The following is a 56,144-nucleotide window of genomic DNA, read 5'->3' as shown; positions in this document are numbered from 1 at the left end:
CGGGTCGCGCTGGGCGAACTCGAACCGGGTGCCGCGCTCCGGTGGGTCCACTCCGAGACCGTCGCCGAGGCTGGCTCCTTCGGTCTCGGCGCGCCGGAGGGCGACCGCGTCCACGGGGTCGGCCTGTCGCGGCGGGAGGAGCCGTCGCTGGCCGACGAGGCTGCAGTGGGGACCGTCGTCGCGGTCAAACCGTGTGCCGTCGACGAGAAGGGACGCGTCGCGCTCGCGGATCTCGCGGTCGTCACCGAGGAAGGCTGTGAACTGCTCGTCGACGCGTCGACGTCGCTGTCGCCCTGAGCGGGTCAGTCGTCGTTCGTCTCGCGGGTCTCTTTCTGCTCGTCGTCTTCGTCCGGCATCTTCACCGTCTTGCCGACCGCTTTCTCCGCGAGCTTGCCCGGGATGTCCATCGGGGTCGTCAGCCGTTGCGGGAGAAGAACCATCAAGACGGCGACCACGACGAGGCCGCCGCCGAGGAGATGTTGGCCCTCGATGAGACGGTTGATGCCGAAGATACCGACCGGAATGGCGAAGACGAGCGAAGCCGCCAAGCCGACCATGTCCATGAGACCCATCGTCGCTCGCATGGGCAGGGCTACTCGGCTTCGGGATTTAAGCCCCGCGAGTCGGCCAGCCGACATCGGTCGGCGGAGTCGACACACGTGATGCACACGAATCACTAAGCCGTCGCGTGTTCTCTGGGCGGTATGGTCGTCTTCGGGCTCCCGACTGGGACGGTTCTCGTCTTCGCGCTCATCCTCGTCACGGTGGCCCTCTTCGTCTCCGAACTCTTGCCCCCCGACATCGTCGCTATCGGAATCATCGTCGCGCTCGTCGTGCTCGGTCCGTGGACCGGAATCAGCCCCGAGGAGGGACTCTCGGGCTTCTCGAACGCCGCGACCGTGACGATTCTCGCGATGTACGTGCTCTCACAGGGCATCCAGGAGACCGGTATCGTCCGGCGACTCGGGGTCGAGGTCGCCCGTGTGACGCGGGGCAGCGAGTCGCGGCTGCTCACGGCCGTCGTCGGGCTAACCGGTCCCATCGCGGGCGTCATCAACAACACGCCGGTCGTCGCGGTCTTCATCCCGATGGTGACCGACCTCGCCGACGACGCCGGCATCTCGCCGTCGAAACTCCTCCTGCCGCTCTCGTACGCCTCGATGCTCGGCGGGACGCTGACGCTCATCGGGACGGCGACGAACCTCGTCGCCAGCGACCTGGCCGTCCAACTCGGCCGGGAGAATCCCGGACTCGGCCTGCACGGCTTCTCGATGTTCGAGTTCACCAAACTCGGCGCGGTCGTCCTCGTCGTCGGCGGAATCTATCTCCTCACGGTCGGCCGACTGCTCACCCCGGCGCGGATTCCGCCGGGCGACCGGACGGCCCGCTTCGAGGTCGAACCCTTCCTCGCCCGCGTGCTCGTCACCCAACGGTCGCCGCTCGTCGGGACCGTCGCGAACGACGTCATCGAGGATGCCCACCGCGACCTCGATGTCGACATCCTCGACGTGGTTCGCGGCGACCAACACTTCATCGCGACCGAGGGCGACCGGACCATCGAGGGCCGCGACATCCTCACCGTGCGGGGCAGCCCCGAGACCATCCAGCAGTTCTGCGACCTCGCCGACCTCCGTATCCTGCCGCGGGCGAGCGTGACGGACGCCGAACTCGACAACCCCGAGCGGGCGACGCTCGTCGAACTCGTCGTCCCCTCGCGGTCGTCGCTGGTCGGCGAGACGATCAGCGGCACCCGGTTACGCGAACGGTACGACGCGACGGTACTCGCCGTCCGGCGGGCGGGTGGCGACCTCGTCCGGGAGGGGTTGGGCGGACTCGAACTGGCGGAGGGTGACGCGCTGCTCGTTCAGACGACCGATGAGACCGCCGACTATCTCGGGGAGAACGACGACTTCCTCGTCACGAGCGAGATGGCCGAAGAGCTGCTCCAGCGCGAGCGCGAACGGGGGTTGAGTCCGACGACGGTGCCCGCGCTGGCCATCGTCTTCGGCGTCATCGCACTCGCGGCCGCCGGTCTCGTCCCCATCGTCATCGCGGCACTCGGCGGGGTCGTCGCCATGGTCGCGACGGGCGTGCTCTCGCCGAGCGACGCCTACGACGCGGTCAACTGGAACGTGGTCTTCCTGCTCGCGGGCGTCATCCCGCTGGGTCTCGCGATGCAGGAGACCGGCGGGGCGGCGTTGCTGGCACAGGTCGTCGTCGGCGGCGCGGAGAACCTGCCCGTCCTCGTCGTGCTCGCGCTCTTCTATCTCCTGACGGGGCTGCTCGCGAACGTCATCACGCCCGTCGCGAGCGTCGTTCTCTTACTTCCCATCGCCGTCGACACTGCCGCCCGCATCGACGCCAACGCCTTCGCGTTCGTGCTGGGGGTGACGTTCGCGGCCAGTACGGCGTTCATGACGCCCGTCGGCTACCAGACGAACCTGATGGTCTACGGTCCCGGCGGCTACCGCTTCACCGACTACGTGCGCGTGGGCGCGCCGCTGCAACTCCTCTTGACGGTCGTGACGACGGTCGGCATCTGGTTCTTCTGGGGACTGACGCCGCCCGTATAGGCGGAGAGCCACCACGCAGGGTCGTCGTTGCCGCCCGTCGGCGACGAGGCTCGGCTACTGCACGACGCCGACCGGCAGCTCCTCCTCTTCGACGGTCAGGCCGGTCGTGACGATGAGCCGCAGCCCGCGGCTAACGGACATATCCACCTCGTAGAGCTGGTCGGGCGAGACCAAGACGAGCGCGCCAGCGGTCGGGTTCGGGCTGTGCGGGAGGAAGACCGCGACCGTCTCCGTGCCCGCGGCGGCGTCGACGCTGCGGGGACCGTCGCTGGTGACGAAGCCGATACGGTAGACGCCCTTGCGGGGGTATTCGACGAGGACGACGCTCTCGAAGCGGTCGTCGCGCTTCGTCAGCGACTCGGAGACCTGCCGGACGCCGAAGTAGACCGTCCGGACGACCGGGACGAGACCGACCGCGCGTTCCAGCCCCCCGAAGAGTCGTTGGCCGAGACTCCACGAGGCGATGAAGCCGAGTGTCGTGATGACGAGCGCGATGAGCACGGCCGCCAAGAGTTGGGCGACGATCTCGATGTTGGCCGTGTACGCGGTCAGCTCGGTCGCCTGGACGACCGGATTGAGGATGCCCGTCAGTCGGGTGAAGACGAACTGCAGGACGAACACCGTCACCGCGAGCGGGGTGACGAGCAAGAGACCGGCGATGAAACTGGTGCGGACGCGGGTGAAGAGGCTCATACCGTCGTTGGGGCCGCCGGGTAGAAAACACTGGCCCGTCGCTGGTTCAGAATTGAGAGACACAACGGCTTTGAGCGGCCGACTGCAAGCGGAGGTATGTTCACAGGCATCGTCGAGGAGACCGGCGAGATCGTCGACGTGACCGACACCGACGGCGGCCGTCGCCTCCGACTCCGTACCACGTTCGACGACCTCCACCACGGCCAGTCGATCAGCGTCAGCGGCGTCTGTCTCACCGTCGAGGAGTACGGCGACGACTGGTTCGAAGTGTTTCTCGCGGCGGAGACGGTCGAGAAGACCTATCTCGGCGAGGTCGGCGTCGGCGACGCGGTCAACCTCGAACGCGCGCTCAAGGCCGAGGGGCGGTTCGACGGCCACATCGTGCAGGGCCACGTCGACACGACCGTCGAAGTCAGCGAGATCGAACAGGTCGGCGAGGACTGGTTCTTCGAGTTCTCACTGCCCGAGGCGTACGGCCAGTACGTCGTCGACAAGGGATCGGTGACGCTCGACGGCATCAGTCTGACCGTCGCCGACAAGCGCGAGGACGCGTTCACCGTGGCGATCATCCCGACGACGTACGAGCTGACCGCGCTCTCGGAGAAGGCCGTCGGCGACGCGGTCCATCTGGAAGTCGACGTGGTGGCGAAGTACGTCGAAAGTATGCTCGACGGCTACCGCTGAGCGCGTCTCGGCCACGTCGCCCGCGCGGATTCTCGCCGCGATTTTTTCTGCCCGTCAGCAGAGGTCAGATTAGGTGTATGCCCCATCACCGCATGGCACATAATCCCAATAACCGCACGACGGCGTCGGGGTGCTTCGACTGGCGTATCGAAATGGTTTTAGGGGAATCCTCCGAAAGAAGGCCCACGAAGCGCCTTAGCGCGTGAACTCAACCATGAGCGAAGACAAACCGCACCAGAACCTGGCCATCATCGGCCACGTTGACCACGGAAAGAGTACGCTCGTGGGCCGACTCCTGTTCGAGACAGGGTCCGTCCCCGAGCACGTCATCGAGCAGCACCGCGAGGAAGCCGAGGAGAAGGGCAAGGGTGGCTTCGAGTTCGCCTACGTCATGGACAACCTCGCCGAAGAGCGTGAGCGTGGTGTCACCATCGACATCGCCCACCAGCAGTTCGACACCGACAAATACTACTTCACTATCGTCGACTGCCCCGGCCACCGTGACTTCGTGAAGAACATGATCACGGGTGCCTCGCAGGCAGACAACGCGGTTCTCGTCGTCGCCGCCGACGACGGTGTCGCGCCCCAGACCCGTGAGCACGTCTTCCTGGCCCGTACGCTGGGTATCAACGAGCTCATCATCGGCGTCAACAAGATGGACGTCGTCGACTACTCCGAAGACACCTACAAGGAGGTCAAGGAGCAGGTCTCCAACCTCCTGAAGCAGGTCCGCTTCAAGTCCGACGACGCGACGTTCATCCCGATCTCGGCGTTCGAGGGCGACAACATCGCCGAAGACTCCGAGAACACGCCGTGGTACGACGGCCCGAACCTGGTCGAGGCACTCAACGACCTGCCCGAGGTCGAGCCGCCGACGGACGCACCGCTGCGTCTGCCCATCCAGGACGTCTACACCATCTCCGGCATCGGTACGGTCCCGGTCGGCCGTGTCGAGACCGGTGTCCTCGAAACCGGCGCGAACGTCTCCTTCCAGCCGTCGGACGTCGGCGGCGAGGTCAAGACGGTCGAGATGCACCACGAGGAAGTCCCGCGCGCCGAGCCCGGTGACAACGTCGGGTTCAACGTCCGCGGCATCGGCAAGGACGACATCCGCCGTGGCGACGTCTGTGGCCCGGCCGACGACCCGCCGAAGGTCGCCGAGACCTTCAAGGCGCAGCTCGTCGTCATGCAGCACCCCTCGGTCATCACCGCTGGCTACACGCCGGTCTTCCACGCCCACACGGCGCAGGTCGCGTGTACCATCGAGTCGATCGACCAGAAGCTCGACCCCAAGTCGGGCGAGGTCGCCGAAGAGAACCCGGACTTCATCAAGTCCGGCGACGCCGCTGTCGTGACGGTCCGACCGCAGAAGCCGCTCAGCATCGAGCCGTCCGGCGAGATCCCGGAGCTCGGCTCCTTCGCTGTCCGTGACATGGGTCAGACCATCGCGGCCGGCAAGGTCCTCGAAGTCAACGAGCGATAATGCAGCAAGCTCGAGTCCGGCTCGCCGGGACCAGCCCGGAAGACCTCGACGACATCTGCGATGACGTCCGCGACATCGCGGAGAAGACGGGCGTCGCGCTCAGCGGTCCGATTCCGCTGCCGACGAAGACGCTCGAAGTCCCGGCCCGCAAGTCGCCCGACGGTGAAGGGACGGCAACGTGGGAGCACTGGGAGATGCGCGTCCACAAGCGTCTGATCGACATCGACGCTGACGAACGCGCGCTGCGCCAGCTCATGCGCATCCAGGTGCCCAACGACGTCAGCATCGAGATCGTTCTCGAAGACTGACCCAGGGGACCGGCGCTAAGGCGTTTGCGCCGCCGATTTCCGCTTCCTCTTTGGAAGCGTTGAACAGAAGCGACTAAGTAGACGACCCGACTGCGTCTATGTGCGGGCTCGTAGATCAGTGGTAGATCGCTTCCTTCGCAAGGAAGAGGCCTCGGGTTCAAATCCCGACGAGTCCACTACGACCTTTTGCGCTGCGGCTCACCTTCGGTGAGCCTCGGCAAAAGCTCGGCCAAAAGCACTCCTCCTTCACTTCGCTTCGCTCCGTTCAGTCGTCGGCCCGCTCGCTTCGCTCGCGGTGAGCGTGCTTGCATCATTCCCTGAGCAGTGGTGGCTGGAACCCCTCAAAGTTCGTGCCGACCGCCGGCTGGTTGCGGCTCTTTGAGGAACTTCGACCGCTCGTCGCCGCCGACGCTCGCGGGACGGCGTGAATCGTGTTCGTGCTGTTCGACAGGGATCGGCAGCCGGTCGATATGCGGCGGATACGTCCCTCGACGGTGCTTCGGTTAGTGAACGAACGCGGTGGCTGGCACGAGTCGGGTCACGAGAAAGGGAAGCAGCACAAGGTGCCGATTGACGAGGTGTTTTGATACTCTATTGTCTTGTCATCAGCTATATGTCGGAATAACGTATTCATATCTCACATGGACGAAGACCTTCTCTGCACATGCTCTTCAGAGGTTGAGAAAGCTCTACGATATTTGGAAGACCATATCAATTCTGAGGAAGACTATTCGGTATACAATTCGGCCGCGTTTTACGCTCTTGACCGAGTTGGCTCAGATGAGGCCAAGAAATTCTTGGAAAGATACCATGTGTCCGAACGTCTCGATATTCTTCCTTCTGAATTTTCAGACCGACTCCCATTTCTGGCGAAATTAGCAAACAAGTATCTGGAGGATGCTTGGAGTCCGGATATAGATCAATCGCCCAATCTGAATTACTTTAGCCAACGCCTCAAATCAGTCCAAATGTCGAAGGGTGACTTTTCGCTGGGGGACTATAATCCATCTGGACCAATCTGGTTTTTGGTGCAACATGATAGTTCTGCGAACTCGGTCAGAAAGGCTATCAAACACTTCGTATCCATGTTCCCCAGGGACCGGGAGCGGATTTATAGCCATGAGCTTGCTAACGCTGCTATCGGAGTAATCGCGGTTTCTGAAGTATCTCCTGATACGTATCGCCAAGAGTTGGAAGATATCACAGACTGGATTGCAGAATCTATTAATCAGCTCCTCGATGAGAAGAGTGACATATACTATCCAACGCTGGGTTACTACCTGATGGCATTAGTTAGCTCACCAGGAGACTATTCTGAGACAACAAACCGATTAGCTGAAAAGCTCATCAGCGAGCAATCTGATGAGGGATACTGGGGTAAAGCACCTGAAGAAATATCAGAGTCCAACGGCAGTCACCGTACTACCAATTTGCATCTAACAGGGGTAGTGACGACTGCACTAATTTACGCCGGATATGGTCCAAAGATACCCGCGATGGAGGTCGAGGCCATGCTGGAGAAAAAGACACGTGAATATGATAAATCAAAACCGAAGTTTGTCACCACGGTCCCTTCCACTCGGCATGAAGAAAGGAACACGGATATTCTGAACTATGCCGGAAAATTGATCTCAGAAACTGACGAGATTCTCCGAATTTCTACACTGAGAATTGATATGTTATATGAAGAAATCATCGATAAGATACATGAAGATTCGCTTGAAGTGCGAATTCTCACCAATACCGGAAAGACGTCTGGATCACGTTCAAAACTCAAAGTGGCTGCAATGAACGAGCTAAACAGACGAAGTGAGGGTAATGTGAAGGAAGATGACTTGATACACACGCGGTTTGTAATCTCAGACAACGAAGCATTGCTTGTATCGTCGGCAGATCTCACTCGGGAACAGCTTCATGAAGAATTTAACGCAGGTGTGTTCACACGAGATTCGGAGGCTGTTGGCTCAGCTATTGAACTATTCGACAATATGTGGGAGGAAGCAGACCATAGAGGACAGCAATAGTTCTATTTTGAGGAGGCCGAGAACACGCTAAAGTCGGACAGAACCACGCAGAATTGAGCCCTCAAATTGTAGAAGGAACTGGACTACTTTCGATTCGTGTCCACGATGGCTGTTCGTCGGGTCTCACCTATCCATAGAGTCCACTCGTTGGAAACGAGGCCCAGAACCACGAGCGAGAGAGATTATCCGACTTCCAGAACCACCGAACCGACTACAGACCAGGTGGGTCCCGCAAAGCTGAGGATTTGGTCGGTCAGTTGTTCGGCGAGGTTGACTCGGCCGGAGACCAGCAGACCGGCCGCCGTCAGGATGACCGCGCCGAGTATCGCGACGAGTGCGATCATCAGAACAGTTCCGACGACGGACGTTGCTCCCGAGGTATCCGCGTGAAGTTCGCTCAGCATATCGGTCCAATTACCAGACAGATTCATAAGACTGTGGCCGCGCTGACGTCGAGCGGCACTGCGGAGCGGGTCTACTCCGCCACGTCCGCGACCTCCCCGCCACTCAACTCAACAAGTTCCTCGGACTCGACCCGAAACACCGCCGTCGGCGTCCCCGCCGCGGCCCACACCGTCTCGAACTCCAAGAGCGTCTCGTCGACGAACACCGGCACCGACGTCGCGTGACAGATCGGCGGAACGCCGCCGATAGACCAGCCGGTCGCCCGCTTCACCTCGTCGGCCTCGGCCATCCGCGCCGACTCGGCCCCGACAAGCTCGGCCACCTTCGCCATCGAGACGCGGTTCGCGCCCGAGGTGACCGACACTACCACCTCGCTGTCGGCGACGAGGACGATACTGCTGGCGATCTGGGCGACGTCGCAGCCGACGGCCTCGGCCGCGTCGGCGGCGGTCTTCGTCCCCTCGGGGAACTCCTCGACGGTCGGCTCGAAGTCGTAGTTTGCGCGGGCGTCGGCGACGAACTGCTCGGCACTGGGATGCATGGTCGGCTCAACCCACGCGGCCGAGAAAAAGCTACGCCGGGCGGCGATTATTCCGCTGCCGCGGCGGCGTCGACGACCCGGCCGAGGAACAGAATCGCATCTGTCTCCCGGTGGCGAATGGCGAAGAGGAACGGCCGGTCGACGGTCATCTCGAACGGTTCGGGTGGGTCCACTTCCGCGGACGTCGTCTCCACCGTCACCGCCGTCGCTGCCGCAGCTTCCGTCCCCTTCTCGTCGACGCCGACGAAGGCTTCGTGAATCACGTCGCCGATGAACAGTGGCTCCTCGGCGTCGGCCATGCCCGAGAAGTCCGCGGCGTTCGGGTCGAAGGCGACGGGCATCCCGAGGTCCGACAGCGTCTGCTTCAGGCTCATCGCCGACGAGAAACTGAACTTCGGCAACCGGAGCGTCCCCTCGCGTTCGTCCAGTTTGTCAAGGAGGGTCGACAGCCGTTCGGCGTCGAGGCTCCCCTCGAACTCCTCGAACGTCCCCTCCTTCGGGAGCACGACGACCATGCTCACCTCGTGGCCGACGTAGGGGAGTTCGACGAGTTGGTGGCCATCGGTCTTCGCGTACTGGAAATCTTCGGTCACCTCCATCGTCGGCACCTCGGCAGTCGACCCGCCGAGTGCGGTGAACTCGCGTGGTTCGGTCTTCTCCTTCTCGAACTCGTGCTGCCAGTTCGCTTTGAAGTAGATGGCGTTGGTGAGCACGAGCCGCGTCATGTCGTGAATCGACCCCTCGGGCAAGAGCTCCGGAATCTTCTCCTCGGTCCGGTCGGCGACCCAGCCGTTGATGGTCTGACGAGCACCCTCGGGTTCCGACACGAAGTCGACGGCGTGCAGTCCCGCTCCGTAGTTCCCTTCGAGCGTCGCGAGGAACGGGTCACGCCACGGATAGTCCGCCTGCCCCCAGAGCGCGTTGGCACCGGCCAGCCTGAAGGGACGAGGCTCGTCGTCGTCAGTGTCCGAGCCGTCGTCCGCTGCGTCGTCACTCCCGTTCACACGTCCTCGAAGCGTGTGGAACGCCGGGTGTAGTTCTTCTCGTGGCAGCGAGAAGCGGAGCGTCTGACCCATCTGCTCGCGGGTCTCGCCGCGTGCGCCGGCGTAGGTCATCGCCAGCGCGACGGAGACGCTGTAGGGCGAGATGAACCGGTTGGTGTTCGGGTCCGCGTCGACGAGCGACCCGTGGAGATCGAACGCGAAGTCGGTGGCGTCGGCGACGAGCGTCTCGAGGGTGTCGGCGTCGACGTCGGCGGGCCTGACCGGTGTGCTGTCGCTCTCGACGGTGTCGACTGGGACCGTGTCGTTGCCGAGGGGTGAGCCGAGACAGCCACCGAGGAGACCGCTGGTGGCCAGCGCGGTCGAGAGGGCGAGAAAGTCGCGTCTGTCGGGGGACATAGCTCTCTCTGCGGGCGAACGGGGTAAACGCCTTCTGTAGACACAAAGAGGGCTTTGAGTGACCGAGAGACGCCGGGGCAGCCCCGACGGACTCCGTTCAGTATTCGATGTCGTCGTCGATCTCGTCGTCGTCGACGACTTCGACGCCGCGGTTGTTGACGTCGTAGGGGTTGAGACCGATCTCCTCCATGAACTGCTTGTAGAGCCGTTCGGCCGTCTCGGCGTCCTTCTGCTTGTCGGAGGCGCGGTCACAGAGCGCGATGAGATCCTCCGGCACGTCGTTCTCGTGGACGATCCAGTGGTTGATGAGGTCCGACAGCCGCCGGATGGGCGAGGTGAAGTGGCCGTAGATGTCGAAGTTGAGCGCGTAGTGGCCGCCGAAGGGGTCGTTCATGTACTTCGCTCGGGGCATCACCCGCAGCACCGACCGCTGGACCTTGTTGAGGTTCTTGCCGCTCGCGCTTTCGAGGGCTTGGTTGACCGCCTTCCGGGGGTCGTCCCACGCCGCCCCGGACATGTTGATGCCGTCGAGTTCGGCGATCTCTTTGAGGGCTTTGTCCCACTGGTCGGGCGTCGGCTGGGGGTGGACGCGGTACATCGCCTCGACGCCGCGGTTCCACATCAGCTCGTGCGTGACGGCCTTGTTCGCCTTCAGCATACACTCCTCGATGATGGTGTGTGCGCGGTCGCGGCTCGGGTTGAGCACGAGCGAGCCGTCCTCCTTGCGCTGTTCGTGGAGCTGGTCGGCGAGGTCGTAGACGAGGCTGTTCTCCTCGTGCAGCGGGGCGTCGGGGTCGTCGAGCCGGTTCTCACACTGCGTGTAGGTGAGCCGTTCGTTCGAGTGGATGACGGACTTGTAGATCTCGATGTTCTCGAACGAGAGGGTGTCCTTCTTGATCGCCATCTCCACCGTGTGCGCCAGTCGGTCCTCGTTGGGGACGAGAGAACAGACCGTCTCGGCGAGCGCGGGCGGCAGCATATGGATAGTGTAGCCGGGGAGATAGACCGTGTTGCCGCGCTGGACCGCCTCGGCCCACATCTCCGAGCCGGGGTGGACGTAGTGGGTCACGTCGGCGATGTGGACCCACAGCCGGTAATGTTCCTCCTCTTCGGCGATGCTGATGGCGTCGTCGAAGTCCTGGGCGTCGACGGGGTCGGTCGTCCACGTCGTCAGGTCCCGAAGGTCCTGGCGGTGGTCCAGTTCGTCCTGAATCTCCTGGTGGACGCCCTCGGTGCGCTCTTCGGCCTCTTGGAGGACGGCCGACGGGAACTTGTCGCGGATCTCGAACTCCTCGAACAGCTCCTCGCGTTTGTTCGCCAAGTGGCGGTCGATCTCTTCTGTGATCTTGACGGGACCCTGCCCCTCCGCCGTCCCGGCGTAGGCCTGGTCGTCTTCGTCCGTCTCTTCGTTCGACATAGTTTCGACAACAACAGAGAGGTAGTTAGGCGTGTCGGGGTCCGGTCAGGGCAGCAGAAACGGCAGAAAACCGCCGACGAGCCAGACCAGCCCGATGGCGGCGAAGACGCCCCCGACGAGGAGCGGCACGAGCGAACCGAGCGCGAGCCGCCACGTGGCCGACCGCGGACTGCCGTCGACGACGACGAACGGGTCGCCACCGTCGACGACGGCGTTCACCTCGCCGACGTCGCCGCGAGCGCGACGGGGCGTGCCGAGGACCGACACCGCGTCACCGGCTTCGATGCGGTATTCGACGTACTTGCGGTCGCGACCCGTCGGGAAGCGAAGGGGACCGACGTCGAAGCCGTGGCTCTCGTCGTCGACGCGCTCGTTGACCTCGATGAACGTCCGGATGCGGTCCGGGGGGCTTCGGCCGCCGGCGACGCGGGTCGACTCGTCGAGACTGACCTCGAAAGTGGCCGTCGCCGGGTCGACGCGGACGCGCCCCGTCTCGTCTTCGAGGACGAAGGGGACGCCAGCCCAGCCCGAATCGACCGTCTCCCACGTCCGCTGGCTGGTCTTCGTCGAGGCGTTGTAGCTGGAACGCTCCTCTTTCACCTCGTAGCCGACGACGAACGCGGGGCGGCCGGAAAAGGGACCGGCGAGTGGCTCGTCTTCCCCCGTCGGCCGCGCCGTTCCCGAGAGCGTCATCTGTCGGTCGGTCCCCTCCATCAACTCGCGGACGGGAACCGTCGGCGTGCGGAGGAGTCGGAGAGCGACCCGAACGGAACCGAGTCCTCTGGTGGCGATGTAGCCGCCGATGAGGACGAACGCGAGGGCGACGAACGTGCCGACGCCGAGAAACGGGACGAGCTGTGTGGGCGGGAGCGTGGGAATCACGAGCGTCGGAGGGGCGAACTGCATAGCTGGTGTGGTCCGGCCACCGAGAAAAGGTCAGCGTTGTTACCGGTCGTGGTCGTCCTGTTCGGGCTGGTCGAAGCGTTCTGCGACCTCGCCGAGATAGCGACGGAGGAACTCCTCCTGAGAGAGACCGTGTTCTTCGATGTCTGCGAGCAGGCTTTCGAGACCGGCTCGGGGCTGGTGGCAGAGGTCGCGGTAACACGCCTTACAGAGATGTTCGAACTCCTTGCCGTGTCGTTCCCACCGGTTGCCCTCTTTGTCGTACTCGCGGGCCTCGGAGCGGGGGAGCGAGGAGCCGCAGGCGATGCAGACGACCGTCTTCCGGCCCCGGTTCGTCCGGGAGCGCCACATAGAGATGAGGAAGTCCGCCGGTCACTTAGCGTTTATCACCCGTCAAACGGCCGTACGACGGCCACTGCGGCGAGGAGGACAAGGGCGATGGCACCCGAGACGACCCCGAGACGACCCCGAGATGCTCCCGAGACGCCCCCGAGACGGAACGGGCGATTTATCCACAGCGCGACGTATCTGGGGAGTATGAAGGTCAAATCCCGCCACCACCTGCGCAGCGACGACGTCGCGGCCATCGAGGACGCGATGTCGGCGAACCTCGGTGTCGACCTCGACGGCGACAGCTACGAACTGGTCGAACTCGCCGACTCGGAGTTCGACGTCGTCCTCGTCGACGGCGAACCACTCGTGCTCTACGTCGACGACGAACCGTTCCTCACCGTCCGCGGTGCCAACGAACATCCGCCGTCGAAGGGCGTCGTCACCGTCGACGCCGGTGCCATCTCCTTCGTCTCCAACGGCGCGGACGTGATGCGGCCGGGCATCGTCGAGGCCGACGCCGACATCGAACCCGACGACCTCGTCGCCATCCAGGAGGAGACCCACGGTAAAGTACTCGCCATCGGCCGCGCGCTGGTCGAGGGCAGCGACATGGTCGGCGACTCCGGAAAGGTCGTCGAGTCGGTCCACCACGTCGGCGACGAACTCTACGAGTTCAGCGTCTGAGTTCTTCTATTCTTCGTCCATATCGTCCGCCACGCCGTACTTCTCCAGTGCCAACTCGTAGCCGCGCTCGGCCTCGTGGAACGTCTCCCGCAGGTCCCGCATCGGTGTCTCCGTCGCGTCGACCCGCAGGTCGTTGTAGTACGGCTCGAACTCCTGCTCTTCGGTCGAGGCGACGACGAGCGCGGCACTCTGGACCGGGAGGTCCTCGCGGGCGTCGCCACCCTCTGCGTCGCCCGCCGCCAGCGCGTCGATGAGCCGCTTCGCCAGCGGTTCGTCGCGGTCGCTCTTCTCGTAGGATCGGACGGTCGCGTCGACGACGGCCTCACCCGCGAGGAGGTTGCCCGCGACAGTGACAGCGTCGCCCTCGTGGTGGCCGTACCAGTCGTGACATTCGTCGCCGGAGAAGGCGAAAATCGCGTCCCGAGAGACGCCGTGGACCTGCCGTTTCTCGCGCTCGTCGTCGGCGTTCAGGAGCCCCCGCAGCGCGTCGTCGACGGCGAGTCCGTCAGCGAGATACTCCAGCCCCTTCCGGCCCAACTCAGGGTTGGTGAAGCTCTGGGTGGCGATGGCTCCGTGTTCGCTGGCGTAGGGACAGATCGCTCCCACACCGGGCAGACGGGTGGTGACGGCGACGCCGAAGCGGACGTGTTCGTTCTCGCTGTCGTCGTCGCTGTCGACGCCCTCGACGCCCTCGACGCCGTCCTCACCGTCGCCGCTGACGGTGTACTCCTCGCGAACGCAGATGCTGAAGGTCATGCTCGGAGCCAGGCGTACCGAGGAGAAAAAGCCCGGACTCTCGACTGTCCTCGATTGGCGCTTACTGCGTCTGCGACGTGCTGTTGCCCGCGGCGTCGGTCACGGTGAGCGTGACGCTGTAACTGCCCGAGCCCTTCGTGCGGACGTCGCTGCGGCCCGAGGCCGACGACCCGCTCACGCTCGTCGTCTCGCTGGCGACGGCGCGACCGCTGCCGTCGACCAGTGCGACTTCGACCTGCGCGAGGTCGCCGTCGGCGTCGGAGACGGACCACGAGACGCGCTTGCGCGCCCACTTCGGGTTGCTCTTGTCGGAGACGCTAAACCGGTCGACGCTCGGTGCGGTGTCGCCGCCGCTGTCGGCGTCGGTGGTGAAGGCGTCTCGGGACCCCGCGTCGGTGTCGCCGTCACTCGCGGTGGCGACCGCCCGGAACTCGTAGTCACTGCCCGAGTCGAGACCCGAAACGGAGGCACTGAACGAGCCGGTCGACGACAGGGTCTGGACGGCCGTCGTGTTCGAGAGACTGCCACCGAGCGGGCCGTACTCGAACTGGACATCGGCGGAGGCCGCGCCACCGAGGTCCGAGAGCGTCCCGTTCAGCGTCGCCGACGACGTGCCGACCGACGATTCTCCATCCGTCGCGACGACGACGGAGGTGTCCGCCGTCTGCGTGGTGAAGGCGTCTGTGGTGCCTGCGTCGGTGTCGCCGTCACTCGCGGTTGCGACGGCGCGGAACTCGTAGTCCGTGCCCGAGTCGAGACCCGAGACGGACTCGCTGACGGAGCCGGTCGCGTCGAGCGTCTGGACAGCCGTCGTGTTCGACAGGTCGCCGCCCGCGGGTCCGTACTCGAACTGCACGTCCGCGGAGGCCGCGCCACCGAGGTCCGAGAGCGTTCCGTTGAACGTCGCCGACGACGTGCCGACGTTCGTCGCGCCGTCGGTGGCGACGACGACAGTCGTGTCGGCACTCGTCGTGCTGAACGAGGCGAGACTCCCCGTGTCGCTGTCGCCGTCGCTGGCGTCGGCGACCGCCCGGAACTCGTAGCTCGTGCCGGCGTCGAGACCGGAGACGGAGGCACTGAACGACCCGACCGAGGACAGGGTCTGGATGGCCGTCGTGTTCGTGAGACTTCCGCCGATCGGCCCGTACTCGAACTGGACGTCGGCCGAAGACGCCCCACCGAGGTCCGAGAGCGTCCCGTTGAGAACTGCGGTCGTCTCGGTCACGTCCGTCGCGCTGCCGGTCGAGACGGCGACGGACGGGTCGGGGTCGCTGCCACCCGAATCTGCGAGCGCGGCCTCGACGTCGACGAGCCCGTAGCCCTGCGCCTCGCTGGAGAGACCGATATCTTCGGCGGTGTCGCGGAGTCGCTGGCGGGCGTCGGTGTTGGAGTAGCCCGCAGCGAGCAGTTGGGCGGCCGCGCCGGAGACGTGTGGTGCTGCCATCGACGTGCCCGACTTCGCGCCGTAGCCGCCGTCGTAGGTGGTCGAGGTGATGGAGACCCCCGGTGCCGCGAGTTCGATAGACGGCCCGGTGTTCGAAAAGTACGCGAGATCGTCCGCGGAGTTCGTCGCACTGACGGCGACGACCGAGTCGTACTGGGCCGGATAGAGCGCCTCGCTCGCGCCGTCGTTGCCCGCGGCGGCGACGACGAGGACGTCCCGGTCGTAAGCGTACTGACAGGCGTTGGCGAGCGTCGACGAGGAGGAACTGCCGCCGAGACTCATGCTGGCGACGGCACTGCCCCACTCGCTCTGAGCCTTGTTGGCGACCCACTCCAGCGCGGCAGCCATGTCGGAGTAGTAGCCCCAGCCGCCCGAGTCGAGGACCTTCGCGGCGTGGAGCGCCGCGTCGGTGCTGACGCCGACGACGCCCTCGCCGTTGTCCGGCGCGCTGGCCGTGCCAGCGCAGTGTGTCCCGTGGCCGTTGTCGTCGTTCCAGTCGGCCGAGTTGGCGACGAAGTTGTAGCCCTCGCCGAAGTTGCCGACGAGGTCCGGATGGTCCGCGTCGATGCCCGTGTCGAGGATAACGACGTGTGCGCCCGCGCCCGAGTTGCCCGCTGCCTGTGCGGCGTCGGCGTCGATGCGGTCGACGCCCCACGGGACCGTGTCGACGGCCTGTGCGACGCCGTCGCGCTCGACGTAGTCGACGTCAGCGCGCTGCGAGATGGCCTCGACGGCCTGCTCGGGCAACTCGACGACGACTGCCCGGCCGTGTTCGGCGAAGTCCAGTTCGCGGTGGACGGCGTTTGCCCGTGATTTGGCGGCTCGCTCGGCGGCGGCCGACCGCGTGCCGACGATGAACCGGCCGGTCCTGCGCGCGGCGGCCGACCCCGACGCGAGCAGCCCGACGGTGCCCAGTGAAAGCCCGGAGAGGAGAGATCTCCTCGAAAGCTGGTGGTGTGTCATAGCCCTACACTCTGGTGTATCGAGACGGTCTTTTTTAGTTTACCGTATCTCGTTGTAAAAAGTCGTTTTTTCCAGAATTACCAGCTGCTAGCTCTGTTCTGTCGTTTTCGAGTGACATCGGCCGCCTGTCGCGAGTTCGTAAACAGACACGAACGATGCCATCATCGTACCGATACGTTCCGTGCGTCGGCGGCGACGGTCGCTGTCAGCCTACCGTCTGACGTAAGAACTAATGGCCCGACGACGATTGTACATCTCATGGGAATTATGAACAGGCTCATCGGTGGGGGCGCGACACACTCTACCGAGGACTACGTCGAACTGGACCTCGACGACTTCGACACCGCTCGGGGTGAGGCGGGGATGACGGTTCATATCGCCGAGATCAGCGGACAGCAGGACGTCGTCGCCATCAAGGACGCCGTCTACGACGGTGACTTCGTCATCGCGGACATCACGCGGCTGCGGACGCAGGACCGCACGGTCGAACACATCATCGACGAACTCCAGCAGGTCGCCCGCGAGGTCGACGGCGACATCGTCCAGAAGGGCGACGACCAGCTCATCGTGACGCCGACCGGCGTCAACATCTCGCGACAGAAGCTCAGCTGAGGCCGCCGTCTCTCTTAGGAGTTCGACGCGCTTCTCCGTCCTCGCTTCTATCGCTGTACCCAACGCTCGGCGAGTCACCACCTTCGCGAACCGACGGGTATTCAGGGTTCCTCTCCTTACCTGACTTCCAGATGAGCAAGGACTTTATCGAGGTTCGAGGTGCGGAGGAACACAACCTCAAGGACCTCGACGTCTCCATCCCGCGCGAGCAGTTCACGGTCGTGACCGGCCTGTCGGGGTCGGGTAAGTCGTCGCTCGCGTTCGAGACCATCTACGCCGAGGGACAGCGCCGCTACATCGAGTCACTGAGTGCCTACGCCCGCAACTTCCTCGGCCAGATGGACAAGCCACAGGTCGAGTCGGTGGAGGGACTGTCGCCCGCCATCTCCATCGACCAGAAGAACGCCGCCAACAACCCCCGCTCGACGGTCGGGACGGTCACGGAACTCCACGACTATCTCCGACTGCTCTACGCCCGCGTCGGCACGCCGCACTGTCCGGAGTGCGGTCGCGAGGTCGGCGAGCAGAGTGCCCAGCAGATGGTGCGGCGCGTCTTCAAGCTCCCCGAGGGGACGAAGGCGAAGCTCGCCGCACCCGTCGTCCGCGACCAGAAGGGTGCGTTCGAGGACCTCTTCGACGACCTCGTCTCCGACGGCTACTCGCGCGTCGAGGTCGACGGCGAGCAGTACGACCTCACTCTCGATCGGCCCGAACTCGACGAGAACTACGACCACACTATCGACGTCATCGTCGACCGCATCAGCGTCGACGAGGAGGCCCGCTCGCGCATCACTGACAGCGTGGAGACAGCACTCGACCGCGCCGGCGGGATTCTGAAGGTCATCGTCCCCGACGCGAGCGAAGAGGCCGCCGATGCACTCGGTGGCTCGACCGCCCGCGCGACGGGTGACCTCGCGGGCGCAGACGGCGAGGACAGACTCGTCGTCGAGTTCTCCGAGGAACTCGCCTGCACCCACTGTGGTATCGACTTCTCCGAGATCGAGACGCGCTCGTTCTCGTTCAACTCGCCGCACGGTGCCTGTCCCGAGTGTGAGGGCATCGGCGAGGCGAAGGAGGTCGACGAGGACCTCGTCGTCACGGACCCCTCCCAGCCGCTGAAGCACGTCTTCGAACCGTGGAGCTACAAGCGGTCGTACTACCGGACCCGCATCGACTCCGTCGCCGAGCACTTCGGTGTCAGCGTCGACACCGCGTGGGAAGACATCGACGACGACGTCCAGCGACAGTTCCTCTACGGCACGGACCGACAGGTCGTCTTCCAGCGACAGACGAAGAACGGCACCCGCCGCAAGGAGAAGCGCTTCGAGGGCGTCATCCCGAACCTCGAACGCCGCTACGTCGAGACGGAGTCGAAGGGCACCCGCGAGCACATCGAGGACTACATGGCCGTAACGACCTGTCCGGCCTGTGACGGCACGCGCCTCAAGCCGCAGTCGCGGTCGGTGCTCGTCGACGGCACGGCCATCACCGAGGTCAACCGCCTCAGCATCGGTGACGCGCTCGAACACTTCGAGTCGATGGAAGCGGACCTCACTGAACGTGAGCGGACCATCACCGAGGAGATTCTGAAGGAGATTCGCGCCCGCCTCGGCTTCATGACCGAGGTCGGTCTCGAATACCTGACGCTCGACCGCGAGGCCTCGACGCTCTCGGGCGGCGAGAGCCAGCGAATCCGGCTCGCCACGCAGGTCGGCTCGGGGCTCGTCGGCGTCCTCTACGTCCTCGACGAACCGTCGATTGGCCTCCACCAGCGGGACAACGACCGCCTGCTCAACACGCTGGAAGGGCTGCGCGACCTCGGCAACACGCTCATCGTCGTCGAACACGACGAGGAGACGATGCGTCGGGCGGACAACGTCATCGACATGGGACCGGGGCCGGGCAAGCGCGGCGGCGAGATCGTCGCGCAGGGTGACTTCGACGATATCTGTGCCGCGGAGAACTCCATCACCGGCGACTATCTCTCGGGTCGCAGGAAAATTCCCGTCCCCGAGGAGCGCCGCGAGTCGGACAGTGAACTCGTCATCGAGGGCGCACGCCAGCACAATCTGAAGGACCTCGACGTGCCCATCCCCATCGGCCAGTTCACGGCCATCACCGGCGTCTCCGGCTCGGGGAAGTCGACGCTGATGCACGACATCCTCTACAAGGGCCTCGCCCGGAAGATGAACAACAACACGAGCGTCGACCCCGGCGAGCACGACGCCATCGAGGGGCTGGAGGGAATCGAGACGGTCCGGCTCATCGACCAGTCGCCCATCGGCCGGACGCCCCGGTCGAACCCGGCGACCTACACCGGCGTCTTCGACCACATCCGCGAGATGTTCGCCGAGACGAAGCTCGCCAAACAACGCGGCTACGAGAAGGGCCGCTTCTCGTTCAACGTCAAGGGCGGCCGCTGTGAGGAGTGTGGCGGGCAAGGGACTGTGAAGATCGAGATGAACTTCCTCTCGGACGTCTACGTCCCGTGTGAGGAGTGTGGCGGCGCGCGCTACAACGACGAGACGCTCGACGTCACCTACAAGGGCGCGACCATCGCCGACGTGCTGGATATGGAAGTCGACGAGGCCTACGAGTTCTTCGAGGCCAACTCCCAGATCCGCCGTCGCCTCAAACTGCTGAAGGACGTCGGTCTCGGCTATATGTCGCTCGGCCAGCCGTCGACCACCCTATCGGGTGGTGAGGCTCAGCGCATCAAGCTCTCCGAGGAACTCGGAAAGCGACAGACCGGCGAGACGCTCTATCTCCTCGACGAGCCGACGACCGGCCTCCACAAGGAGGACGAGCGCAAGCTCATCGACGTCCTCCAGCGGCTGACGGACAACGGCAACACCATCGTCGTCGTCGAGCACGAACTCGACCTCGTGAAGAACGCGGACAACGTCGTCGACCTCGGTCCCGAGGGCGGCGAGAACGGCGGCGAAGTCGTCGCGATGGGCACACCCGAGGAGGTCGCCCGCACCGACGAGAGCCACACCGGCCGCTATCTGCGCGATATGCTCCCCGACATCGACAAGGAGGGGCCGCGCTCGGACCGTCGGAAACCCGCCAAGCCGATCAGCGACGACGACTGAACCGCCTCGCCGGTGGCTTTTCACGCAGTCTCGCCTTATCGTTAGCCATGGTAACACTCTACGTGGCAATGCGTGATACCCTCCTCGTCGCCAGCGGCGGTCCCGAGGACTGGCAGACAACGACACGCCTCGCCGAACACGAACTGGAGTGTCTCGCTGTCCATCCCGACCGCCCCGAACGACTGCTCTGTGGGACGTTCGGCTCGGGGATTCTCCGCAGTGTCGACGGCGGCGAGACGTGGGACGGTGTCGGCGAGCGTGTCGTCGACAGCGATGCGGTCACTGCCCTCGCCGTGAACCCTGACGACCCTGACGAACTGTGGGCCGGCACGGAACCGAGCGCGGTCTACCGCTCCACGGACGGCGGGGAAACGTGGACCGAAAAATCGGGGCTGACCGACCTCTCCTCCTCGAAGAACTGGGCGTTCCCGCCACGGCCGGAGACGCACCACGTCCGCTGGCTGGAGGTCGACCCCGCCGACCCGGCACATCTCTACGTCGCCATCGAGGCCGGCGCGCTCGTCCAGACCCACGACCGGGGCGAGACGTGGGAGGACCGCGTCGACGCCGCGCGCATCGACACACACAGCATGGCGACGCATCCCGATGCTCCGGGGCGGGCGTGGACGGCCGCTGGCGACGGCTACGCGGAGACGACGGACGGCGGCGAGACGTGGGACTATCCACAAGAGGGGTTGCGCCACCGCTACTGCTGGAGCGTCGCCCTCGTCAACCCCGAAACCGTGCTCGTCTCGTCGGCGTCGGGTGCCTACTCGGCACACACCGCCTCGCGAGCGGACACCTACGTCTACCGGAAGCGCGAGGGGGAAGGCTGGGAACGGCTCGACGGCCGTGGGCTGCCGATGGGTGAAGGCGTGACTCGCGCGGTGCTCGTCGCCGGCGACGGTGGTGAGTGCTACGCCGCCAACAACCGAGGGCTGTTCCACTCGGCCGATTCGGGCGACTCGTGGCGACGGCTCGCCGTCGACTGGCCGGAGTCGTTCGAGACGTCGACGGTCAGAGCGTTGGCTGCCGTCGAGTGAGAGCCGAGTGAGCGTCGAAACGGGCGAACAGAGCGAACAGACGGCACGGAAGGTCGCCGCGACATGGAGTGCCGTACTCCCGCGGGGCACGTCGCGGTCAGCGTCAGGCCATACCCTCGGTGGTCCCGTCCTCGCGTTTGAACCCTCGGACCGTCCGTTCGGGCGAACCGGGAAGGTATTTGCCTCGGCGGCCACCAGAGGTCGGTATGTACGACTTCGTCGTGGTCGGCGTTGGTCCCGCTGGCGCACGCTTCGCCCGCCGCGCCGCCGAGGCCGGATACGACGTCCTCGCCTTGGAGAAGGGCGAGGTTGGGACGCCACTGGCCTGCTCCGGCCACGTCAGCACCGACATCTGGGACTTCGTCCCCGACGATGCGAAGAACCGCCTCCTCCAGAACCGCGTCTACGGGGCGAACTTCCACGTCGGCGGGCCCGAGAGCGACGCCCACCGCTTCTACAGGTCCGAGGAGATCTCGAACGTCATCGACCGCGTCGAGTTGGACCGAACCCTCGCCGACGCGGCCCGCGACGCGGGTTCCGACGTCCGCGAAGGCCACACCGTCACCGGTGTCGAAGAGCAGTCACACAGCGTCACCGTGACGGCGAGCGTCGGCGGCGAGACACAAGAATTCGAAGCGAAGATGGTCGCCGGGAGCGACGGCCCCATCTCGCGGGTCCGCCGTGAGGTCGGGCTGCCGGAACCGGCCGAGAAGCTCCACGGCGTCCTCGCGTTCACCGACGAGTCGGACTTCGGCGACTACGTCGACGTCCACCTCACGGCTCCGCGCTTCTTCGCGTGGCGTATCCCCCGTGGCGACGCGGGTGTCGAGTACGGTCTCGCCGCGCCGCCGGGCAAGGAGGTCAACGAACTGTTCGACGAACTGACCGCAGCGTACGACGTCGAGACCGACCACTTCTGTTCGGGTGCCATCCCCATCGGCCCGCCCGCGTCGGTGACGACCCGGCGGGTCTTCCTCCTCGGCGACGCCGCCGCACAGACCAAGCCCTTCACCGGCGGCGGCATCCTGTACGGGATGACCGCTGCCGACCGCGCCGTCGACGCCGTCGACCCCGACCGCCCGCGGACGCTCGCCGACTACGAGCGGGCGTGGCGCTCGGAACTCTCGCGGGAGATCCGTCTCGGCCACCTGATCCGGCGGGCGTACTCGCTGCCCGAACCCGTCCAGCGCGCCGGGCTGCGTGCCCTCTCGGGAGAGATCGGCGTCCACATGGACCGGCCGTCGTCGTTCTTCTCGCGCGAGCAGCTCCGGGCGTTGCTGTCCCGTTCCTGACCCGCCCCCGGACGTGTCGGTTGGGAATCAATTTGCATCGCGTCTACCGCTAAGATTATCTTGCTCACCCTCTCATCAACAGTCGATGACCGGCGAGTGGAGTCGTCGCCGCTTTACCGAAGCGGCCGAGTACATGGCTACGCAGCTCTGTGCGGGGTTCCGTGCCCACGACAACCGTGAGTACGAGCGGGCAGTCGACGCCTTCTTCGAAGTCGACCGCAGGCAGTTCGCTCACCTCGACGACGAGACCGCCCGGAGAGGAGCGGTCGCCTACGTCGACGCACTGTGGGCCAAAGACGCCATCGAGGCCGAGTACACCGACGAGGACGGCAGCCTCAGAACCGCGGCACTGGACACGGCCGACTGGTGTCCCGTCGAGTCGGCGTTCGCCGAGCGGGCCGAGGCGTTCGACATCGACCGCCGCTACGCCTCCAAGAGCACCGAAGCCTGGCGACGGCACAAGGTCGGCGGTGACTACTGGACGCCGATGATGGCCGCACAGACCTACGAACTCCGTGCGGCACTCTGTCAGCCCTCCTATCCCGACAAGCCGAGCGACGGCGAGTCCGGTTTCGGTCCCGAAGCGACCCGCTACGCCCTCGGCGTCGAACTACACGATATGCACACGGCGACCCACTGGGAACAGGCGACGGCGACGATGACACCCTACTTCGAGTACGTCCTCTCGGCCCACGAAGAACAGACGCGGCTCGACGGTGTCCCCGTCCCACCATAAATATAGTAGGCGTTCCCGTACGCCTCCATATGACCGACTACGACGAGATGGTCGAGCGGCTCCGGGCAACCGCAGGCAAGTCACTGTTGGGTGTCGGCCGGTACGACGCCGACGAGTACGAAGTGCTGTATATCAGTGAGAACTTCGCGACACGGTATCCCCAGGAGAAACTCAGCGACATCGCCCACGACATGTATCTGGAGCACATCTCCAGTGAGCACCAGGAGAACCTCCTCTACGACTTCGGCGAACTCCGTGCGACGATCCGGCTGTTCGAAGGCGGTGCAGCCCTCCACGTCCCGACCGGCGAGACGACTGGCTTCGGGTTCGGCATCGAGATGGACGCCATGACCGATGTCGTCGAACTCGTCGACATCTGTCTCGACTACGCGGACGACTGAACCTACGCGGACGACTGAACCGACAGCGTGCGGACGACAGCCGTCCGTCGGGCACGCCGGGCAGCCCGAGACGGACGGCGAGACGCCTTCACGACGCAGTTCTCAGCGGTAGGCTGGTAGCCGGTCCGAGCGGTCGCTCCCCTCGACGAACGGCAGCTCGACGCGGTCGGCGGCACGCTCGTCGCCGTCGACCCGGACCGTCAGGTCGGCTGCGGCGTCGAGACCGAAGTCGACGAGCGCGAACGCGGCTGGCTCGCCGAGTGACGGACTCTCGACCGCCCGCGTCACGTCGCCGACGTGTTCGTCGCCGGAGAAGACGGCCGCTCCGGCCGCGGGCAGTTCCTCGGCCGTGAGACCGACGAGTCGTTGGCTCGGCTGGCCGCGGTTCTCGACCTTGGAGACGACCTCCTGGCCGACGTAACAGCCCTTCTCGAAGTCGAGGGCGTTCCGGAGTCCGAGGACGTTCGGCAGCCGCCCCGACAGCTCCGTCTCGAACAGCGGCGTCCCGGCTTCGAGCGTCAGCGACTCCCAGGTCGCGTAGCCGAAGGGAGCCGAGGCGTTGCCGTAGGTCAAGAGCGCGTCGAAGAGGTCTGCGGCCTCGTCAGCTGCGCAGATGATCTCGTAGCCCTCCTCGCCGACGAGCGCGTCGCTCGCGACGACGGTGACGCCGACGTCGGCGATGGAGCCGCGGACGAAGGAGAGATGCGGCTCGGGTGCCCCCGCGTGGTTGAGGACGCTCGCGACCTTCTCGGTCGACTGGGGACCGTGGACGCCGAAGACCGCGAAGTCCTCGGTGGCGTCGCGGATCTCGACGTCCTGGATGAACACCTTCTCGCGCCAGTCGTCGACGAGCGGTTCGGCCTGTGCCGGGGGCGTAAAGAGGAGGAGTCGCTCACCGGCGTTGTAGACGTACAGATCCGTCTCGGTGCGGCCCTGCGGGTCGAGGAGGAGCGCGTAGCAGCCCCGGCCGTCCTCGTCGGGGACGCGGTTGGTCACCGCGTTGTCGACGAACTCGACGCGGTCGTCGCCCTCGACGAGGACGACGCCATAGCCCATCTCGATGGTACCGACGCCGTTGCGGACAGCCTTGTGCGCGACTGCCGGGCGGCCGTAGTCGCGGACGATCTCTCGTCCGCCGCGTTCCTCGAACGTCGCGCCGTGGTCCGCGTGGAAGTCGCCGATCGCAGTCATTGGCTGGCCGTACGCGAGCGACACCTAAAACCTGCAGGCATCGACGACGCCGCGGCGGGTCCAGTAGCCGTCGAGTCAGAGACCGAGCCGCTGGCGGACGGCGTCGAGGAAGCTCCCGTCGTCGTCGACGAGGTCCTCGGGGTCGGGGACGACCCGGTCGTCGGGATAGATGCGGACGCGCTGGCTCGCCCCTTCGACGCTGATGAGACTGTCTGTCTTGAGGTCACCGAGCGCCTGCTCGATGGTGTCGATGTCGGCGTCGACGGCCGCGCGGAGCTCGAAGACGGTCATGCCCTCGTCCGCTCGGTCGACGAGTGCATCGAGGACCGCGACCTCGACGTCGTCGCGGTCTCGATACTCCCGCTTGGCTCTCATACCCTCACCAACGAGCGCGGCGGTTTTACGCTTACCGGCGGTCCCACCGATTCCCCGGAGACGGCGTCAGACGCCCGGCAGACGCGGAGGGGGTAGGTTTTAGTCTCGGACGGCGGAATGTGCGTGCAATGGGACTCAGGTGCTTACTCGGACACGATTTCGGTGAACCCGAGACCGAGCGTGAGCGGGAGGAGAACGGCGAGGAGATGGTCGTCACGTTCCGGACGGTCAAGACGTGTGCACGCTGCGGCGAGACACAGGTCGTCAGCGAGAACAAGGAGGTGACCTCCATTCCGGAGGCCATCGCGGGCGAGGACGCGACCGACGACACGACAGAGGAGACCGCAGCCGACGAGGTCGGCGGAGCGGCCACGGCCGACCCAGTAGAGGGGTCGGTCGCAGCCGACACGCCCGACGGCTCCGTCACGACCGACGCCGTCACCGCAGCCGACGACGGTGGCGAAGTGATCGACGCCGAGAGCGACGGTGCGGTGGACGACGCTGTCACCGCCGACGCGGCGGACGACGAGCCGACGCATCCGCGCGTCGACGACGAGCCGGAGGCAGCCGAGGAGTTCGAGCCGCCGCAGAGCGCGGAGGAGGACGACGGCGTCATCCTCGACGACGACACCGAGGAGGAGCCAGCGGAGCGACAGCCCGGCGAGTGGCCCGACTCGAGCGACGTCGGCCGCGGCGACGAGGAGCGGATGCCGACGCTCGAAGAGGTCGAAGGCGGCGCGGAAGCCGAAGACGAGACCGACACTGAAGCGACCGAGCAGGAATCCGAACACACGCCGTGGCCGGACCAGCAGGGCGAGGACGAGGGCTTCGCCGCCGAGGTCGGCGGGAGCGACGAGGACGAGGAGGACGTCGACGTCGACTTCGGCAACAAGCTCGCCCCTGAACTCGACGACACCGAGGCCGTCGAAGAGGGCTACGACGCAGAGTTCATCGGCAACGCCGCCGACGCCGCCGACACGGAGCCGTCGAACGGCTCGGGGTCGGGGTCCCCGGGTGGCATCACCAGCGCGGAGACGCTGACGCGCGAGGAGGCCAGCGAGGTCCCGACCGAATACTACTGTCCCGAGTGTGGGATGACGCGTCTGGCCGACAAGTCGTCGATGCGGGCGGGCGACATCTGCCCCGAGTGCCACCACGGCTACATCACCGAACGCGAGCGGTGACCGACCGTCGAGTGAGAAGGTTTTTGAGTGAAATCCCTATAAACGCCGGTAGCGACGGCTGACAACAGCCAACACGCGTCGGCGACGACGAAACAGGTAAACCATCCCCTACCGAACGGCCTGCCATGAAGGAGTACAAGATGCGCCGCGGTGAGACGCTGGACGAACGAATGCCCGACCTCGAAGGCAGTATCGAGGACTACTTCGGTCCCATCACGGGCACCGAAGAGTACAACGGCCACGAGCTGTTCGTCGTCGGCGAGCCGAAGAACCCCGTCTTCACGAAGATCGTCGCCGGCGCGGCCAAATACAGCGGCAAGAAGGACCAACTCGCCGTCCACTTCGAGGAACGCCCCGCCGAGGAAGTCATCGCCGAGGGCCTCGCCGACCACGCCGCCGACGCCGTCAGCGCGAAAAACGAGTTCCTGCTCGAAGCGACGGGCCGCGACGCCAAGTCCCGCCGCGACTCGATGAAGCGAACCGTCGAGGACGACGCTCCGGATTACTAGAACTCGACCTTTTTCTCCGGGGGGTTCGCGAGCGCCGGAGGCGCTCGCTCAACCCCCGGTAAAAACCTCGATGAAAAAGGCCGCGAGCCTCGGGCTTTCAGCCCTCGCTCGCGGTACAACGACCTACTGTGACAGCACTGCGACTGCACCGCCACCGCAACAGCGACCGCGACAACAACAGCACTGCGACAACACCGCCACCGCACCGACGACAGCCACCGCGACCCCCTACAACCGCTCGGGGAGCCAGCCGCCGTCGACCTCGATGTTCTCGCCGCTGATGTACTCGCTTCCTTCGTCGAGGAAGAAGAGCATCGCCTGTTCGAGGTCGTCGAACTTCGCCCACCGGCCGCGGGGGGCGTCCTCGGGGAACTCGTCGGAATTCTCGACGACGTAGGGCGAGACGGCGTTGACCGTGATGCCGTCGTCCTGCGTGTCCTTCGCGAGCATCCGTGTGAACATCAGGACGCCCGTCTTGGCGACGAAGTAGGGGAAGTTCTTCGGGTAGACGAGTGCCTTCTCGCTTCCTGCGTAGCCGACGTTGACGATGCGACCCCAGCCCTGCTCGCGCATCGCGGGCAGCGCGCGCTTCGAGCAGAGATAGGTGCCGTTGAAGTTCGTCTGGATGACGGTGTTCCACGTCTCGAAGTCGATCTCCTCCCAGTGGTCGGGCGCGAACGCCCCGACGTTGTTGACGAGCACGTCGACGGGACCGATGTCCTTCTCGACGGCGTCGAACATGGCGTCGACGGCGTCCGGTTCGGTGACGTTGCCCCGGACCGTCGTCGCCTCGGGCGCGCCACGCTCTCTGGCCTCCTCGGCGGCCTCCCTCGCCGCGTCGGCACTCGTGTGGTAGTGGATGGCAACCGACGCACCGGCCTCGGCCGTCGCGAGCGCGAGTGCCCGGCCGACGCCCTTCGCGCTACCGGTCACGAGCACGGTCCGCCCCGAGAGATCTGGCTCTATCATATCTCTTCCATCGACGGCCCCCGACAAATCCCTCGGGGTCGGGGAAACGTACAAGTGGTGTGATATACACACTCACGACGAGTGGTAACACAGCTACCTCACAAATCTTTATTCGCTTGTGAGTAAATCTCCCGCCACAGTTAAGAGGCCGAAGCGTCAATCGTGTCGTATGTCACTAGACACGATTCTCGTCGCTATCGGCCCGAGCGACGCAGACCGCATCGACCGACTCGCAGAAGAGACCATCGACGTCGCCGGTCCCGCCGGTTCGACCGTCGTCCTCGGCCACGTCTTCACGAAGGACGAGTACGAGGACGCCCTCGACAAACTGGAGTTCGACACCACGGCCGAAGAGGTCTCGCCGAACGACGTCGCCGCCCGTCACTCCACCATCCGAGAGCTGACGAAGCTGTTCGACGCGGCTGGCGTCGACTACGAGGTCCGCGGCGTCGTCGGCGACCACGGCAAGGCCATCGTCGACCTCGCGGAGGAAGTCGACGCCGACCGCGTCCTCGTCGGCGGCCGCAAGCGCTCGCCGACCGGCAAGGCCGTCTTCGGCAGCGTCGCCCAGGAGGTCATGCTCTCGGCTCCGTGCCCCGTGACCTTCGTCCGCGCAGACACCAAGTAACCCGACTCACTCCTCTATCCGCTCGCCGTTCTCGGCTCGCTTGCGCCACGCGCGCTCCTGGGCCCGCTCGGCGACGTGCTGTCTCCCACCCGTGACAGCCGCGCGTGCCTCGTCCTCGAAGTCCGTGACGGGCGTCAGGAAAGAGGCCTGGAACTCCTCGACGACGCTGTAGGTCCACCGGTCGTCGGCCGTGACGCCGCGCGGCAGGATGTCGTCGCGGATACGGTCGGCGAGCGTCTCGTGACCGGCCGCCCACAGTCGCCCCTGTGCCTCGTCGAGATGGTCCATCCCGTGGCCGACGGCGTGGTGGAAGGCGAGCAGATGGCCGTAGGCGCGCAGCAGCCACTCGACGCCGACCTCGACCTCGTGAATCGCCTCGCGCTCCTCGTGGGTCAGTTCGCTCGACTCGGTGTGGTCCCCCATATGTCAACATAGCACACGATGCTGCATAGCCCTTCTCGTCGTGTCGGCGGTGTGGGACCGACAGCCCGTGACGACTCCCTGTCAGACGGCCGATCCGTACGAGCAGTTAACATCTCCGCGTGCGTCACGGGGGCCATGGAGCACGAAATCGACTACCGGCCCTCCTTCGCACTACTGACCGTCCACCTCAACGCCGACGAACGGCTCACGACCGAAGCCGGGTCGATGGTGAGCCACACGCCCGGTCTCGACGTCGAGACGAGTGCTCGCGGCGGCATCTTGGGATCGCTGAAACGGAGCGTCCTCGGCGGCGAGAGCTTCTTCCAAAACACCTACACCGCCAGCGAGCCCGGCCACATCACGCTTGCCCCACCGCTGCCGGGCGACATCGTCCGCCACGACATCGCAGACGAGACGCTGCTCGTCCAGTCGGGGTCGTTTCTCGCCGCGGGCGACACGGTCGAACTCGACACCAAGTTCGGCGGCGGCCGCAGCTTCTTCGGCGGCGAAGGGCTGTTCCTCCTGAAGCTCACCGGCACCGGGCCGACGTTCCTCGCGAGCTACGGCGCGGTCCACGAGGTAGAGTTGGAAGCGGACGAGCAGTACGTGGTCGACACGGGCCACATCGTCGCCTTCGAGGAGTCGACGAGCTTCGACGTCAAGCGCGTCGGCGGGCTGAAGTCGACGCTGTTCAGCGGCGAGGGGCTGGTCTGTGAGTTCACCGGACCGGGGAAGCTTTGGCTGCAGTCGCGCAGTCAGGACGCCTTCCTCGCGTGGCTCATCCCACAGCTGCCGACCGACACCAGCAACGGTCAGTAGCTCCCCTCGGCGACCTCCTGAGAACGCGTGTAGTTAAGTGCCGTCCCTGTGCGTACATAGACAATGGCCTACTACGTGGGCGTCGATTTGGGGGCGACGAACGTACGGGCGGCTGTGGCGGACGAGAACGCCGAGACGCTCGGTGTCAGCAAACGCAGGACGCCGCGTGGTCCGACCGGTATCGCCGTCACGGAGGCGGTGCTCGACGTGGTCCGCGAGGCCTTCGCCGACGCGGGCGTCGACCCCGAGGATGCCGTCGCGGCCGGAATCGGCTCTATCGGTCCGCTCGACCTCGCCGAAGGTGTCGTCGAGAACCCCTCGAACCTGCCAGACACCGTCGACCGCATCCCGCTGACCGGTCCGCTCTCGAAGCTCTTGAACACCGACCGCATCTACCTGCACAACGACACCGCTGCCGGCGTCATCGGCGAGCGGTTCTACAACGACCGCAACCCCGACGACATGGTCTATCTCACCATCTCCTCGGGGATCGGCGCGGGCGTCTGTGTCGACGGTAACGTCCTCTCCGGCTGGGACGGCAACGCCGGTGAGGTCGGCCACATGACGGTCGACCCGAACGGCGAGATGCGCTGTGGCTGTGGCCGCGACGGCCACTGGGAAGCCTACTGCTCCGGCAACAACATCCCCCGCTACGCCGAGTACATCTACAACGAGGACACCGTCGAGACCGCGATGCCCATCGAGGACCCCGACTTCGACGCGGTCGACGTCTTCGAGCACGCCGGCGACGACGACTTCGCCGACTACGTCATCGACCAGGTCACCCACTGGAACACGATGGGCGTCGCCAACATCGTCCAGGCGTACGCACCGCTCATCATCTTCGTCGGCGGCGCGGTCGCCACCAACAACCCCGAGCTCATCCTCGAACCGATCAAGGAGAAGATCGACGACATGGTCTTCATCAACGTCCCCCAGATCCAACTCACTACCCTCGGCGACGAGGTCGTCCTGAAGGGTGCCGTCGCGAGCGCCCTCACCGGTGGAACGGGCGACCGGTCGCGGCTGTAGAGCCGCACAGCCCGCCGTCTCCGCCGATTCGTCCACCGAGCCACGCCGCTTATCACGTTGCCAGCCCCACCACGTGGTATGCACAGACGCGACGTGCTCCGGCTCGGGGCGAGCGCGCTCGGCGCGTCCGTCCTCGGGAGCGTCGGAGCCGCCGCCCACCCCGGTCCCTACCGCCCTTACGGCAGCGTCGCCGTCGACGGCGCGAAAGAGGCCGTCGTCGGCGACGACGGCACGACCGTCTTCGTCGCCGCGACCGACGGCTACGCCGTCGTCGACGTCTCCGTCGCCGACCAGCCCGAGGTCGTCGCCGAGCGTCGGAAGCTCCTCGCCGACCGTGAGGCCGGTCCCCTCCGCGGCATCTACGACGTCAAAGTCTCCGGCGACACGCTCGTCGTCGTCGGCCCGGCGAACCCCATCCCCGGCGCGCTCGCCGGGATGCTCGTCGAAGACGTCAGCGACCCCGAGAACCCCGAAACCGTCGCCTTCTACGAGACCGACTACCCCATCCACAACTGCTATCTCGACGGCGACTACGCCTATCTGACCGGCAACGACGGCGGGGAGAACCCGGTCGTCGTCGTCGACATCTCGGGCGAGCCGGAGGAAGTCGGCCGCTGGTCGCTGCCGGCGTACGACGACGCCTGGAGCGACGTCGACTCGTGGCTCCGGAGCACCCACGACGTCTGGGTGCAGGACGGCCGGGCGTATCTCGCGGAGTGGGACGCCGGGACGTGGATTCTCGACGTGAGCGACCCGACCGAGCCGAGCTATCTCGGCCACCTCGGCGGTCGGCCGCCGGACGAACTGGCCGACCTCACGTCACGGGAAGTCCGACACGAAGGCGTCACTCCGCCCGGCAACGACCACTTCGTCACCGTCTCCGACGACGGGACGCTGCTCGGCGTCGGCCGCGAGTCGTGGGCCGCGAACACGGAAGAGGACGGTCTGGTCGGCGGCCCGAGCGGCATCACCCTCTACGACATCGCCGACCCGACCGAACCGGCCGAACTCGCGACCATCGACCCACCGGCGTCCGACGCACCGACCTACGGCGGGACGTGGACGACGGCGCACAACTTCGAGTTCCACGGCGACCGTCTCTACTCCTCGTGGTACCGCGGCGGCGTCAAACGCCACGACATCTCCGACCCGTCGAACCCCGTCGAGCTGACGTGGTGGCGCGACCCTGCCGCGGCGAGCTTCTGGTCTGCCCAAGTCGCGGTACCCGGCGAGACTTTCGTCGCCAGCGACATGGGCGTCCCGCGTCGACAGGGTGCGGAACTGTACGTCTTCCCCGACCACGCGGGCGACCAGGCCGACGCACCCGCACTGACCAACGAGACGACGACCGACGACCCCGACGTCATCACCGCGTCGCCGACGCCGACCGCAGACTCCACGTCGACGACGGACGCGAACTCGTCGACAGCCGACGGGACGAGCGACGTCGACGCGCCCGGTTTCGGCGTCGGCGTCGGGCTGACGGCACTCGGCGTGGCTGCGTGGCGACTGGCGCGGAACCGACCCGACGAAGAGTGACGGACGACCAGGGGCGACGAATGACGGACGACCCGACGAGGAGTGAGGGGTGGTTGGGAGCGAGCGGTATCAGAACGGTCGTTCGTGAGGGATTCGCCGGGGAGGGGCCTCGAAAACCACAACTTACCCATAGCTGCAGTTCCAAGGGGAGTCAATGAGCGAGACGAGCCTTCAAGAACGCATCGAGAAGTGGATGGTCGGGCAGATGCCCATCATCCAGATGCACGGTGGGACGAGCGTCGTCCGCGAGGCGAATCCGGAGACCGGCGAGGTCGTCGTCGAACTCGGTGGCACCTGCTCGGGCTGCGGCATCAGCAACGTCACCGCCCAGAACATCAAACGCGACATCATCCTCGACTTCGAAGAGGTCCAGAACGTCGTCGTCAAGGTCCCCAGCACGGGCGACTCCGGCAGCAGCACCGTCGAGGGCGGCCGCGGCGGCGATCTGCAGTACTCCAACGAGTCTGCCGAGCACTTCTAGCGACCTTTTTTCAGCGTAGGGCCTCGGCCGCCTCCGGCGGCCTCGACCCTAGTAAAAAAGCTCGATCAAAAAACCCGCCCCGCGAGGCTCACGCTGCTCGCCTCGCGGTACAACACGGGCGACGGTCTCCGCCCTACTCCCACCAACCGACCGCCCTGCCCACAGGCTTTTCTTGTCACCTGAACTATCAGTGCCACAATGCACCGTTCGCTTCTCGTGTTCTCCTGTGCCCTTCTCGTCGTCCTCGCTGGCTGTGCCGCCCCGACGACCGACAACCCGACCTCCGACGTCCGCCTCACGATCGACAACAGCGACAGCGTCTCCTACGAGGTGACTGTCGCTGTCGTCCCCTCGACCGTCGAGACGCTACGCATCACCGGCGTCGACGGCACGACCCGGACGTTCCGAAACGTGAGCGGTCTCGGTTCCGTGCCGCCCGAGGCACTCGGAAACGCGACGGGCTTCACCGCGACCGGGCCGGGTGTCGAGACACAGAGCTACGTCCTCGACCCCCAGACCGGCATCGGCGACACCCTCCGGGAGACCCCGCGGAACACGACGGTGCTCTACCTCGTCACCCAGCCCAACAGTGACGAACCGACCCGCACGTGGGGTGCCGTGACCTGTGGAAACAACGCGTTCGATGAAGTCGAGATTCGCATTTCCGACGGCGGTGGTATCGCCGTCTCGAACAGCTGTGAGTCGCGCACGACCGCCCAGTAGAACGGCCGTCAGCGCGTCCGGTCGTCGGAACGGCCTTGCCCGTGTTACAACGTCCGTGTTACAACGCCCGTTCGAGTGCCGTCGCGACGTTCCGCGCCTTCTCCGCCAGTTCCTCCGAAACCTGTCCCGCCTCGACGGCGTCGTCGAGTTCGTCGTCGTCGACGCGTTCGACCGTGCCGTCGGCGTGTTTGATGACGTCGACGTGGAGGTCGACGTACCGCAGTGTGTCCGGGAAGCACTCGACAGGCGTACAGATGTTGACGTAGGTTCCCTTCCGTTCGCCCTCGCTGTCGCGGTAGACCGTGGGATACCACCAGCGGCCCTCACGGAACTTCGTCAGGGCGGTGTCGCCCGCCTCACGCGGGACGTCGAGCGCGTCGTAGTTGCCGCCGGGCGACATCTGCCGTTCGACGGCGATCGTCTCCTCGGCGGCGTCGTAGTCGACGACCTCGCCGCGGCCGAGCAGGATGAGCCGCCCGTCGGGCTTGCCGTGGCCGATACGGACCGTGTCGCCTTCCATCGGCCCGAACTGCTTCGTGACGACGTCGAAGGGGAACTCCCCCTTCGGGTCGCAGAGTGCCTCGGCGAAGTCGACACCGGCACTGGCGGCCTCGTGGGCGGCCTTGATACGGTGGTGGCCGGGCATCGTCGTCTCCACCTCCCGTCGGTGGTCGTCGAGCGCGAAGCGCGACTCGCGGCCGAACCAGACCCACGTGGTCTCCGTCGGCGCGACGAGCCGTCCCGGGTCGCCGATGTCGCCCCCGAGGACACCGTCGATGGCGTCGGCGCGTGTGGCGGCGCGGGCGAGCGCGTCGTTCAGCGCGTCCATGCTCGCCTCGGTCGCCGAGTGCGACCAGCGGACGCCCCAGCCCTCTGGAATCTCTGCTCCCAGCAGGTCGGTCATCCCGGCCAGTTCGCGGCCAGCGGCGTCGTCGCGAGTGTCGACGCGGGTTCCTTCTTGGCCGGGCACGAGCGTCGCGAGTCCGCCGTAGGCCTTCAGCTCGGTGTCGAGGACGGGCCGGTCGTCGTCCCACGGCGGGGCCGACTCCGTGACCTGTACCCGAACCACGTCGTCGTCGCCGATGTGGTTCGCAGCGTTGCGGAAGGGGAGAAAGCCCTCGCCGCCGTCGCCGAGGTCAACGACCGCGCCGCTGCCGAGCGTCTCGTGGACGACGCCGTCGAAGACCGCGCCGGTCGGTGCGGGCTCGGCCCACGCGAACGTGTCGATAGCGAGCGAGCGAAGCAGGTCGAGGACCGTCTCCACGGCGTCGGGGTCGCCCTCGACGCCGACGCCCTGGCGGTCGGCCGTGGTGGCGAGTTCGACGTCGTGGTCCGCGTCCGGGAGGTCGGCGTCGAACCGCTCGCGGATGGGCTGGGAGGCCTGGACGACCTCGTGGCCCGCATCGAGCAGCAGATGGGTGAGCGAGGTGGTGTAGATACCCCGGACGCGTGCACGCACCGTCATAGCGCGTCGGCGTTGCGGGCGAACCGGACGCGGTCGTCGACGGTCGGGCCGAGTCGGAGTTCGACCGTCTCGTCGTTCAGGATCCGGCCGTCCTCGACGGGGACGCCCCAGGAGTCGAAACGGAGGTAGCCACGGATGTCCGAGCCGTGCGTGAACAGGTCGAGATACTCGACTTCGTGTTCCTGTACGTCGGTCGAGCTGTGCGCCATCTCCATGTCCGAGTAGACGGTCCCGCCGTCGGCGAAGAACGCCTCCAGCTGTTCGGCGTCGCGCTGGACGGCCTCGGTGACGAGCTTCGAGGCCTTGCGAAGGTCCTCGCGGCCGAGACCGACCTCTCGCAGCGCCTTCTGCGTGCGTTGGTCGAAGTGCATACAGCCCCTTGGACTGCCGGGGTTTTCAGCCTACCTCGTCACCCCGACGACGACATAAACGCTGTGCCACCGGTAAGCACGGAGGTGTGACTGGCAGTTATGATGCTCCGCCGAGAACGGAATCCCATGCCAGACAGACGTGACCCGGTCGACGACGCCGCGGACGGGAGCGCTGACCTCTACGACATCTCGACGTGGGAGGAGCGGACCTCCCTCGACGGGCTCGCCGTCGCACTCTACCGCTTTCTCTCGTGGTCGGCGCGGTTCGTCGTCGTCCTCCTCGCGCTGCTCATCCTCGTCGGTATCGGCGGGCTGGCGGCGCTGACGGACCCCCAGACCGGCGCGCTCACACTGCTCTCGGCGATTCCGGCACTCGGCCTCGCCGCCTACGTCTACTACAGCGACGCGACGACCGGCGAACCGCTCTCCTTGCTCGTCGCGACCTTCCTCCTCGGCGTGTTGACGGCCAACTTCGCGGCCGTCCTCAACAGCCTGCTCGGTCCCTTCTTCCGGGAGATCGCCGTCATCGGGTCGGTGCTGTTCTTCTTCGTCGTCGTCGCGCCGGTCGAGGAGACCGTGAAGCTCCTCGCCGTCCGGCTCTACGCCTACCGCAGCGACAAGTTCAACGCCGTCGTCGACGGCGCGGTCTACGGCGCGATGGCCGGTCTCGGCTTCGCGACCATCGAGAACTCCCTCTACATCGCCCAGCAGCTCGGCGACAACGTCGACTTCGGGCTGAGTCTCATCGGCGCGGGCAACGGCATCGCCTTCGTCCGCGCGCTGGCCGGACCGGGCCACGTCATCTACTCGGCCTTTGCGGGCTACTATCTCGGTCTCGCGAAGTTCAACCCCGAAAACGCCGGTCCCATCGTCATCAAGGGGCTCATCATCGCGGGCTTCATCCACGCCACCTACAACTCCGTCGTCAGCGAGGCCTCGGCCGCGATTGCGGCGATCACGGGCCTGCCGAGCATCGTCGCGTTCATCGTCTTCATCGTCCTCTACGACGGCTTCTTCGGCTTCCTGCTGCTCCGGAAGATCCGCCGGTACACCCACGCCTACAAGGCGGCGCACGACGACGGCGGCGACGTCGAGAAGCGCGCGAAGTCGCAGGTGACCGAGTTCGAGTGAGTCGGTGAAGAGGTCGAGAACAGTCGAGGGCACTCGTTTTTCGTGGTCGTCGTTGTCGGCAACGCGGACTACTTCCAAAGTCGCAGATTTCGCTGAAGAGGAGCCGACGCAGATTCCTTCTCGAAAGCCCACGCGTTGTCGACTCCCGCCGCTCGCTGTGCTCCTCGGCTTCGCCTGCGGTGCTTACGTCGCGGAGGTTCGTCGACAACGCGTCCCCTTTCAGCCCCTCCCCGCGGCACAGCCACGCCCTCCCCAACCGACTCCTTCGCTCGCGCTGCTCGCTCACTCGTCCCTCGCGTGCGTGTCTCGCGGCATGAAAGCCGCGAAGCCACGCGCCACGGTGGGTAATCGGGTGACGCAGTTCACTGTGGTTCGAGCCACCATCGCTGCCGCTCACCGATTTTCGACACTCGAAAAAAGCCGCGCGTCGCTCTTAGCTCACTCCAGCCGACTGACGTCCGAGAGCACCGCCGTCGCCGTCTCGGGGCCGCCCGCGCCGCGGCCGCTGAGGTTGAGGTTGCCGGCGTACTCCGTCTCCAGTTGGACGATGTTGCGCGTCCCGCTCACTGCGAGCGTCCCGTTCTGGGGGACGAGTCGCGGGCCGACGCGGATGCCGTCGGGCGTCGCCTCGCCGATGAGCCGAACCGTCCGGCCGTCCTCGGCGGCGAGGTCGAGCGCGCTGCCGGGGATGTTCTTGATGCCCTCGACCTCCGCGTCGGCGAGCGTGTAGCCGCCGTCGTTGAGGACGTTCGCGAGGATGACGAACTTCAGCGCGGCGTCCGTCCCCTCCACGTCGAAGGAGGGGTCGGCCTCCGCGACGCCGAGGTCCTGGGCCTCCGCGAGGACGTGTTCGTAGCCCAGCCCCTCGGCGGCCATCCGCGAGAGGATGAAGTTGGCCGTGCCGTTGAGCACGCCGCGAGCGGCGGTGATGTGCTCGCCTCCGAAGTCCGCGATGGTCGAGAGGACCGGGATGGCCCCGCCGACGGCGGCCTCGAACTGGACCGTTCCCTCGCTCTTGACTTCGAGTGCCCGCAGGTCGTCGTATCGTTCGGCGACCGGACCCTTGTTCGCGAGCACGACGTGGCGGTCCCGCTCCAGTGCGTGTTGGACGTGCGAGAAGCCGGGTTCGGCGTCGCCGAGCGTCGTCGGCGTCGCCTCGACGAGCACGTCGTAGTCCGCGGCGAGCGCGTCGTCGAGCGCGAGGTCGCCGACGACACCCTCGCGTTCCTTCCGTTCGAGAACCACGTCGGGGTCCAAGCCAGTCGAATCGACCGCGGCCGTCGAGGAGTCGGCGACCGCCGTCACGGTATGGCCGTACTCCTCGGCGAGGTCGACGACCGAGCGGCCGACCGCGCCGGCTCCGAGAACCGCGATACGGAGACTCATGCCGATACCTCCGTGAGCGGCTCGACGACGTCCAACTCCTTCTCACCGGCGACCTCGCGGATGGCCTCGAGTACTTCGTCGGTCTTGCCAGCCCGCGTCGCGAGCCGCAGCCGGGCACTGGAGACGTCGTCGGTCCCTTCGGGAGCCGACAGCGAGAGATCCGTCACCGTCGCGTCCGTGTGGCCCTGAACGCGCCGGAGCGTATCCGAGAGATCCGTGTCGATGAGGTGGCCGACCAGGAGAATCGTGAGTTCCTCGCCGTAGCGTTCGGCACCCGCCTGGATGACGTTGACGCCGTTGTCCCGCAGCGCCTCGACGATGGTCTCGAAGCGGTCGGGCGGACATTCGAGGTCGACCTCGACGGGGATGTGCCCCCGCGGCGTGAGGTTGCCGCGCTCGTGGAATATCGAGAGCAGATTGCCCCCGTTCTCCGAGATGGGTTGGAGTGCCGCGAGCAGTTGGCCGGGTTCGTCGACGAGTTCCAGTCGAACCGTGTGCGCCTGTGGATGTTCGCCGCCGTCGGTCTCGGCGACCTCCTCCTCGGCCTCGACGGACTCGGCCTCGCCGTCGCTGCTCATCGACTCACCCCCGTGGCACGCGCCGCAACTGTTGTCGGCTGGGAGCGATAGCGCCGTTGCTCCGTGCCGATGCTGCTCGGGTGGTGCGTGCCCCGTTGCATGGTAGAACACACTCGGGCCTCGCGTTATAAGCCTTCGTCGATTACAATTCTCTCCGACGATCTACGCGTGTTACCACGTCTCGCGGGGGAACCGCTCGCACGCCACAGCCCGGCTCACAGCCGGTTCTCGACCGTCCGGACTCCGTCGGCAATGTGGTCGCGCTCGAAGTACAGCAACTCGACGCCGACGACGGCGACGGTGATGAGGACAACGGCGTAGAAGACCTCTCGCTGGGACGTCCACAGATGCAGGAGGACGAGCGGGAAGAACGCGACCGTCCCGAGGACGCCGAGTGCCGGGATGGGAGAGAAGATCTCGTCGTTCTCACGCTCGCGGAGGGCGAGATAGCTCATCGCCCCGAAGACCGCGAGGAACGCCAGCGAGCCGAAGGAGGTGATGGCTTCGAGGCTGCCGTAGGCGGTGAAGGCGGCCGCGGCGACGCCGAGAACGAGCACCGTCGTCGTCGGCGCGCCGTCGGCGTCGCTGTCGCCGAACTGGTCGGGCAGCAGGTCGTCCGCGAGCATCCCCTTCGCGAAGTTGGCCGCGCTGAACAGCGTCCCGTTGATCGCACTCCCCGTCGAGAAGATGGCCGCGATAGCGACGAAGGTGAAGCCGATCTGCCCGAGGAACGGCTCGACGGCCACCGCGACGGCGACCTCCGGCCGCTGAGAGATGACGGACGTCTCGACCAGACTCGTCACGAGGATGGCGACCATGCTGTCGATGACGATGGCACCGACGATGGAGACGAACACGGCTTTCGGCAGCGTCGACTTCGCGTTCTCGATGTTCTCTTGGTCGTACATGAGCAGCTGCCAGCCCTGGAAGGAGACGAACGAGACCGCGACGGCGGTCGCGAAGCTCGTGCTCGCGATGCGGTCGAAGCCGAACGACAGCTGCCCCTGGCCCGCGCCGTACCACAGCCCCCACGCGCTGATGCCGAACAGGATGACGAGCTTCAACGCGACGAGAATCTCCTCGGACGTCCCCGTCGCCCGCGCCCCGAGAACGTTCAGGCCGACGAAGATTGCGACGCCGAGCACCGAGGCGATGGGTCGAAACGGCAGCCCGGCGAGCGTCTGCATCCCGACGAGTTTCTCGGTGAAGCTCCCGAAGGCGAAGGCGTACATCGCGATGGCACCGATGTAGCCGAAGAGGAGGGTCCAGCCGACCATCCCCGCGAGCGTGGAGTTGCCGACGAACTCCTCGATGAGGCTCACCGACCCGCCGCGGACGTCGCCGACGTCGTTCAGTTTGAGATAGGAGTAGGCCGCACACATCGAGACGAGGCTGGCGGCGGTAAAGGCCGCCCACGAGGCCGCTCCGGCGATGGTCGCGACCACCCCGAGCACCGAGAAGACGCCGCCACCGATCATCCCGCCCAGCCCGATAGCTGTCGCTCCGGCGAAGCCCAGTTTCTCCTCGCCCATAGATAGCGTTAGTCGACAAAAGCGGTTGTAACTTGTGGCCACGTCGGAACGAACGCAGGCCGCGACCGTTCAGTGGCGACTGGTAGGCGGAGAGACGAAAGAAGTCGCGAAGAATCGCGAGATGTCGCGAAGAGACGCGAGCAGTCGTGGGCAGTCGTTGGTCGCGCGGGTCTCGACTTAGATGTAGTCGATGGCCGGCGACAGTTCGAGCTTCATGCCCTTGCGCTCTCGGATCTCCATGATCTTGTCCGTCTGGAGGCTGTCGGACATGACGCGGAAGCCGGCGTTCTCCGTGTTCCAGGAGGCGCGGCCTTCCGTCGCCGAGCGGATGTCCGACGAGAACCCGATCATCTCTTCGACGGGTGCGATACCCTCGATGACCATGAGGTCACCTTCCTGGTACATGTCGTCGACGCTGCCACGGCGACCCTGAATCTCGCCGGAGGCAGAGCCCATGTAGTCGGAGGCGACGTCGATGCGGACGTTCTGGATCGGCTCCTGCAGCTTGACCTTCGCGTCGATGAGTGCGCGGTGGACAGCCTCGCGAGCGGCGGGGATGACCTGCGCGGGACCACGGTGGATGGTGTCCTCGTGGAGCTTCGCGTCGTGGAGACGGAGGAGTGCACCCTGGACCGGCTCGGCGGCGAGCGGACCGTCGTTGAGTGCTTCTTCCATCCCCTCGATGACGAGTTCCATCGTCTCGTTCAGGTGCTGGATACCCTTCGTGTCGTCGAGCAGGATGTTCGTGCCGAAGATGTGCTCGAAGTTCTGGGAGGCGTCCTTGTCCATGCCGGCTTCCTGCAGCGCTTCACGGCGCTCCAGTTCGGGCATGTCGTTGGCGATGTTGCCCAGCTTGATCTCGTCGATGATCTCCTGCGAGAGGGGTTCGACGGAGATGTAGAACTTGTTGTGGCGGTTCGGGGAGACACCCTCGACCTCGCGGGAACCCTGCGTCGGCGTCTCGCGGTAGACGACGATCGGCTCACCGGTGTGGACCGGGATGCCCTGGTTCTTCTGGATACGCTGGGTGATGACTTCGAGGTGAAGCTCGCCCTGTCCGCTGATGAGGTGCTCGCCCGTGTCCTCGTTAATCTCGACGCGGATGGTCGGGTCTTCCTTGGCGACCTGCTGGAGCGTCTGGATGAGCTTCGGCAGGTCGTCCATGTTGGTTGCCTCGACGGACTTCGTGATGACCGGCTCCGAGATGTGCTCGATGGACTCGAACGGCGTCATCTCGACGGAGGAGACGGTCGAACCGGCGATGGCGTCACGCAGGCCGGTGACGGCCGCGATGTTGCCGGCGGGGACCCCACGGTCGAGATCCTCGCGCTCGCCACCCATGAAGATACCAACGGACTGGACGCGGTTCTTCTTCGCTGTGCCGGAGACGTAGAGCTCCTGGCCCTTCTTGATGGTGCCCGAGAACAGGCGACCGGTCGCGATTTCGCCGGCGTGCGGGTCCATCGAGATGTCGGTCACCATGAAGACGACGTCGCCGTCGTCGTCGACCTCACGCATCTGCTTTGCGAGGTCGGAGTCGGCGTCACCACGCCAGACGGCGGGGATACGACGGGGCTGGGCTTCGAGCGGGTTCGGGAAGTGCTCGGCGACCATGTCCAGGACGACGTCCGAGAGCGGCGTCGCCTCGTGGAGTTCCTGTCGCTGGTCGTTACTCTCCATGTCGATGATGTCGCCGAAGGAGATGCCGGTCTCCTGCATCGACGGCATCGAGACACCCCACTTGTAGAGGGCGGACCCGAAGGCGACGGTGCCGTCCTCGACGGAGACCGTCCAGTCGTAATCCTTCTCTTCGGTCATGCCACGGATGAGCTCGTTGACGTCGGAGATGACGTCGAAGAGCCGCTCCTGCATCTCCTGGGGCCCTTCCTGAAGCTCGTTGATGAGGCGGTCGACTTTGTTGATGAACAGTGCGGGCTTGACACCCTCGCGGAGTGCCTGCCGGAGCACCGTCTCCGTCTGGGGCATCGCGCCCTCGACGGCGTCGACGACGACGAGCGCGCCGTCGACGGCACGCATCGCACGGGTCACGTCGCCACCGAAGTCGACGTGGCCCGGTGTGTCGATGAGGTTGATGAGGTGGTTCTTGTCGTTCCACTCGTGGGTCATCGAGACGTTAGCCGCGTCGATGGTGATCCCACGTTCCTGCTCGTCTTCCTTCGTGTCCATCGCGAGCTGCTGGCCGGCGGTCTCGTCGGAGATCATGCCGGCACCTGCGAGGAGGTTGTCCGAGAGGGTCGTCTTCCCGTGGTCGACGTGAGCGGCGATGGCGATGTTCCGGATGTGCTCCGGGTTGTCCATCAGCTTCTCACATTCTTGAACGATTTTCTTTCGTCGGCCCATTATACTGACTGCTTCCGGCAGCAGGGTCAAAAGGGTAGTGTTTTGCCGGTGGGGAAACCGCCGAATTCTCCGCCCTCACCGCCATGTGTGCCAATGTACCACGTGCGAGTTCGTGGGGCTGTCGCCGACGTCGGCCTCGTCGAGCCACCGCCGCCGACGCCGCAGTAGGCACCGCCTACCGCCTCTCCAGAGGCACAAGAGTCATACTACAGGGCACCTTGGTAACACAACACATGGATGTGCGCGTACTGGGGGCCGCCACCCCGGACCCGTTTCTCAGCGCGGCGGACCTCTTCGAGACCGAATACGACCTCGAGTGGCCGGTCCGCGTCCGCGTCAGAGACGACCCCGACGAGCGGACGTGGGCGGGCCACTACGAAGACTACCACGTACTGAACATCTCCCGACAGGCCGCCACGAGCGTCATGGCCCGCGAACTCGCACTCCACGAGTTCGCCCACATGGCTCGCTACGAGGAGTCCCACCCCTCTCACGTGCAGTCGACAGAGGAAGCACTGTTTCTCGCACTGCCCGGCAAGTCCGTCGAGCGGCGCAAGCTGATCCACTGCTACCAGATCGCCAACCACATGAAGGACATCTACGCCGACGACATCACCCTCTCTCTGACCTCGGCGACGAAGCTCCTCACCTTCCTCGAATCACAGCTCGCCGCCGCCGTCGCCGACAAACCGAGCGGCGAGGCCGACGGCCCCTCACGAAGACGTCTCACTGCCGCCTCGGACCCCGAGATGACCGCCGTCAACGCCGCCTTCGCGCTCGCGCTCGTCGAACGCCACGGGCTGGCCGGGCGGGACCATCCGCTCTACGACTTCGCAGGACTCGCAGCCGACGACGCCCCCGGCATCGACGTCGAGGCGTTCAAACGACGCTTCACGTCGCTCGCCGACGACCCCACGAAGAGCGACTACCGGAAGGCACTCGTCGACGTGACCCGCGCGTACGCCGACCCACCGAGAGGAAGTGGTCCCGCCGCCGACTGACCGTCGAACATCTACTCGCCCGGCGTGAGCCTGACGAGCACGTCGTCACGCTCCGTCGGGAACGACCCCTTCGCCCGCCCGTCGCGGTTCGATGTGATGGCGTAGAGCGCGCCGTCCGGTCCCTGTTCGACGTGGCGGATCCGCCCGAGTTCGTCCACGAGCCGGTCGTGACTCGTCGTGAGGAACGCGTCGTCGAGCCAGTCGGCGTCGTGTCGGACACCAGTCTCGCCCAGCGGCGGCAGCTCCCCGTCGGGGTCGGAGAGCGTGAACACCTTCAGCCGCTGGCCGGCCAGTGCCCCCACGAGAAACCGGTTTTTGAACGCCGGGAACGCGTCGCCCGTATAGAAGACGGCCCCGCTCGGTGCCCACGTGATCGGTTCGAGCCGGCTGCTCGCGACCGGGTTCACCTCGTCGCTCGCCGCTTCGTCGTACCAGACGTCCGTCGGCACCTGCGGCCAGCCGTAGTTCGCGCCCGGCCGAAGCACGTTCATCTCGTCGGGGCCGCCGCCGTGTTCTGAGAGTACTGGTGTGCCGTCCGGCAGCCACGAGATACCCTGCGGGTTCCGGTGGCCGTAACTGTAGACACGCGGGTCCGCGTCCGCGCCGAGGTCCGGGTTGGCCGATGCGGCGCTGCCGTCGGGTTCGAGCCGGAGGACCTTCCCGCCGAGCCAGCCGGGGTCCTGCGCTCGCTCGGCTTCGCCGGCGTCGCCGGTGGTCACCCACAGATAGTTCGCCGGGCCGAAGTCGATCCGTCCGCCGTTGTGGTAGCTGTCGGCCGGGATTTCTTCGACGAGCGGCGTCGCCGTCGCCGACGGGTCGTCCGCCGAGACGTCGACCGAGACGAGCTTGTTGTACCGCTCGTCCGCCTCGTCGCGGTAGGTGTAGTAGACGTAGACCAGCGGCGGTTCGGGGTAGTTCGGATGGACGGCGACTCCGAGCGTCCCACCCTCACCACCCGCGAGCCACCACGAACTCTCCTCGCTCCCCGGCGGGAGCGACTCCGACTCGGCGGCGTCGGCGAGTTCCGCGACGGCCGTCACCTCGTCTGCGGCGTACCGGACCACCCGGCCGGTCCGCTCCGTGATGAACAGGTCGCCGGTCGGGGCGAACGCGAGGTCCCACGGGACGTCGAGGTTCTCGACGACGACCTCCACGTCGACGGCGACCTCCGGCGACGTCGCGGGCGCAGACCAGTCGGGGTCGTACTCGTCCCACGCCTCGATGTCGTGGCCGACGGTGAGGTCGTACGTCGGCGTCGGTTCCGGTGTCACTGTCGCTGTCGCTGACTCGGTCGGCTGCTGTGTCGATTCGGCAGCCTCCTGAGTCGGAGCACCGAGACAGCCAGCGACGCCGACTGACGCGACCACCCCGAGAAGTTTCCGCCTCGAACAGTTTCGCATGATTACACTATTTTAGGCCATCCTAAAATACTGTCGGGTTGGCCGACCGGCTTCCGAAAACATCGCTGGACGGACGAGCACCGCTGCTCACGGGACGGAGAACGAAAGAGAGAGAAGAACCGCTTAACGGGCCGCGGCGGCGACGCGCTCGCGCTCTTCTTTCTGCGAGATGGCGTACGTCTGGACGTCGTAGTTCGACGCACCGACGAGCTGCTGGGCGAGTGCCTCGGCGGCACTCGTCTTCGACTTGTAGGAACCGGACTTCGTTCCCTGTGCGATGTACTTCAGGGCCTCGTCGACACGGCGCTGCGGCGCGACGTCGACCGCCTTCGGGACGGAGATGCCACCGTACTTCAGGCGGACGGTCTCCTCACGCGGAGCGGCGTTCTCGATGGCCGTGACGAGCACCTGCACCGGGTTCTCCTCGGTGCGCTCGTGGACGATGTCGAACGCCTCGCGGACGATCTTCAGGGCCTTCTGCTTCTGGCCCGTGTTGTCCTGAGTCTGCATCAGACGGTTCGTGAGCCGCTCGACGATGCTGATCTCGGACTTCTTGAACTGCTTGGAGGCGTGACGGCCCATCGTGTGAGCGATGGGGGTCACGTTGATGTAGCGCTGCGTACTCGGGTCGGTGTACTCGATCTCGGAGACGTCCCAGACGCCGAAGAGCTGCGCGTTCGATGCTGCTTCCTCACTGTCGGCCGGGGATTCCGGCTCGGGGGCTTCGCTCTCGGACATTATCGGACAGGCTTCTCCGCGTTACCGCGCACGAGTTCGATCATCGAGACACCGTTGACCTTCTCGACCTTGTAGTTGACACCGGAAAGGTCACCCATCGCGCGACCCTTCGCGCCACCGATCCCGGCGATGGTGACTTCGTCGTGTTCGTCGATGAAGGAGATCGCACCGTCACCCGGACAGAAAGCGGTGACCTGCTTACCGTTCTTGATAAGCTGGACACGGACGCACTTTCGGATCGCCGAGTTGGGCTGCTTTGCCTCGATACCGACCTTCTCCAGGACGATGCCGCGTGCCTGCGGCGCGCCCTCGAGGGGGTCGGACTTCTTGCGAAGACCACGCTCGCGGCGTGCGTACTTCGAGTCGGACCATCGGTGACTCTGACGGTCCTGTTTGAGTTTGCGGGCTGCGTACTTGCCGTTCGCCATAGTGAATCTGATTTCCAGACGGAGCTACTTAAGCCTCCCTTTTCGTCGCGCACGAAACGGCCTCAGAACCGAGTAGCGGGGTGAAAGAAGGAATCTGAGGCCGTTTCAGCGATTCGAGTTACGGCCGCTCAGCGGAGGAGAGGGAACGAACGGCCAGCACAGGCCGTTTCAATCCGGGTAGAAGAACACCTCGAACGCGGCGTCGCAGTGGGAGCACTCGACTGTCTCGCCGTAGAGCGCGTCGCCCATCTCGGGGCGACCCCCGTCCGTCACCACCTCACCCGCCGGAAGGTCGGCAGCGCAGCAAGGACAGCGGATCGAGAACGGTGGTGGAGACATACCGGATACCGACGCAACCTGCGGGTTTAGTTATCAGTCGGGTAAACCACACCGTCGGCGACGGCCGCCGACCGGCGACTCACCCTCCCATTTCCCCCGTCCCGCGAAGTAGGCAGTACCTACCGCTCCGAGTCACTCGTTCCGTAGTACGGTTTTCGGCAGAAACGCAGCGGACGCGGCTGCGACGGTGGCCGCTCAGGTCAGCTGGATGTCGTCGATGTCGTAGTGCCGCTGGGCCAGTTCGCGAGCGGTCTCGATGTTCGCCCCGCCCGAACCGATGGCGACGCCACGGTCGGCCTCTTCGACCTCGACGTAGGCGACGCGGTCGTCCTGTTCGGAGACCGTGACGTGACGGATCGCCGCCGGTGCGAGCGCGCTGGCGACGAACGCCTCCGCCGTGTCGGCGTCCTCGACGAGTTCGACCGTCCGGCCGACCCGTTCTTCGAACCGCTTGACTGTCTTGCCGGCCGGGCCGATGGCCTTGCCCATCTCGCCCGCGGGGACGAGGAGGACGAGCCGGTCCTCGTCGACGAGACAATCCTTCGGACTGACCTCGGCGACCTCGTCGAAGAGGCTCATGAACCGCATCGCCTCGTCCGACAGCGTGACTTTCATCGACTAATCGTCGGAGGGTGCGGTGAACGACCCCATCTTGAGGTCGACGTCGCCGGTCCCGATGGAGACGGGCTTGCCGACGATGACGTTCTCGATGACGCCGTCGAGGTCGTCTGCCTCGCCGTGGATGGCGGCGTCGAGCAGGTGGTTGACCGTCACCTCGAACGCCGCACGGGCGAGCACAGAGTCCTTCGAGCCGGAGATACCGTGGCGGCCGATGGACTCGATGGTCCCGCGGTTGGTCATGATGTCCGAGACGAGCATCAGGTGGCGGATGTTCACGTCGTCGAGCCCCTGCTCGGCGAGCGTGTCCATCGTCTCCTCGATGATGGCCTCGCGGGCCGCCTCGACGCCCAGCTGGCGGTAGACCTCGTGGATGTTGTTCGTCGTCGTCCGCGTGGCGTCGACGCCCTCGATGGAGAGGACGTCGCCGAACTCCGACCCTTCGGTGTAGAGGACGAACTCCTCGCCCTCGCCGTCGTCGGTCTTCTCCTTGCGGATGACGACGCGGTCGATGCCCTCGATACCCTTGAAGGTGATCTCGCGGAGCTCTTCGACCAGCTGGAGCAGCTGGCGGTAGCTCGGCTCGTCCGGCCCGAACTCGATGACGGTGCCGGACTGCCGGGTCTTCACGCCGAGGGCGTCCTCGATGGTCTCGGCGATCTCCTGGGCGACCTCGGTCACGTTGTTCGAACGCGGCCACCGCTCGGCCAGCGTGTCGTCGTTGAGGTCGATGCGGACGAGCATGTCCGCGACGTTCGTCGAGACGTCACCGAGCGCGAGGATGTGCGTCGCCTCGATGTCCCAGACGACCTCGTGGGCGTATTCGCGGTCCGTCGCGTACGGGATGTCCGCCTCGTTCTGCTCGGCGGATTGGAGATGCACGGTCATCGTCGGCGTGTCCGGCGTCTTCCGGGCGTCGACGAGTTCGATGAGGCGCGGCAGCCCCTGGGTCACGTCGATCTCCGCGACACCCGCGTAGTGGAACGTGTTCATCGTCATCTGCGTCCCCGGCTCCCCGATGGACTGCGCGGAGACGGTGCCGACGGGGTCCAGCGGATCGACGCGCGTGTCGAGATAGCGGTTCTCGACGGCTTCGGCGATCTCGTTGGCTTGTTCCGGGCTCACGACGCCGTTGCGACCCTCGATGGTCTTGTAGACGCGGGTCTTCAGGCGACGCGGCAGTTCAGTGTCCTCGATGACGAGCGCGATGTCCTCGTCGACGTGTTCGTACTCGCCGACGAGCTGGTTGACGCTCTTCTCTTTGCTCTCAGTCATCGGATTCCACCTCCGTGCCCAGAGCCTTGTTCCGACCCGGGCCCGCGTGTTCCGAGAGGTTCGTCGGCGGCGCGCGCCGACCGAGGAACCGCTCTTTCTGTTCCTCGCTGTCGAACTCGGACTCGATGATGCGGTCGGCGATGCTCTCGACGTCGACGTCGCCGTCCTCGCTGGAGGAGACCTTCACCGGGCTGGTACCGTCCTCACCGAACTCGAACTGGACGATGTTGCCCGAGGTGTCGCGCACCGAGCCGTCGTACTGCGCTTCGAGTTCCGAGAGGGCGTTGATGAGCCGACGCTGCAGATATCCGGACTTCGAGGTACGGACTGCCGTGTCGACAAGCCCCTCGCGGCCACCCATCGCGTGGAAGAAGAACTCACGCGGGGTGAGACCGCCACGGTAGGAGTTCTCCACGAAGCCGTGGGCCTCGGCGGAGAGGTCGTCCTTCTTGTAGTGGCTGAGGGTACGGTCCTCGTACCCGCGGTTGATCCGCTCGCCGCGGACTGCCTGCTGGCCGACACAGCCGGCCATCTGGGTCAGGTTCAGCATCGACCCACGTGCACCCGAGCGGGCCATGATGACTGCCGGGTTGTCGTCGCCGAAGTGGTCGTCGGCGATCTCACCGGCGGAGTCACGTGCCTTGCCGAGCGTCTGCATGATCTTCATCTCCAGGGTCTCGTCGACCGTCCGGCCGGGCAGCGACTCGAGTTCGCCCGCCTCGTAGGTCTGGATGAGTTCCTGGATGCGCTCGTAGGCGTTGTCGATGGCCTCGTCGACCTGTTCGTTGGCCTCCGGCGGGATGGACTCGTCGTCGATCCCGATGGAGAACCCGAAGTGCATGATGGCACGCATCGCCAACGAGGCGATCTCGTTGATGAACACGCGGGCACGCGTCTCCGAGTAGACCTTGGTGATGGTGTCGACGATCTCCCCACCGAAGGCACCGACTGCGTCCTCGTCGATGGTCCCCTCGATGAGCTGGCCGTCGACGATGACGACGTCGTCGCCGGTCGAACTCTTGAACTCCAAGGAGAGGTCGTCGGGCAGCAGCTCCGAGAAGATGGAGTGGCCCGTCCAGTACGGCTCGCCGTCCTCCTCGCCGTCGGGTTCGGGCAGCGTGTCGACGCTCGTCGCACGCAGCAGGTCGAGTGCCTGCGTCTCCGTGAAGTGCGGGTTCTCGTGGGTCAGCAGGTAGGTCCCACTGATGTGGTCCTGAATCGCGCCGATGATGTTCTCACCGAAGCGCGGGGAGAGGATCTGTTCCTGCACACGCATGAGGACGCGCGCTTCCGCGCGAGCCTCCTCGTTCTGCAGCGCGTGCATGTTCATCTCGTCGCCGTCGAAGTCAGCGTTGTACGGCGGACAGACGACAGTGTTCAGGCGGAACGTCTTGTACGGCATCACGACCACTTCGTGGGCCATGATGGACATCCGGTGCAGCGACGGCTGTCGGTTGAAGATGACGATGTCGCCGTCGACGAGATGGCGGTTGACCTCCCAGCCGAGTTCGACCTTTTCGGCCAGTTCTTCGCAGTTCTTCTCCGTCACCTTCAGGCGGCGGCCGTCCGGCCGCTTGACGTAGTTGGCACCGGGGTGGCCCTCGGGTCCGTTGCGGACGTACTGCTGGGCCTCCTCGATGTTACGCTCGGTGACGTTCATCGTCTGGGTCATCTCACGCGCGACGCGCTCGGGGACACCGACCTCGTTCAGGCTGAGGGTCGGGTCCGGCGAGATGACGGTACGCGCCGAGAAGTTGACACGCTTCCCCGAGAGGGAGCCACGGAAGCGTCCCTCCTTGCCCTTAAGACGCTGGGAGAGCGTCTTCAGCGGGCGGCCGGAGCGGTGACGCGCCGGCGGCGTGCCCGAAATCTCGTTGTCGATGAAGGTCGTGACGTGGTACTGGAGCAGCTCCCACAGGTCCTCGATAATCAACTGCGGCGCGCCAGCCTCGCGGTTCTCCATGAACCGCTGGTTGATGCGGATGATGTCGACGAGCTTGTGGGTCAGGTCGTCCTCCGAACGCTGGCCGTTGTCGAGCGTAATCGAGGGACGGGCCGTCACCGGCGGGACGGGGAGCACAGTGAGGATCATCCACTCGGGACGCGAGCGGCTCGCGTCGATACCGAGCGATTCGAGGTCCTCGTCCGGGATGTCCTCGAACCAGTCGCGGATGTCCGAGGGCATCAGCTTGTTCATGTCCTCGACCGTCAGGTCGATCTTCAGTGCCTTCTCGAGGGCCTTGCGGTCCTCCTTGCGCGGGCGGAACTCGCCCGACATGATCTGGTTGACACGGTCGAGGTCGATGCCGGTCTTCTCGGCGAGTGCCTGCGGCGACATCCCCTCGTCGTCCTCGTCGTCGGGGTCGGGCTGCATCGCTTCCGCGATGAGCTCGGAGTAGTCGCCCGAGAGGACGTCCTGGACCTCGTAGTAGGTCGTCGGCTTCTCGTGTTTGATGTCGTGGGCGGGGTTGCCACAGTACGGACAGCGCTTGGCCTTCCGTGCCTGGCGGACGCCCGCCTTCATGACGTCGCTCCAGTCCTCACCGAGCTCCTTCGTCCGCTTGAGCTTCTCGTGGTACTCCTCCTTCTCGTCCTCGGTGAGCGCGAGCTTTCCGCACTCACGGCAGGTCGAGCGGAGCAGCCGTCGGATGAGCTTCGTGAAGCCGACGTGGATGACGGGCGCGGCGAGTTCGATGTGGCCGAAGTGGCCGTTACACGACCCCGAGTGCTGGCCGCAGGTGCGGCACTCCAGCCCCGGGTCGATGACGCCCAGCCGCGGGTCCATCAGCCCCATGTCGATGGGGTAGCCGTCGTCGTCGTACGTGTCCGCCGTGATGACCTTCGTGGCGGACATGTCTCGGTACGTCTCCGGGTCCATCAACCCGAACTGAATGCCGCCGATTTCCTTGGGTGTCTGCATTGACATACGTGAGTCCTCCTAGACCGCGTCCTCCAGTTCGATCTTCGGTCGGATGCCGAGCGCCTTCATCTCGTCGAGGAGCAGTTTGAACGCGTAACTGACCTCGATCTTGTGGATGTTGTCCTCGTCCCCGGTGATGGGGTCGTAGATGCGGCGCTGCTCGCGGTCCTCGACGGCGACCATTCCGGTGTCGCCGCTGACGTAGACCTCTTCGCGGTCCGAGGAGTCGAGTAGACGTTCCTTGAGGGCCATCGCCGCACCGTGACCGATGAGCACCTCACGCTCCATCTCACCCACACGGAGACCACCCTCGCGGGCACGCCCCTCGGTGGGCTGTCGGGTGAGCACCTGCACCGGCCCGCGCGAACGGGCGTGCAGCTTGTTGCTCACCATGTGGTACAGCTTGTGGTAGAAGATGATACCCAGGAAGATCTGGGCCTCGATCTTCTCGCCGGTCACGCCGGAGTACATGACCTCCTTGCCGGCGGAGTTGAACCCGTGTTCTTCGAGCGCGCCACGGAGTTCGTCTTCGGACTCGCCCTGGAAGGCGGTCCCGTCGACGCGGCGCCCTTCGAGGGCACCGACTTTGCCGCCGAGCATCTCCAGCACGTGGCCGACCGTCATCCGCGACGGTAGCGCGTGCGGGTTGATGACCAGGTCGGGGACGACGCCCTGTTCGGTGAAGGGCATGTCCTCCTGAGGTGCCAGGTGACCGACGACACCCTTCTGGCCGTGTCGCGATGCGAACTTGTCGCCGAGTTCCGGAATCCGCTCGTCGCGGACACTGACCTTCGAGAGCTTCGAGCCGTCCTCGCCCTCCATCAGGGTCACGGTGTCGACGACACCGTCTTCACCCGAACGCATGGTAACCGAGGTCTCGCGACGCTTCTGCGGCGAGAGACCGCCCATGTCGTCCGGCTCTTCGAGGAATCGCGGCGGCGACGTCTTGCCGAGAAGGACGGAACTCTCGTCGACAACGGTCTCGGGATTGACCAGACCGTCTTCGTCGAGATGCGTGTAGGCGTCTTCACCGCGCGCACCACGCACGTCCTGGCTCGGAATCTCGAAGCGATCCTCCTGTCCGCCGGGGTACCGGCGTTCCTCACCCTCGTAGGTGCGGAAGAAGTGCGAGCGGGCCATCGCTCGCTCGACTGAACCCTTGTTCATGACGAGCGCGTCCTCGATGTTGAACCCCTCGTAGGACATGACCGCGACGACGAAGTTCTGTGCCGCGGGCCGCTCGTCGAAGCCGATCTGTTCCGTCGTCTGCGTCTTGACCATCGAGAGCTGCGGGTAGTGCAGCAGATGCTGACGCGTGTCCGGACGGATACGGTAGTTCGCCGAGGGCAGTCCGAGTGACTGCTTCATCATCCCTGCGCCCATCGTAATGCGGGGCGAGGCGTTGTGCTCGGGATACGGAATCATCCCGGCACCGATGCCGAAGATGAGCTGCGGGTCGATTTCGAGGTGGGTGTGGTCCTCAGACACCTCGTCCTCGTCGACGGCGACGTAGATGTCCTCTTCCTCCTCGGCGTCGATGAACTCGACGTAGCCGCGCTCGACGAGGTCGTCGAACTCGAGGTCGCCGTTCTCGACGGCCTCGATCTCCTCGTCGCCGAGGAGCGGCTCGCCGTTCTCGACGACGATGAGCGGACGGCGGGCGCGGCCCGCGTCGGCGTTGACGATGACCTCGCGCGTCCGGTCTTTGACCGAGACGTTGACCATCTGGCTGACGTCGCCGCGACGCCGTGCCTCTCGAATCTGTGCTGCGAGCTGGTGCGGGTCCGGGTGGGTCCCGACCAGGCTCCCGTTGACGTAGACTTTCGCTTCTCGTGCCTGAGCCATGTTAGTCGTCTGCCGGTGTTGCTTCGACGCCTTCGAGACCGGGGATACCCTCGACCCCCATCGACGCCAGTTCGCGTTTGAGTGACTGTTCGTCTTCGATGTTCTGTGACAGCTCCATCGCCTGCGCGAAGTTCTTCACGAGCCCACAGTTCGGTCCCTCCGGGGTCTCGGAAGGACAGATGCGACCCCACTGGGTCGCGTGCAGGTCACGCGCTTCGAAGTGCGGCTGGGACCGCGACAGCGGCGAGCGGAGCCGACGCAGGTGCGACAGCACACCCATGTAGTCGGTCCGGTCGACCAGCTGGGAGACGCCGGAGCGGCCGCCCACCCAGTTACCCGTCGCGATGGGGTGTTCCAGCCGTTCGGTGAGCACGTCCGAGCGGACCACCGTGTTGACGGTGAGGTTCCGGTTCCGCATGTTGGCGCGCTCGAGCTGGTACTTCACGTCGCGTGCCAGCTTGTTGAGTGCCGTCCGGAACAGGTCCTTCATCAGGTCGCCGGAGACCTTGAGGCGCTTGTTGGCGTAGTGGTCCTTGTCGTCGGAGTCGCGGCGGCCGAGCGCAAGCTCGAAACACGCCTCGGCCATCCGACAGAGGTAGAACGCCTTGTTGCTGCGGACCTCTTCCTCCTCGATGCCCTCCTCGTGGAGATGCGGGAGCAGGTAGCGGTCGATGACGTAGTTCGCGCGCTTCAGCTGGTAGTTCTTGCCCTGCCCGCTGGCGACGCGCTTTCCGAGCGTCTCGATGGCCTCTTCTTGGGTCTGGACTTCGGCCATCTCCAGGTTCTCGAGCATGAACTTCACGATCTCCGGGTCGTCGGAGACGCGGTGGACGATCTCCTCGTCGGATTCGAGTCCGAGCGCGCGGACGAGGGTCACGAAGTTGACGCTGCCCGAGACCGACGGGAACGAGACTTCGAGGATGCCCTCGCGGTTGCGCTCACAGAGGACGAGCGCGCGGTAGCCACGGCGCTGCGAGAAGGTCTTTGCGACCTGAATCTCGTCGCCGTACTTCGTGTCGTACTCCGCGAGGATCTTGTTCGGGGCCAGGTCCTCCGACGTCATCAGGACGCGCTCGGAGCCGTTGACGATGAAGTAGCCGCCGGGGTCGACGGGGTCCTCGCCGATCTCGACGAGTTCCTCGTCGGAGAAGCCCGAGATGTTACACTTGTCCGAGCCGACCATGATCGGCATCCGACCGACCTTGGTCTCGGCGGAGTCGACGACGACCTCTTCCTCGTCTTCGCCGCCGCGGATGATGGACATCTCCATGAAGACCGGGGCGGCGTAGGTGATGTTGCGCAGGCGCGCTTCTTGCGGGTAGAGAAGTTCTTCGGAGCCGTCGGCCTCGCGAACGCGCGGGGTGACGACGCGCACGTCACCGAGTTCGACGTAGACGGGCTCTTCGCCCTCCTTGTCGCCGATGTCGGTCTCGATGCGCTCTTTCTCTTCGACGACCTCCTGCATCCCTCGTCCCATGAAGTTGTTGAACGAGCGGAAGTGGTGCTCTGCGAGCCGTTCTTGCGAGAAGTACTCGCGTGAAATCGTTCGTCGTGCTTGTCGGTCCATTACTCGACCACCAGTCGGTATACGACTGCTTTGTCAGTTGTTCGGGAGTCCCGCACGATCTCGACGACGTCGCCGGTCTCCGCGTCGGTGTCGCGGAGTGCCGGGTCCGTGCGCTTGATCTTGGGCAGGCTTGTTTTCTCCACGTTGTACTCTGCGAGTACCTCCTCGACGCGCTCCGGATCGTCGAGGACAGTATGCTCCGGAACCAGGTTGTGTTGGCTTACGTCTACCATGTTGGATGGGGTTGGCTGTAGGGAGAAGCTATCACGAGATACTACAGCGGCGTTATCGGGCCATCCATTTAGTCCTTGCTAAGCGCGCGCGACGCGCCGCTCTGCGGCCGCGGAGGGTGCGGCCGACGGAGCGCGTGTTACCTTGACGCATGGCCTCCGGTGATATATGCGTTGTGCCCGCTACAATCGCGGTACCCGAACACATACGGCGACGAGATGGGAAGCCTTATCTGGACCTCGGCGGTAGCAATGAATGCGTCAAGCCCGGGTGGTGTAGTGGCCCATCATACAACCCTGTCACGGTTGTGACGCGGGTTCAAATCCCGCCTCGGGCGCTTTCTGACGCGAACTAAACCGACGAGCACCGCGTAGCGTGTGCTCGTGAGTCGTGAGCGTCGACGCGATTACAGAGGGATTTGAATCAGGGAGCGACTGCAAGGAGTGACCGTGGTTCAACTTCCGCCTCGAACGTTTCGCTGATTTCAACTCTCCAGCGAGGCGTCTCGTCGTTTCCGTGAGGCGACCGAACGGAAGCCAACAAGAGCTGGAGGCTCTTGTCTCGCCGAGCAGGTCGAGTAGAGGCTAAACAGTTATGCTCACGTACCGTTTGGTTCCGGCTTGACACTACCTCTGGAGTCACGTTTAGGTAACCCGCGGCTGATTCGAATACCAGCATCCTCCAATGGCGAACACGAAAGACGCTGGTGACGAGACCGAAGCGAAAATCCTCTCGCGGTTGATTGCGAGCGGCTACAGTGTCTCGGTCCCCTTCGGTGACAACGACAAATACGACCTCGTCGTCGACGATGACGACGAACTCCACCGGGTGCAGTGTAAGACAGCGTGGCAGAACAAAGACGAGACGATTCGGTTCAACACGCACTCACAGACGACGAAAGACGGAGACTACCACGAACGCACCTACCACGGAGAGATCGACGCGTTCGTCGTCCGGTATCCGGAGACTGAGACGCTCTACTGGATTCGAGTCGAGGAGGCGACACGACAGAAGATGGAACTCCGTTTCGAAGCGGAGATCGACCATCCATCGATCAACTGGGCAGAAGAGTACGAGTTCACCGGTGGGATACCGTAACCCCGTGACGTGGTTGATGTGGGTCGGCACGTCGTACCAATCCCAACGAGAGATGGCAAGTCTTATTTAATACATCGGCAAATACCTGGGTGTAGCAAGCCCGGGTGGTGTAGTGGCCCATCATACAACCCTGTCACGGTTGTGACGCGGGTTCAAATCCCGCCTCGGGCGTTTGCTTGCTTCGTGGTTCGGGAGCC

At 65.3% G+C, this 56,144-nt stretch carries 54 protein-coding genes and 3 tRNA genes (1 of these 57 cut by a window edge); 27 read left to right on the top strand and 30 right to left on the bottom strand.

Going from position 1 to position 56,144, the window contains the following annotated elements:
* A protein-coding gene (locus tag BLR57_RS02820; protein ID WP_089693929.1) for a M24 family metallopeptidase crosses the window boundary here: on the top strand, positions 1–297 show its 3' portion. It extends 819 nt beyond the left edge of the window; only the last 297 of its 1,116 coding nucleotides appear in the window; its start codon lies beyond the left edge, outside the window; it ends in the stop codon at positions 295–297.
* 5 nt (positions 298–302) lie between these two features.
* Here the strand turns inward: BLR57_RS02820 and BLR57_RS02815 are convergent, their stop codons facing one another.
* Positions 303–584, bottom strand: coding sequence for a DUF7533 family protein (locus BLR57_RS02815; RefSeq protein WP_170830540.1), 282 nt, complete (start codon positions 582–584; stop codon positions 303–305).
* Positions 585–704: 120 nt separating this feature from the next.
* On the opposite strand from BLR57_RS02815, the gene BLR57_RS02810 reads away from it, so the two are divergent.
* On the top strand, positions 705–2,573 hold the full coding sequence (locus BLR57_RS02810; RefSeq protein WP_089693927.1) for an SLC13 family permease: 1,869 nt from the start codon (positions 705–707) through the stop codon (positions 2,571–2,573).
* A gap of 54 nt (positions 2,574–2,627) precedes the next feature.
* On the opposite strand, the gene BLR57_RS02805 is transcribed toward BLR57_RS02810, so the two are convergent.
* Positions 2,628–3,266, bottom strand: coding sequence for a DUF502 domain-containing protein (locus BLR57_RS02805; protein WP_089693925.1), 639 nt, complete (start codon positions 3,264–3,266; stop codon positions 2,628–2,630).
* A 96-nt stretch (positions 3,267–3,362) separates the two neighbouring features.
* Here BLR57_RS02805 and BLR57_RS02800 point away from each other — a divergent pair, with 96 nt between their 5' ends.
* From BLR57_RS02800 to BLR57_RS02780, 5 genes are all read left to right on the top strand, one after another.
* Positions 3,363–3,950 (top strand): riboflavin synthase, encoded by a 588-nt coding sequence (locus tag BLR57_RS02800; protein WP_089693923.1) that lies wholly within the window; start codon positions 3,363–3,365, stop codon positions 3,948–3,950.
* Between the two features lie 214 nt (positions 3,951–4,164).
* Entirely contained in the window at positions 4,165–5,433 is a 1,269-nt protein-coding gene (gene tuf / locus BLR57_RS02795) for a translation elongation factor EF-1 subunit alpha (protein ID WP_089693921.1), read from the top strand.
* Complete coding sequence (gene rpsJ / locus BLR57_RS02790; RefSeq protein ID WP_394327568.1) at positions 5,430–5,741, top strand: 30S ribosomal protein S10; 312 nt, start codon at positions 5,430–5,432, stop codon at positions 5,739–5,741. Before tuf ends, rpsJ begins: the two co-directional genes overlap by 4 nt.
* A 104-nt stretch (positions 5,742–5,845) precedes the next feature.
* Positions 5,846–5,917: transfer RNA gene (locus BLR57_RS02785), tRNA-Ala, on the top strand.
* A gap of 465 nt (positions 5,918–6,382) precedes the next feature.
* On the top strand, positions 6,383–7,765 hold the full coding sequence (locus tag BLR57_RS02780) for a phospholipase D-like domain-containing protein (RefSeq protein ID WP_089693917.1): 1,383 nt from the start codon (positions 6,383–6,385) through the stop codon (positions 7,763–7,765).
* A gap of 182 nt (positions 7,766–7,947) precedes the next feature.
* Here BLR57_RS02780 and BLR57_RS02775 read toward each other — a convergent pair whose 3' ends face one another.
* The 6 genes from BLR57_RS02775 to BLR57_RS02750 form a co-directional block, all read right to left on the bottom strand.
* Positions 7,948–8,169, bottom strand: a complete 222-nt coding sequence (locus BLR57_RS02775; protein WP_089693915.1) for a hypothetical protein — start codon at positions 8,167–8,169, stop codon at positions 7,948–7,950.
* Positions 8,170–8,240: 71 nt separating this feature from the next.
* Positions 8,241–8,711 (bottom strand): YbaK/EbsC family protein, encoded by a 471-nt coding sequence (locus BLR57_RS02770; RefSeq protein ID WP_089693913.1) that lies wholly within the window; start codon positions 8,709–8,711, stop codon positions 8,241–8,243.
* A 47-nt stretch (positions 8,712–8,758) separates the two neighbouring features.
* The gene (locus BLR57_RS02765; RefSeq protein ID WP_089693911.1) at positions 8,759–10,111 is read right to left on the bottom strand and encodes a serpin family protein; all 1,353 of its coding nucleotides are present in this window, start codon (positions 10,109–10,111) and stop codon (positions 8,759–8,761) included.
* A 97-nt stretch (positions 10,112–10,208) separates the two neighbouring features.
* Entirely contained in the window at positions 10,209–11,528 is a 1,320-nt protein-coding gene (locus BLR57_RS02760) for an RNB domain-containing ribonuclease (protein ID WP_089693909.1), read from the bottom strand.
* A gap of 45 nt (positions 11,529–11,573) precedes the next feature.
* Entirely contained in the window at positions 11,574–12,434 is an 861-nt protein-coding gene (locus BLR57_RS02755; protein ID WP_089693906.1) for a GIDE domain-containing protein, read from the bottom strand.
* A gap of 39 nt (positions 12,435–12,473) precedes the next feature.
* Entirely contained in the window at positions 12,474–12,782 is a 309-nt protein-coding gene (locus BLR57_RS02750) for a DUF7562 family protein (RefSeq protein ID WP_089693904.1), read from the bottom strand.
* Positions 12,783–12,968: 186 nt separating this feature from the next.
* Between BLR57_RS02750 and BLR57_RS02745 the strand changes: the two genes are divergently transcribed.
* A complete protein-coding gene (locus BLR57_RS02745) occupies positions 12,969–13,448 on the top strand; it encodes an RNA-binding protein (RefSeq protein WP_089693902.1) in 480 nt (159 codons plus the stop codon).
* 6 nt (positions 13,449–13,454) lie between these two features.
* Here BLR57_RS02745 and BLR57_RS02740 read toward each other — a convergent pair whose 3' ends face one another.
* Positions 13,455–14,204, bottom strand: coding sequence for a DUF1028 domain-containing protein (locus tag BLR57_RS02740; protein ID WP_089693900.1), 750 nt, complete (start codon positions 14,202–14,204; stop codon positions 13,455–13,457).
* A 61-nt stretch (positions 14,205–14,265) separates the two neighbouring features.
* Positions 14,266–16,611: a S8 family serine peptidase gene (locus BLR57_RS02735; RefSeq protein ID WP_089693898.1), complete on the bottom strand. Its 2,346-nt coding sequence runs from the start codon at positions 16,609–16,611 to the stop codon at positions 14,266–14,268.
* Positions 16,612–16,869: 258 nt separating this feature from the next.
* Here BLR57_RS02735 and BLR57_RS02730 point away from each other — a divergent pair, with 258 nt between their 5' ends.
* The 6 genes from BLR57_RS02730 (at position 16,870) to BLR57_RS02705 (ending at position 23,790) form a co-directional block, all read left to right on the top strand.
* The gene (locus tag BLR57_RS02730; RefSeq protein WP_089693895.1) at positions 16,870–17,223 is read left to right on the top strand and encodes a cell division protein SepF; all 354 of its coding nucleotides are present in this window, start codon (positions 16,870–16,872) and stop codon (positions 17,221–17,223) included.
* A 131-nt stretch (positions 17,224–17,354) separates the two neighbouring features.
* The gene (uvrA, locus tag BLR57_RS02725) at positions 17,355–20,318 is read left to right on the top strand and encodes an excinuclease ABC subunit UvrA (RefSeq protein WP_089693894.1); all 2,964 of its coding nucleotides are present in this window, start codon (positions 17,355–17,357) and stop codon (positions 20,316–20,318) included.
* A 47-nt stretch (positions 20,319–20,365) separates the two neighbouring features.
* Positions 20,366–21,361 (top strand): WD40/YVTN/BNR-like repeat-containing protein, encoded by a 996-nt coding sequence (locus BLR57_RS02720; RefSeq protein WP_089693891.1) that lies wholly within the window; start codon positions 20,366–20,368, stop codon positions 21,359–21,361.
* A 206-nt stretch (positions 21,362–21,567) separates the two neighbouring features.
* Positions 21,568–22,653 carry a geranylgeranyl reductase family protein gene (locus BLR57_RS02715; RefSeq protein ID WP_089693889.1) on the top strand — a complete coding sequence of 362 codons (1,086 nt, stop codon included), beginning with the start codon at positions 21,568–21,570 and terminating at the stop codon, positions 22,651–22,653.
* Positions 22,654–22,738: 85 nt separating this feature from the next.
* Entirely contained in the window at positions 22,739–23,389 is a 651-nt protein-coding gene (locus BLR57_RS02710; RefSeq protein WP_089693887.1) for a hypothetical protein, read from the top strand.
* 29 nt (positions 23,390–23,418) lie between these two features.
* The gene (locus tag BLR57_RS02705) at positions 23,419–23,790 is read left to right on the top strand and encodes a DUF7522 family protein (protein ID WP_089693885.1); all 372 of its coding nucleotides are present in this window, start codon (positions 23,419–23,421) and stop codon (positions 23,788–23,790) included.
* A 102-nt stretch (positions 23,791–23,892) separates the two neighbouring features.
* Here BLR57_RS02705 and ygfZ read toward each other — a convergent pair whose 3' ends face one another.
* On the bottom strand, positions 23,893–24,981 hold the full coding sequence (ygfZ, locus tag BLR57_RS02700; protein ID WP_089693884.1) for a CAF17-like 4Fe-4S cluster assembly/insertion protein YgfZ: 1,089 nt from the start codon (positions 24,979–24,981) through the stop codon (positions 23,893–23,895).
* Between the two features lie 75 nt (positions 24,982–25,056).
* Positions 25,057–25,356, bottom strand: coding sequence for a DUF6432 family protein (locus BLR57_RS02695; protein ID WP_089693881.1), 300 nt, complete (start codon positions 25,354–25,356; stop codon positions 25,057–25,059).
* Between the two features lie 128 nt (positions 25,357–25,484).
* Between BLR57_RS02695 and BLR57_RS02690 the strand changes: the two genes are divergently transcribed.
* Positions 25,485–26,540, top strand: coding sequence for a DUF7093 family protein (locus BLR57_RS02690; protein ID WP_089693879.1), 1,056 nt, complete (start codon positions 25,485–25,487; stop codon positions 26,538–26,540).
* Between the two features lie 125 nt (positions 26,541–26,665).
* Complete coding sequence (locus BLR57_RS02685; RefSeq protein ID WP_089693877.1) at positions 26,666–27,049, top strand: DUF5611 family protein; 384 nt, start codon at positions 26,666–26,668, stop codon at positions 27,047–27,049.
* A 228-nt stretch (positions 27,050–27,277) separates the two neighbouring features.
* Here BLR57_RS02685 and BLR57_RS02680 read toward each other — a convergent pair whose 3' ends face one another.
* The gene (locus tag BLR57_RS02680) at positions 27,278–28,018 is read right to left on the bottom strand and encodes an SDR family NAD(P)-dependent oxidoreductase (protein ID WP_089693875.1); all 741 of its coding nucleotides are present in this window, start codon (positions 28,016–28,018) and stop codon (positions 27,278–27,280) included.
* A 169-nt stretch (positions 28,019–28,187) separates the two neighbouring features.
* On the opposite strand from BLR57_RS02680, the gene BLR57_RS02675 reads away from it, so the two are divergent.
* The gene (locus BLR57_RS02675; RefSeq protein ID WP_089693873.1) at positions 28,188–28,646 is read left to right on the top strand and encodes a universal stress protein; all 459 of its coding nucleotides are present in this window, start codon (positions 28,188–28,190) and stop codon (positions 28,644–28,646) included.
* Positions 28,647–28,652: 6 nt separating this feature from the next.
* Here the strand turns inward: BLR57_RS02675 and BLR57_RS02670 are convergent, their stop codons facing one another.
* Positions 28,653–29,069: a hypothetical protein gene (locus BLR57_RS02670; protein ID WP_089693871.1), complete on the bottom strand. Its 417-nt coding sequence runs from the start codon at positions 29,067–29,069 to the stop codon at positions 28,653–28,655.
* A gap of 135 nt (positions 29,070–29,204) precedes the next feature.
* Here BLR57_RS02670 and BLR57_RS02665 point away from each other — a divergent pair, with 135 nt between their 5' ends.
* The 5 genes from BLR57_RS02665 to BLR57_RS02645 all read left to right on the top strand — a co-directional run bounded on the left by BLR57_RS02665 (position 29,205) and on the right by BLR57_RS02645 (position 33,663).
* Complete coding sequence (locus BLR57_RS02665) at positions 29,205–29,888, top strand: TIGR00266 family protein (RefSeq protein ID WP_089693869.1); 684 nt, start codon at positions 29,205–29,207, stop codon at positions 29,886–29,888.
* 63 nt (positions 29,889–29,951) lie between these two features.
* Complete coding sequence (locus BLR57_RS02660) at positions 29,952–30,920, top strand: ROK family protein (protein WP_089693867.1); 969 nt, start codon at positions 29,952–29,954, stop codon at positions 30,918–30,920.
* Between the two features lie 78 nt (positions 30,921–30,998).
* Complete coding sequence (locus tag BLR57_RS02655; protein WP_089693865.1) at positions 30,999–32,459, top strand: LVIVD repeat-containing protein; 1,461 nt, start codon at positions 30,999–31,001, stop codon at positions 32,457–32,459.
* 154 nt (positions 32,460–32,613) lie between these two features.
* Entirely contained in the window at positions 32,614–32,940 is a 327-nt protein-coding gene (locus BLR57_RS02650; RefSeq protein ID WP_089693863.1) for a NifU family protein, read from the top strand.
* 198 nt (positions 32,941–33,138) lie between these two features.
* Entirely contained in the window at positions 33,139–33,663 is a 525-nt protein-coding gene (locus tag BLR57_RS02645) for a hypothetical protein (RefSeq protein WP_089693861.1), read from the top strand.
* Positions 33,664–33,721: 58 nt separating this feature from the next.
* Here the strand turns inward: BLR57_RS02645 and BLR57_RS02640 are convergent, their stop codons facing one another.
* Complete coding sequence (locus BLR57_RS02640; RefSeq protein WP_089693859.1) at positions 33,722–35,122, bottom strand: ribonuclease FAU-1 family protein; 1,401 nt, start codon at positions 35,120–35,122, stop codon at positions 33,722–33,724.
* A gap of 2 nt (positions 35,123–35,124) precedes the next feature.
* On the bottom strand, positions 35,125–35,499 hold the full coding sequence (locus BLR57_RS02635) for a DUF7532 family protein (protein ID WP_089693858.1): 375 nt from the start codon (positions 35,497–35,499) through the stop codon (positions 35,125–35,127).
* A gap of 126 nt (positions 35,500–35,625) precedes the next feature.
* On the opposite strand from BLR57_RS02635, the gene BLR57_RS02630 reads away from it, so the two are divergent.
* Complete coding sequence (locus BLR57_RS02630; protein WP_089693856.1) at positions 35,626–36,630, top strand: PrsW family intramembrane metalloprotease; 1,005 nt, start codon at positions 35,626–35,628, stop codon at positions 36,628–36,630.
* A 438-nt stretch (positions 36,631–37,068) separates the two neighbouring features.
* Here BLR57_RS02630 and BLR57_RS02625 read toward each other — a convergent pair whose 3' ends face one another.
* From BLR57_RS02625 to BLR57_RS02610, 4 genes are all read right to left on the bottom strand, one after another.
* Positions 37,069–38,016 carry a homoserine dehydrogenase gene (locus BLR57_RS02625; RefSeq protein WP_089693854.1) on the bottom strand — a complete coding sequence of 316 codons (948 nt, stop codon included), beginning with the start codon at positions 38,014–38,016 and terminating at the stop codon, positions 37,069–37,071.
* The gene (locus tag BLR57_RS02620; protein ID WP_089693852.1) at positions 38,013–38,594 is read right to left on the bottom strand and encodes an amino acid-binding protein; all 582 of its coding nucleotides are present in this window, start codon (positions 38,592–38,594) and stop codon (positions 38,013–38,015) included. The genes BLR57_RS02625 and BLR57_RS02620 overlap by 4 nt, the downstream gene beginning before the upstream one ends.
* A gap of 215 nt (positions 38,595–38,809) precedes the next feature.
* Complete coding sequence (locus tag BLR57_RS02615; protein ID WP_089693850.1) at positions 38,810–40,126, bottom strand: APC family permease; 1,317 nt, start codon at positions 40,124–40,126, stop codon at positions 38,810–38,812.
* A gap of 177 nt (positions 40,127–40,303) precedes the next feature.
* Positions 40,304–42,487: an elongation factor EF-2 gene (locus BLR57_RS02610; protein WP_089693848.1), complete on the bottom strand. Its 2,184-nt coding sequence runs from the start codon at positions 42,485–42,487 to the stop codon at positions 40,304–40,306.
* A 233-nt stretch (positions 42,488–42,720) separates the two neighbouring features.
* On the opposite strand from BLR57_RS02610, the gene BLR57_RS02605 reads away from it, so the two are divergent.
* On the top strand, positions 42,721–43,488 hold the full coding sequence (locus tag BLR57_RS02605) for a DUF5781 family protein (RefSeq protein WP_089693845.1): 768 nt from the start codon (positions 42,721–42,723) through the stop codon (positions 43,486–43,488).
* Between the two features lie 11 nt (positions 43,489–43,499).
* Here BLR57_RS02605 and BLR57_RS02600 read toward each other — a convergent pair whose 3' ends face one another.
* From BLR57_RS02600 to BLR57_RS02560, 10 genes are all read right to left on the bottom strand, one after another.
* Positions 43,500–44,759, bottom strand: a complete 1,260-nt coding sequence (locus tag BLR57_RS02600) for a PQQ-dependent sugar dehydrogenase (protein ID WP_244509884.1) — start codon at positions 44,757–44,759, stop codon at positions 43,500–43,502.
* A gap of 252 nt (positions 44,760–45,011) precedes the next feature.
* Positions 45,012–45,626 carry a 30S ribosomal protein S7 gene (locus BLR57_RS02595; RefSeq protein WP_089693841.1) on the bottom strand — a complete coding sequence of 205 codons (615 nt, stop codon included), beginning with the start codon at positions 45,624–45,626 and terminating at the stop codon, positions 45,012–45,014.
* Positions 45,626–46,054 carry a 30S ribosomal protein S12 gene (locus BLR57_RS02590; protein WP_089693839.1) on the bottom strand — a complete coding sequence of 143 codons (429 nt, stop codon included), beginning with the start codon at positions 46,052–46,054 and terminating at the stop codon, positions 45,626–45,628. The genes BLR57_RS02595 and BLR57_RS02590 overlap by 1 nt, the downstream gene beginning before the upstream one ends.
* Before the next feature lie 168 nt (positions 46,055–46,222).
* A complete protein-coding gene (locus BLR57_RS19205) occupies positions 46,223–46,393 on the bottom strand; it encodes a hypothetical protein (RefSeq protein ID WP_170830539.1) in 171 nt (56 codons plus the stop codon).
* 195 nt (positions 46,394–46,588) lie between these two features.
* The gene (locus BLR57_RS02585; RefSeq protein ID WP_089693836.1) at positions 46,589–47,008 is read right to left on the bottom strand and encodes a NusA-like transcription termination signal-binding factor; all 420 of its coding nucleotides are present in this window, start codon (positions 47,006–47,008) and stop codon (positions 46,589–46,591) included.
* A gap of 3 nt (positions 47,009–47,011) precedes the next feature.
* Complete coding sequence (gene rpoA2 / locus BLR57_RS02580) at positions 47,012–48,286, bottom strand: DNA-directed RNA polymerase subunit A'' (protein ID WP_089693834.1); 1,275 nt, start codon at positions 48,284–48,286, stop codon at positions 47,012–47,014.
* The gene (locus BLR57_RS02575; RefSeq protein WP_089693832.1) at positions 48,279–51,206 is read right to left on the bottom strand and encodes a DNA-directed RNA polymerase subunit A'; all 2,928 of its coding nucleotides are present in this window, start codon (positions 51,204–51,206) and stop codon (positions 48,279–48,281) included. Before BLR57_RS02575 ends, rpoA2 begins: the two co-directional genes overlap by 8 nt.
* Positions 51,207–51,224: 18 nt before the next feature.
* Entirely contained in the window at positions 51,225–53,051 is a 1,827-nt protein-coding gene (gene rpoB / locus BLR57_RS02570) for a DNA-directed RNA polymerase subunit B (protein ID WP_089693830.1), read from the bottom strand.
* 1 nt (position 53,052) lies between these two features.
* Entirely contained in the window at positions 53,053–54,618 is a 1,566-nt protein-coding gene (locus BLR57_RS02565; RefSeq protein WP_089693828.1) for a DNA-directed RNA polymerase subunit B'', read from the bottom strand.
* The gene (locus tag BLR57_RS02560) at positions 54,618–54,851 is read right to left on the bottom strand and encodes a DNA-directed RNA polymerase subunit H (RefSeq protein WP_089693826.1); all 234 of its coding nucleotides are present in this window, start codon (positions 54,849–54,851) and stop codon (positions 54,618–54,620) included. Before BLR57_RS02560 ends, BLR57_RS02565 begins: the two co-directional genes overlap by 1 nt.
* A gap of 262 nt (positions 54,852–55,113) precedes the next feature.
* Between BLR57_RS02560 and BLR57_RS02555 the strand changes: the two genes are divergently transcribed.
* From BLR57_RS02555 to BLR57_RS02545, 3 genes are all read left to right on the top strand, one after another.
* A tRNA-Asp gene (locus BLR57_RS02555) sits at positions 55,114–55,186 on the top strand.
* A gap of 347 nt (positions 55,187–55,533) precedes the next feature.
* Positions 55,534–55,947, top strand: coding sequence for a group I intron-associated PD-(D/E)XK endonuclease (locus BLR57_RS02550; RefSeq protein ID WP_089693824.1), 414 nt, complete (start codon positions 55,534–55,536; stop codon positions 55,945–55,947).
* A gap of 98 nt (positions 55,948–56,045) precedes the next feature.
* Positions 56,046–56,118: transfer RNA gene (locus BLR57_RS02545), tRNA-Asp, on the top strand.
* Positions 56,119–56,144 lie beyond the last annotated feature (26 nt).

It is taken from the genome of Halogranum gelatinilyticum, from assembly GCF_900103715.1.
In the GTDB taxonomy this organism is placed as follows: domain Archaea; phylum Halobacteriota; class Halobacteria; order Halobacteriales; family Haloferacaceae; genus Halogranum; species Halogranum gelatinilyticum.
This window is presented reverse-complemented; position numbering and strand designations above follow the sequence as displayed.

Coding starts and splice junctions, on each gene's coding strand:
- BLR57_RS02675 (WP_089693873.1), top strand. CDS start 28,188: ATGTCACTAGACACGATTCTCGTCGCTATCGGCCCGAGCGACGCAGAC.
- BLR57_RS02810 (WP_089693927.1), top strand. CDS start 705: ATGGTCGTCTTCGGGCTCCCGACTGGGACGGTTCTCGTCTTCGCGCTC.
- BLR57_RS02575 (WP_089693832.1), bottom strand. CDS start 51,206: ATGCAGACACCCAAGGAAATCGGCGGCATTCAGTTCGGGTTGATGGAC.
- BLR57_RS02655 (WP_089693865.1), top strand. CDS start 30,999: ATGCACAGACGCGACGTGCTCCGGCTCGGGGCGAGCGCGCTCGGCGCG.
- BLR57_RS02560 (WP_089693826.1), bottom strand. CDS start 54,851: ATGGTAGACGTAAGCCAACACAACCTGGTTCCGGAGCATACTGTCCTC.
- BLR57_RS02710 (WP_089693887.1), top strand. CDS start 22,739: ATGACCGGCGAGTGGAGTCGTCGCCGCTTTACCGAAGCGGCCGAGTAC.
- BLR57_RS02730 (WP_089693895.1), top strand. CDS start 16,870: ATGGGAATTATGAACAGGCTCATCGGTGGGGGCGCGACACACTCTACC.
- BLR57_RS02645 (WP_089693861.1), top strand. CDS start 33,139: ATGCACCGTTCGCTTCTCGTGTTCTCCTGTGCCCTTCTCGTCGTCCTC.
- BLR57_RS02550 (WP_089693824.1), top strand. CDS start 55,534: ATGGCGAACACGAAAGACGCTGGTGACGAGACCGAAGCGAAAATCCTC.
- BLR57_RS02805 (WP_089693925.1), bottom strand. CDS start 3,266: ATGAGCCTCTTCACCCGCGTCCGCACCAGTTTCATCGCCGGTCTCTTG.
- BLR57_RS02660 (WP_089693867.1), top strand. CDS start 29,952: ATGGCCTACTACGTGGGCGTCGATTTGGGGGCGACGAACGTACGGGCG.
- BLR57_RS02620 (WP_089693852.1), bottom strand. CDS start 38,594: ATGAGCAGCGACGGCGAGGCCGAGTCCGTCGAGGCCGAGGAGGAGGTC.
- BLR57_RS02595 (WP_089693841.1), bottom strand. CDS start 45,626: ATGTCCGAGAGCGAAGCCCCCGAGCCGGAATCCCCGGCCGACAGTGAG.
- BLR57_RS02690 (WP_089693879.1), top strand. CDS start 25,485: ATGGGACTCAGGTGCTTACTCGGACACGATTTCGGTGAACCCGAGACC.
- rpoA2 (WP_089693834.1), bottom strand. CDS start 48,286: ATGACTGAGAGCAAAGAGAAGAGCGTCAACCAGCTCGTCGGCGAGTAC.
- BLR57_RS02585 (WP_089693836.1), bottom strand. CDS start 47,008: ATGAAAGTCACGCTGTCGGACGAGGCGATGCGGTTCATGAGCCTCTTC.
- BLR57_RS02740 (WP_089693900.1), bottom strand. CDS start 14,204: ATGACCTTCAGCATCTGCGTTCGCGAGGAGTACACCGTCAGCGGCGAC.
- BLR57_RS02775 (WP_089693915.1), bottom strand. CDS start 8,169: ATGCTGAGCGAACTTCACGCGGATACCTCGGGAGCAACGTCCGTCGTC.
- BLR57_RS02665 (WP_089693869.1), top strand. CDS start 29,205: ATGGAGCACGAAATCGACTACCGGCCCTCCTTCGCACTACTGACCGTC.
- BLR57_RS02735 (WP_089693898.1), bottom strand. CDS start 16,611: ATGACACACCACCAGCTTTCGAGGAGATCTCTCCTCTCCGGGCTTTCA.
- BLR57_RS19205 (WP_170830539.1), bottom strand. CDS start 46,393: ATGTCTCCACCACCGTTCTCGATCCGCTGTCCTTGCTGCGCTGCCGAC.
- BLR57_RS02770 (WP_089693913.1), bottom strand. CDS start 8,711: ATGCATCCCAGTGCCGAGCAGTTCGTCGCCGACGCCCGCGCAAACTAC.
- rpoB (WP_089693830.1), bottom strand. CDS start 53,051: ATGGCTCAGGCACGAGAAGCGAAAGTCTACGTCAACGGGAGCCTGGTC.
- BLR57_RS02625 (WP_089693854.1), bottom strand. CDS start 38,016: ATGAGTCTCCGTATCGCGGTTCTCGGAGCCGGCGCGGTCGGCCGCTCG.
- BLR57_RS02650 (WP_089693863.1), top strand. CDS start 32,614: ATGAGCGAGACGAGCCTTCAAGAACGCATCGAGAAGTGGATGGTCGGG.
- BLR57_RS02605 (WP_089693845.1), top strand. CDS start 42,721: ATGGATGTGCGCGTACTGGGGGCCGCCACCCCGGACCCGTTTCTCAGC.
- BLR57_RS02815 (WP_170830540.1), bottom strand. CDS start 584: ATGCGAGCGACGATGGGTCTCATGGACATGGTCGGCTTGGCGGCTTCG.
- BLR57_RS02765 (WP_089693911.1), bottom strand. CDS start 10,111: ATGTCCCCCGACAGACGCGACTTTCTCGCCCTCTCGACCGCGCTGGCC.
- BLR57_RS02635 (WP_089693858.1), bottom strand. CDS start 35,499: ATGCACTTCGACCAACGCACGCAGAAGGCGCTGCGAGAGGTCGGTCTC.
- BLR57_RS02705 (WP_089693885.1), top strand. CDS start 23,419: ATGACCGACTACGACGAGATGGTCGAGCGGCTCCGGGCAACCGCAGGC.
- BLR57_RS02610 (WP_089693848.1), bottom strand. CDS start 42,487: ATGGGCCGACGAAAGAAAATCGTTCAAGAATGTGAGAAGCTGATGGAC.
- BLR57_RS02720 (WP_089693891.1), top strand. CDS start 20,366: ATGGTAACACTCTACGTGGCAATGCGTGATACCCTCCTCGTCGCCAGC.
- BLR57_RS02565 (WP_089693828.1), bottom strand. CDS start 54,618: ATGGACCGACAAGCACGACGAACGATTTCACGCGAGTACTTCTCGCAA.
- BLR57_RS02760 (WP_089693909.1), bottom strand. CDS start 11,528: ATGTCGAACGAAGAGACGGACGAAGACGACCAGGCCTACGCCGGGACG.
- BLR57_RS02800 (WP_089693923.1), top strand. CDS start 3,363: ATGTTCACAGGCATCGTCGAGGAGACCGGCGAGATCGTCGACGTGACC.
- tuf (WP_089693921.1), top strand. CDS start 4,165: ATGAGCGAAGACAAACCGCACCAGAACCTGGCCATCATCGGCCACGTT.
- BLR57_RS02695 (WP_089693881.1), bottom strand. CDS start 25,356: ATGAGAGCCAAGCGGGAGTATCGAGACCGCGACGACGTCGAGGTCGCG.
- BLR57_RS02745 (WP_089693902.1), top strand. CDS start 12,969: ATGAAGGTCAAATCCCGCCACCACCTGCGCAGCGACGACGTCGCGGCC.
- BLR57_RS02685 (WP_089693877.1), top strand. CDS start 26,666: ATGAAGGAGTACAAGATGCGCCGCGGTGAGACGCTGGACGAACGAATG.
- ygfZ (WP_089693884.1), bottom strand. CDS start 24,981: ATGACTGCGATCGGCGACTTCCACGCGGACCACGGCGCGACGTTCGAG.
- BLR57_RS02670 (WP_089693871.1), bottom strand. CDS start 29,069: ATGGGGGACCACACCGAGTCGAGCGAACTGACCCACGAGGAGCGCGAG.
- BLR57_RS02715 (WP_089693889.1), top strand. CDS start 21,568: ATGTACGACTTCGTCGTGGTCGGCGTTGGTCCCGCTGGCGCACGCTTC.
- BLR57_RS02780 (WP_089693917.1), top strand. CDS start 6,383: ATGGACGAAGACCTTCTCTGCACATGCTCTTCAGAGGTTGAGAAAGCT.
- BLR57_RS02590 (WP_089693839.1), bottom strand. CDS start 46,054: ATGGCGAACGGCAAGTACGCAGCCCGCAAACTCAAACAGGACCGTCAG.
- BLR57_RS02615 (WP_089693850.1), bottom strand. CDS start 40,126: ATGGGCGAGGAGAAACTGGGCTTCGCCGGAGCGACAGCTATCGGGCTG.
- uvrA (WP_089693894.1), top strand. CDS start 17,355: ATGAGCAAGGACTTTATCGAGGTTCGAGGTGCGGAGGAACACAACCTC.
- BLR57_RS02755 (WP_089693906.1), bottom strand. CDS start 12,434: ATGCAGTTCGCCCCTCCGACGCTCGTGATTCCCACGCTCCCGCCCACA.
- BLR57_RS02630 (WP_089693856.1), top strand. CDS start 35,626: ATGCCAGACAGACGTGACCCGGTCGACGACGCCGCGGACGGGAGCGCT.
- BLR57_RS02750 (WP_089693904.1), bottom strand. CDS start 12,782: ATGTGGCGCTCCCGGACGAACCGGGGCCGGAAGACGGTCGTCTGCATC.
- BLR57_RS02680 (WP_089693875.1), bottom strand. CDS start 28,018: ATGATAGAGCCAGATCTCTCGGGGCGGACCGTGCTCGTGACCGGTAGC.